This window comes from Novosphingobium sp. Leaf2 (assembly GCF_001421325.1).
GTDB lineage: Bacteria > Pseudomonadota > Alphaproteobacteria > Sphingomonadales > Sphingomonadaceae > Novosphingobium.
On record NZ_LMJY01000019.1, the window covers coordinates 1 to 57,671 of the forward strand.

Annotated in this window: 49 protein-coding genes, 1 tRNA gene and 1 pseudogene (1 of these 51 running past the window's edge); 22 read left to right on the forward strand and 29 right to left on the reverse strand. The window is 62.5% G+C overall.

Annotated features, from left to right (window positions below; all coding sequences use genetic code 11):
- Positions 1-426: 426 nt before the first annotated feature.
- Positions 427-2,013, reverse strand: a complete 1,587-nt coding sequence (mdlC, locus tag ASE49_RS14380; RefSeq protein ID WP_056773995.1) for a benzoylformate decarboxylase — start codon at positions 2,011-2,013, stop codon at positions 427-429.
- 43 nt (positions 2,014-2,056) lie between these two features.
- On the reverse strand, positions 2,057-3,469 hold the full coding sequence (locus tag ASE49_RS14385; protein WP_056773998.1) for an aldehyde dehydrogenase family protein: 1,413 nt from the start codon (positions 3,467-3,469) through the stop codon (positions 2,057-2,059).
- 212 nt (positions 3,470-3,681) lie between these two features.
- Here ASE49_RS14385 and ASE49_RS14390 point away from each other — a divergent pair, with 212 nt between their 5' ends.
- Complete coding sequence (locus ASE49_RS14390) at positions 3,682-4,656, forward strand: NAD-dependent epimerase/dehydratase family protein (RefSeq protein ID WP_056774001.1); 975 nt, start codon at positions 3,682-3,684, stop codon at positions 4,654-4,656.
- Between the two features lie 87 nt (positions 4,657-4,743).
- Here ASE49_RS14390 and ASE49_RS14395 read toward each other — a convergent pair whose 3' ends face one another.
- The 8 genes and pseudogenes from ASE49_RS14395 to ASE49_RS14430 form a co-directional block, all read right to left on the reverse strand.
- On the reverse strand, positions 4,744-6,378 hold the full coding sequence (locus tag ASE49_RS14395) for a fatty acyl-CoA synthetase (RefSeq protein WP_082456490.1): 1,635 nt from the start codon (positions 6,376-6,378) through the stop codon (positions 4,744-4,746).
- Positions 6,378-7,691: an MFS transporter gene (locus ASE49_RS14400; protein WP_082456491.1), complete on the reverse strand. Its 1,314-nt coding sequence runs from the start codon at positions 7,689-7,691 to the stop codon at positions 6,378-6,380. Before ASE49_RS14400 ends, ASE49_RS14395 begins: the two co-directional genes overlap by 1 nt.
- A gap of 3 nt (positions 7,692-7,694) precedes the next feature.
- Complete coding sequence (locus tag ASE49_RS14405; RefSeq protein WP_162234255.1) at positions 7,695-8,759, reverse strand: MBL fold metallo-hydrolase; 1,065 nt, start codon at positions 8,757-8,759, stop codon at positions 7,695-7,697.
- A complete protein-coding gene (locus ASE49_RS14410; protein WP_056774008.1) occupies positions 8,756-10,936 on the reverse strand; it encodes a TonB-dependent receptor in 2,181 nt (726 codons plus the stop codon). Before ASE49_RS14410 ends, ASE49_RS14405 begins: the two co-directional genes overlap by 4 nt.
- A 424-nt stretch (positions 10,937-11,360) precedes the next feature.
- Positions 11,361-11,945, reverse strand: a pseudogene (locus ASE49_RS14415) (tyrosine-type recombinase/integrase); the annotation flags it as partial.
- A gap of 692 nt (positions 11,946-12,637) precedes the next feature.
- Positions 12,638-14,308: a DUF927 domain-containing protein gene (locus tag ASE49_RS14420; RefSeq protein ID WP_056774010.1), complete on the reverse strand. Its 1,671-nt coding sequence runs from the start codon at positions 14,306-14,308 to the stop codon at positions 12,638-12,640.
- Positions 14,309-14,566: 258 nt separating this feature from the next.
- Entirely contained in the window at positions 14,567-15,457 is an 891-nt protein-coding gene (locus ASE49_RS18330) for a hypothetical protein (protein ID WP_156370320.1), read from the reverse strand.
- On the reverse strand, positions 15,454-15,750 hold the full coding sequence (locus tag ASE49_RS14430; protein WP_156370321.1) for a hypothetical protein: 297 nt from the start codon (positions 15,748-15,750) through the stop codon (positions 15,454-15,456). The genes ASE49_RS18330 and ASE49_RS14430 overlap by 4 nt, the downstream gene beginning before the upstream one ends.
- A 581-nt stretch (positions 15,751-16,331) precedes the next feature.
- Here ASE49_RS14430 and ASE49_RS18335 point away from each other — a divergent pair.
- Positions 16,332-16,844 (forward strand): hypothetical protein, encoded by a 513-nt coding sequence (locus tag ASE49_RS18335; RefSeq protein ID WP_156370322.1) that lies wholly within the window; start codon positions 16,332-16,334, stop codon positions 16,842-16,844.
- Here ASE49_RS18335 and ASE49_RS14435 read toward each other — a convergent pair.
- The 8 genes from ASE49_RS14435 to ASE49_RS14470 all read right to left on the reverse strand — a co-directional run bounded on the left by ASE49_RS14435 (position 16,831) and on the right by ASE49_RS14470 (position 23,099).
- On the reverse strand, positions 16,831-17,052 hold the full coding sequence (locus ASE49_RS14435; RefSeq protein WP_156370323.1) for a hypothetical protein: 222 nt from the start codon (positions 17,050-17,052) through the stop codon (positions 16,831-16,833). The two genes, ASE49_RS18335 and ASE49_RS14435, sit on opposite strands and share 14 nt — an antisense overlap.
- A gap of 220 nt (positions 17,053-17,272) precedes the next feature.
- The gene (locus ASE49_RS14440) at positions 17,273-18,010 is read right to left on the reverse strand and encodes a hypothetical protein (protein WP_056774023.1); all 738 of its coding nucleotides are present in this window, start codon (positions 18,008-18,010) and stop codon (positions 17,273-17,275) included.
- Between the two features lie 64 nt (positions 18,011-18,074).
- The gene (locus ASE49_RS14445) at positions 18,075-18,830 is read right to left on the reverse strand and encodes a hypothetical protein (RefSeq protein ID WP_056774025.1); all 756 of its coding nucleotides are present in this window, start codon (positions 18,828-18,830) and stop codon (positions 18,075-18,077) included.
- Positions 18,827-19,882 (reverse strand): hypothetical protein, encoded by a 1,056-nt coding sequence (locus tag ASE49_RS14450; protein ID WP_156370324.1) that lies wholly within the window; start codon positions 19,880-19,882, stop codon positions 18,827-18,829. Before ASE49_RS14450 ends, ASE49_RS14445 begins: the two co-directional genes overlap by 4 nt.
- Positions 19,883-20,143: 261 nt before the next feature.
- Entirely contained in the window at positions 20,144-20,503 is a 360-nt protein-coding gene (locus ASE49_RS14455; RefSeq protein ID WP_056774030.1) for a DUF3768 domain-containing protein, read from the reverse strand.
- Between the two features lie 142 nt (positions 20,504-20,645).
- A complete protein-coding gene (locus tag ASE49_RS14460) occupies positions 20,646-21,281 on the reverse strand; it encodes a hypothetical protein (RefSeq protein WP_156370326.1) in 636 nt (211 codons plus the stop codon).
- A 310-nt stretch (positions 21,282-21,591) separates the two neighbouring features.
- The gene (locus ASE49_RS14465; RefSeq protein WP_056774035.1) at positions 21,592-22,827 is read right to left on the reverse strand and encodes a tyrosine-type recombinase/integrase; all 1,236 of its coding nucleotides are present in this window, start codon (positions 22,825-22,827) and stop codon (positions 21,592-21,594) included.
- Between the two features lie 181 nt (positions 22,828-23,008).
- Positions 23,009-23,099 (reverse strand) — tRNA-Ser (locus tag ASE49_RS14470).
- Between the two features lie 78 nt (positions 23,100-23,177).
- On the opposite strand from ASE49_RS14470, the gene ASE49_RS14475 reads away from it, so the two are divergent.
- On the forward strand, positions 23,178-24,119 hold the full coding sequence (locus tag ASE49_RS14475) for a peptidylprolyl isomerase (RefSeq protein WP_056774480.1): 942 nt from the start codon (positions 23,178-23,180) through the stop codon (positions 24,117-24,119).
- Between the two features lie 14 nt (positions 24,120-24,133).
- On the opposite strand, the gene ASE49_RS14480 is transcribed toward ASE49_RS14475, so the two are convergent.
- Positions 24,134-26,227: a RelA/SpoT family protein gene (locus ASE49_RS14480; RefSeq protein WP_056774038.1), complete on the reverse strand. Its 2,094-nt coding sequence runs from the start codon at positions 26,225-26,227 to the stop codon at positions 24,134-24,136.
- Between the two features lie 281 nt (positions 26,228-26,508).
- Between ASE49_RS14480 and ASE49_RS18480 the strand changes: the two genes are divergently transcribed.
- Entirely contained in the window at positions 26,509-26,979 is a 471-nt protein-coding gene (locus tag ASE49_RS18480) for a PilZ domain-containing protein (protein WP_056774039.1), read from the forward strand.
- A gap of 14 nt (positions 26,980-26,993) precedes the next feature.
- Here ASE49_RS18480 and ASE49_RS14490 read toward each other — a convergent pair whose 3' ends face one another.
- Positions 26,994-28,286 carry an MFS transporter gene (locus ASE49_RS14490; RefSeq protein ID WP_235523002.1) on the reverse strand — a complete coding sequence of 431 codons (1,293 nt, stop codon included), beginning with the start codon at positions 28,284-28,286 and terminating at the stop codon, positions 26,994-26,996.
- Between the two features lie 22 nt (positions 28,287-28,308).
- A complete protein-coding gene (hemF, locus tag ASE49_RS14495; protein ID WP_056774042.1) occupies positions 28,309-29,172 on the reverse strand; it encodes an oxygen-dependent coproporphyrinogen oxidase in 864 nt (287 codons plus the stop codon).
- Positions 29,173-29,216: 44 nt separating this feature from the next.
- On the opposite strand from hemF, the gene pdeM reads away from it, so the two are divergent.
- The gene (pdeM, locus tag ASE49_RS14500) at positions 29,217-29,924 is read left to right on the forward strand and encodes a ligase-associated DNA damage response endonuclease PdeM (protein ID WP_056774045.1); all 708 of its coding nucleotides are present in this window, start codon (positions 29,217-29,219) and stop codon (positions 29,922-29,924) included.
- Positions 29,925-30,086: 162 nt separating this feature from the next.
- A complete protein-coding gene (gene infC, locus ASE49_RS14505) occupies positions 30,087-30,608 on the forward strand; it encodes a translation initiation factor IF-3 (protein WP_056774047.1) in 522 nt (173 codons plus the stop codon).
- 117 nt (positions 30,609-30,725) lie between these two features.
- On the opposite strand, the gene ASE49_RS14510 is transcribed toward infC, so the two are convergent.
- Entirely contained in the window at positions 30,726-32,063 is a 1,338-nt protein-coding gene (locus ASE49_RS14510) for an alkaline phosphatase family protein (RefSeq protein ID WP_056774050.1), read from the reverse strand.
- Positions 32,064-32,065: 2 nt separating this feature from the next.
- The gene (locus ASE49_RS14515; protein ID WP_056774053.1) at positions 32,066-34,444 is read right to left on the reverse strand and encodes a TonB-dependent receptor; all 2,379 of its coding nucleotides are present in this window, start codon (positions 34,442-34,444) and stop codon (positions 32,066-32,068) included.
- Positions 34,445-34,701: 257 nt separating this feature from the next.
- On the opposite strand from ASE49_RS14515, the gene ASE49_RS14520 reads away from it, so the two are divergent.
- Positions 34,702-36,048 (forward strand): NupC/NupG family nucleoside CNT transporter, encoded by a 1,347-nt coding sequence (locus tag ASE49_RS14520; RefSeq protein ID WP_056774056.1) that lies wholly within the window; start codon positions 34,702-34,704, stop codon positions 36,046-36,048.
- A 6-nt stretch (positions 36,049-36,054) separates the two neighbouring features.
- On the opposite strand, the gene ASE49_RS14525 is transcribed toward ASE49_RS14520, so the two are convergent.
- The 5 genes from ASE49_RS14525 to ASE49_RS14545 form a co-directional block, all read right to left on the reverse strand.
- Complete coding sequence (locus ASE49_RS14525; protein WP_235523003.1) at positions 36,055-36,510, reverse strand: NUDIX domain-containing protein; 456 nt, start codon at positions 36,508-36,510, stop codon at positions 36,055-36,057.
- Positions 36,511-36,527: 17 nt separating this feature from the next.
- A complete protein-coding gene (locus tag ASE49_RS14530) occupies positions 36,528-37,145 on the reverse strand; it encodes a 6-phosphogluconolactonase (RefSeq protein ID WP_056774059.1) in 618 nt (205 codons plus the stop codon).
- A 73-nt stretch (positions 37,146-37,218) separates the two neighbouring features.
- Positions 37,219-37,677: a Dps family protein gene (locus ASE49_RS14535; RefSeq protein ID WP_056774488.1), complete on the reverse strand. Its 459-nt coding sequence runs from the start codon at positions 37,675-37,677 to the stop codon at positions 37,219-37,221.
- A gap of 101 nt (positions 37,678-37,778) precedes the next feature.
- Complete coding sequence (locus tag ASE49_RS14540) at positions 37,779-38,336, reverse strand: hypothetical protein (RefSeq protein WP_056774061.1); 558 nt, start codon at positions 38,334-38,336, stop codon at positions 37,779-37,781.
- A 42-nt stretch (positions 38,337-38,378) separates the two neighbouring features.
- Positions 38,379-39,131 carry an HAD-IIB family hydrolase gene (locus tag ASE49_RS14545; RefSeq protein ID WP_056774062.1) on the reverse strand — a complete coding sequence of 251 codons (753 nt, stop codon included), beginning with the start codon at positions 39,129-39,131 and terminating at the stop codon, positions 38,379-38,381.
- 322 nt (positions 39,132-39,453) lie between these two features.
- Here ASE49_RS14545 and otsB point away from each other — a divergent pair, with 322 nt between their 5' ends.
- The 15 genes from otsB to ASE49_RS14620 all read left to right on the forward strand — a co-directional run bounded on the left by otsB (position 39,454) and on the right by ASE49_RS14620 (position 56,862).
- The gene (otsB, locus tag ASE49_RS14550; RefSeq protein ID WP_056774064.1) at positions 39,454-40,278 is read left to right on the forward strand and encodes a trehalose-phosphatase; all 825 of its coding nucleotides are present in this window, start codon (positions 39,454-39,456) and stop codon (positions 40,276-40,278) included.
- The gene (locus ASE49_RS14555) at positions 40,275-42,086 is read left to right on the forward strand and encodes a glycoside hydrolase family 15 protein (RefSeq protein ID WP_056774066.1); all 1,812 of its coding nucleotides are present in this window, start codon (positions 40,275-40,277) and stop codon (positions 42,084-42,086) included. The genes otsB and ASE49_RS14555 overlap by 4 nt, the downstream gene beginning before the upstream one ends.
- A gap of 91 nt (positions 42,087-42,177) precedes the next feature.
- Positions 42,178-43,596 (forward strand): alpha,alpha-trehalose-phosphate synthase (UDP-forming), encoded by a 1,419-nt coding sequence (gene otsA / locus ASE49_RS14560; protein WP_056774068.1) that lies wholly within the window; start codon positions 42,178-42,180, stop codon positions 43,594-43,596.
- A 189-nt stretch (positions 43,597-43,785) separates the two neighbouring features.
- Complete coding sequence (locus ASE49_RS14565) at positions 43,786-44,043, forward strand: hypothetical protein (RefSeq protein ID WP_056774071.1); 258 nt, start codon at positions 43,786-43,788, stop codon at positions 44,041-44,043.
- Between the two features lie 145 nt (positions 44,044-44,188).
- Positions 44,189-45,073 carry a hypothetical protein gene (locus ASE49_RS14570; protein WP_156370328.1) on the forward strand — a complete coding sequence of 295 codons (885 nt, stop codon included), beginning with the start codon at positions 44,189-44,191 and terminating at the stop codon, positions 45,071-45,073.
- 22 nt (positions 45,074-45,095) lie between these two features.
- The gene (locus tag ASE49_RS14575) at positions 45,096-46,004 is read left to right on the forward strand and encodes a glycosyltransferase family 2 protein (protein ID WP_056774075.1); all 909 of its coding nucleotides are present in this window, start codon (positions 45,096-45,098) and stop codon (positions 46,002-46,004) included.
- Between the two features lie 340 nt (positions 46,005-46,344).
- Positions 46,345-47,388: a sialidase family protein gene (locus ASE49_RS14580; RefSeq protein WP_162234256.1), complete on the forward strand. Its 1,044-nt coding sequence runs from the start codon at positions 46,345-46,347 to the stop codon at positions 47,386-47,388.
- Positions 47,389-47,491: 103 nt separating this feature from the next.
- On the forward strand, positions 47,492-48,451 hold the full coding sequence (fcl, locus tag ASE49_RS14585; protein WP_056774080.1) for a GDP-L-fucose synthase: 960 nt from the start codon (positions 47,492-47,494) through the stop codon (positions 48,449-48,451).
- A 34-nt stretch (positions 48,452-48,485) separates the two neighbouring features.
- Positions 48,486-49,721 (forward strand): WcaI family glycosyltransferase, encoded by a 1,236-nt coding sequence (locus ASE49_RS14590; protein WP_056774082.1) that lies wholly within the window; start codon positions 48,486-48,488, stop codon positions 49,719-49,721.
- Complete coding sequence (locus ASE49_RS14595) at positions 49,718-51,088, forward strand: lipopolysaccharide biosynthesis protein (RefSeq protein WP_056774084.1); 1,371 nt, start codon at positions 49,718-49,720, stop codon at positions 51,086-51,088. Before ASE49_RS14590 ends, ASE49_RS14595 begins: the two co-directional genes overlap by 4 nt.
- 156 nt (positions 51,089-51,244) lie before the next feature.
- Positions 51,245-51,964: an inositol monophosphatase family protein gene (locus tag ASE49_RS14600; RefSeq protein WP_056774086.1), complete on the forward strand. Its 720-nt coding sequence runs from the start codon at positions 51,245-51,247 to the stop codon at positions 51,962-51,964.
- On the forward strand, positions 51,876-53,390 hold the full coding sequence (locus ASE49_RS14605; protein WP_056774089.1) for an N-acetylneuraminate synthase family protein: 1,515 nt from the start codon (positions 51,876-51,878) through the stop codon (positions 53,388-53,390). The genes ASE49_RS14600 and ASE49_RS14605 overlap by 89 nt, the downstream gene beginning before the upstream one ends.
- A 37-nt stretch (positions 53,391-53,427) precedes the next feature.
- The gene (locus ASE49_RS14610; protein WP_082456496.1) at positions 53,428-54,159 is read left to right on the forward strand and encodes an acylneuraminate cytidylyltransferase family protein; all 732 of its coding nucleotides are present in this window, start codon (positions 53,428-53,430) and stop codon (positions 54,157-54,159) included.
- A gap of 106 nt (positions 54,160-54,265) precedes the next feature.
- On the forward strand, positions 54,266-54,697 hold the full coding sequence (locus ASE49_RS14615; RefSeq protein ID WP_156370330.1) for a hypothetical protein: 432 nt from the start codon (positions 54,266-54,268) through the stop codon (positions 54,695-54,697).
- Positions 54,694-56,862 carry a hypothetical protein gene (locus ASE49_RS14620; protein ID WP_056774097.1) on the forward strand — a complete coding sequence of 723 codons (2,169 nt, stop codon included), beginning with the start codon at positions 54,694-54,696 and terminating at the stop codon, positions 56,860-56,862. Before ASE49_RS14615 ends, ASE49_RS14620 begins: the two co-directional genes overlap by 4 nt.
- A 9-nt stretch (positions 56,863-56,871) precedes the next feature.
- On the opposite strand, the gene ASE49_RS14625 is transcribed toward ASE49_RS14620, so the two are convergent.
- A protein-coding gene (locus ASE49_RS14625) for a glycosyltransferase family 4 protein (protein ID WP_056774101.1) crosses the window boundary here: on the reverse strand, positions 56,872-57,671 show its 3' portion. 445 nt of this gene lie beyond the right edge of the window; only the last 800 of its 1,245 coding nucleotides appear in the window; its start codon lies beyond the right edge, outside the window; its stop codon occupies positions 56,872-56,874.

The following is a 57,671-nucleotide window of genomic DNA, read 5'->3' on the forward strand; positions in this document are numbered from 1 at the left end:
GGCGCCGCGTAGCCACCAGGTTTGACCGCAACATCAAGACCTTCATGGCAACCATCGCCATCGCCGCCTTCGTCATATGGTGGCTCTAATGAGTCCGGACCCTAGTGGTCCGAATAGATTATGACATTCGAACGCAACCTGGCTTCAAGCGGTGTCGAATGTCAGAATCGGACCACTAGTTCATCGATGGACAATTTGGTGAAACCGCAGACCATTTAGCGTAAGCGCTTCGCCCGCCCACGATATCGGCCGCGCGGTTGAACGCTTCGTCCGATCCGAAATCGTCGCGCATAAAGGCAATCTCCGGCGCGATCGTCGTGGCTGAAGCAGGGGAAGCGCGGCGGCACCGGCCCGGTCCGACCCGAACCGAGACGTGCCAATTATCTCGATCCTTGGGGTCGTGATCCGGCATACACGGAAAACGCCCTAAAGAGTGAGAACCTCCAGCAGCGCCGGCCCGCTTGAGCCGATCGCAGCCTGCAGCTTTCCCGCCAGTTCTCCCGGCACGCTGGCACGATCGGCGGCGCAGCCCAGCGATCGGGCGAGCGACACGAAATCGATGCCGGGCAGCTTGGTACCCACTGGATCGACGATCTGGAAAAAGCCCGCGAACTCCTCAAGCGCGCGATATGAACCGTTGTTGATGATGATAAAGGTTACGGGCAGGCCCAGCTGGGCCGCCGAATAGAGCGCCTGGATGGCATACATGCTTGAGCCGTCTCCGATCGTGGCGATTACCCGGCGATCCGGGAAGCCCAGCGCCAAGCCGACCGCAGCCGGTAGCCCATAACCCAGTCCCCCGCTTGCACAATTGAAGAACGAGCGCTCGCGCGTGAGGCGGATCTGGTCCTGCCGGGCGGCGTGTGCCGTGGGGGCTTCATCGACGATCACGCAATCCTGCGGACGCACCTCCTCCAGCGTCTTCATCAGGAAATCGACGGAAATCTTGTCCTCCTCGGCCACGAACGAAGGTAGTGGCCGAACAGGCTCTCTCAGGGGTGGCGCGACTTTGCCGGTTCGATCGAGCAATCTCTCGATCACCGGCTTCACATTGGCGATGATCGCATCGCCGACAGCGGCGCCGGCCGCCTGATCGGGGTCCTCGGTAACCAGGATCAGCTGCGATCCGTCTGGGATATGCGGGCCCTCGCCTTCAACATGATAGCTGAAAACTGGTGCGCCGAGCACCACGATCACGTCGTGCTCGGCCAACCTGGAGACGATCCCTTCCCGCATGGGCGGCAGAAAACCGGCATGCAGCGGATGGTTTTCGGGGAACGGGCAGCGGCTTGCAAACGGAGCCACAAAAACCTTCGCGGAATATCGTTCCGCCAGTTCCACCATCAGATCGAATGCACCTTCCCGATCGACGGTTGCTCCCACGACGAACGCCGGGTTTCGGGCATGCATTAGAACGCCCGCCAGTTTATCAATACTATCGTCGTCGGGAAAGCGCACCGCCTGGATGCGACGCGCTACGAGATAGTCGGTCTGCCGATCCCAATCGTCGACCGGGACCGACACGAAGGTCGGTCCGAACGGCGGCTGCATGGCAATGTGATAAGCTCGCGCGATCGCCAGTGGTACGTCCTCGGCGCGCGCAGGCTCGACACTGTATTTGACGTATGGCTTGGGAAATTCCGTAGCCTGTGCTGCATACAAGAAGGGATCGAAAGGCAGTATTGATCGCGCCTGCTGCCCCGCGATTATGACCAGTGGAGTTTTGTTCTTCATCGCAGTGAAAACATTGCCCAGCGCATGGCCCACACCGGCAGCGGAATGAAGGTTCACGATCGAGGCATTGCGCGTTGCCTGGGCATAGCCATCGGCCATCGCTACCGCGACCATTTCTTGAAGACCGAGGACATATCGGAAATCGCTGGGAAAGTTTCGGAACATGGGCAGCTCGGTAGAACCGGGATTGCCGAATATCGTGTCGATCCCGAGCTGTCGGAAGAGATCGAACATGACATCGCGAACGCTGCTGGAACGCGCGGCGGGTGTGTGGCTCATGGCTTATCCTGTAAAGTAGGGAGAGGAGAGACGTTGGCAAGGACTACGCTGCACGCGCCGGGGCGGAGGACAAGGCGATGCTGATCACCTGCCCTTGTGTGAATTCATGCAGGCCTTCCTGGCCCAGTTCTGTGCCCAGGCCAGACTGCTTCGCGCCCCGAAACGGAACCGCCGGGTCCATCACCAGATGCGTGTTCACCCAGCTCGTACCAGTCTGCAGCCGCTCTGCGATCGCCGCAGCGCGACCGCAGTCAGCGCCCCAGACGGACCCACCCAGACCGAAGGGGCCGGCATTCGCGCGCACCACTGCATCGTCGACGTCCGTATAGCGCAAGATGGGGATGATAGGACCGAACTGCTCTTCGCGGACCAGCTCGGCGTCATCGGCGATGTCTCGAACGACGGTTGGCTCGATAAACAAGCCTTCCCCCTCGATCGCATGGCCGCCGGTCATGATTGTGCCCTCCTGCCGCGTCCGGTCTAGGAGCGCGCGCAGCTTGTCGAAGTGCGCACGGTTCTGGACAGGCCCCATCTGTACGCCGGGATCCGCCCCGTTTCCGACCACTACGGACCTGGCGATAGCGGCCATCTCGTTGCAAAACGCATCATAGTGCCGCGCGGGCACAAAGATCCGTTTGATGGCCATGCACACCTGCCCAGCATTCGCCATTGCCAGCGGAAAAATCCGCCTCGCGACATCGACCGGATCGACATCGTCCAGCACGATTGCGGCATCGTTTCCGCCCAGTTCGAGTGTGATCCGCTTGATCGTGCCGGAAGCGGAGGCCATCACCTTGCGGCCCGTGGCGGTTGAGCCAGTGAACGCGATCTTGGCGATATCAGGGTGCGACGTTATTGCCTCCCCCAGGTCGTTCTCATCGCAGATGATATTGATCACGCCGGCCGGAAGCAGCGATTGGCAGATTTCGCCGAACAGCAGGATCGTCAACGGGGTGGTCGCCGCCGGTTTAAGCAGCAACGTGTTGCCCGTTATCAGCGCGGCGCCCACCTTCCCGAGCATGAGAATGATGGGAAAGTTCCACGGCGCGATCGCGGCTACTACACCCAGCGAACGACGTCGCTCAACGACTTTCATATTGTCGTCCGCGCGGATGGTCCGGTCCTCGATGCGCATCGCCGCGGCGGCGCGAAGCAGTCCGATCCCGCCACGAACCTCGGCCATGGCTTGATCGGCGGGCTTGCCCTGCTCGCACGTTAGCAAGGCCGCGAATTCGGCCGCCCGGGCCGTCATGGCATCCGCGATCGCGGCTATCGCAGACGCGCGATCGTCTTGAGGCGTCGCACTCCAGTTCGGCCAGGCTCGCCGCGCGGCGGCTACCGCTTCGTCCAGAATGTCGCGATCAGCTTTCGGACAGAGTGCGAACGTCGCGCCCGTCGCCGGATTGACAACGGGAAATGTCGCAGCCCCGGCATGCGGCATTCCATTCAACAGCATCGAATATTTGCGCACTTAACTCTCCAATCGCCTCGCCCGCAGGGCGAATAGCCCTGCGGAGGTACATCACACCGAGCGCAGCGGCGGAAAGTGAACTTCGCGCCTCCCTGCTCACCGGATATCACCTTTATTATTCTACATGGAGTATATATTAGTCTATAACTTTCCACAATGATGATTTAGTGTAGAAGTCTCGACCCTGAGGAGAGCGTATGATCTTGATAATCGGCGGAAACGGGTTCGTGGGTCAGCATCTTGCGGCGAATCTGGCCAGGAAAAACCAGCGGGTTACGATAGCCGGGAGAAGCAGCGCCCGCTTGCCGGACATGCTCGCCCAACTGGCCGATGCAAACATCGCCGTCGACAAGGTGGACGTAACCAGCCCGTTCGATGTCATGGGCCTATTCCATCGCCACCGGCCCGAGATCGTGATCGATCTGTCCGGCCATGCGCCGAAGAAGCTGTCGCTAGGCGCCGATGTCCAGTTTCGCGTCAACTCGCTGACGAATATCCTGGAGGCGGCGCGTATCCACGTCACGGGCAAGATCGTGCTGATGAGTTCGATGGATACCTACTGGGGGCTGGACAACGATCTTGCGCCCTATCGGGAGGATATGCCGGTTCCCCTGATCGAGAACGACGATCACTTCATCGTCCAGGCATGGGCCAAGAAAACACTCGAGGTCATTGCCAATCTGTATATCCGGGAAGCGGGATCACCGATACGCATAGCACGCGCCGCTGGGGTCTATGGTCCGCTGTACCGCACGTTGATGAACGTCCCGAGCCGCCTGGCGCATGCTGCAGTGGGTCGTCTCGACCTGACCGCCACGGTCCTGCCGGCAGCGGAAGACGGCTATGATCAGATCTTTGTCGAAGACATGGTCGAAGGACTGGCCATGCTGGCCCTGGCCGACGATTTGCGCCACCGTGTTTACAACCTGGGCAGTGGCGAGGCGTACACCTATCAACGCTTTGCACAAGCTGCGATGGCGGCGCGACCGGGGTTTGCGATCTCCCTCCCCTCGCGGGCTGAAGGCGGCGGCGCGCTCATCGGGCCGGACCAGATGGCCGGGCGCTGCATCGATATCAGCCGCGCCCGGACAGAGCTGGGTTTTCAGCCGCGTTTCACGCCCGAAACCGCAATGGCGAAATACATCGCATGGCTGGAGGAGACCCCCCTCTAGCCGTTGATCCATTCGCTGAAACGGTGCCTGATGGAAAGGCGTCGCGCCACCATCGCGCCATCCGGTGTCGGCACCCCGCCTTACCGCCTAACTGGCCGCGTCCGATAGTTGGATCCGCAAATCCCGCTTCAGCAGCTTGCCGCTGGCGTTCTTGGGCAGACTGTCGACGAAACAGACCTTCTTGGGCACCTTGAACGTGGCAAGCCTCGATCGGCAGAACGCGATCACGTCCGCCGCAGACAGCGTGCTGCCCTGCTTCAACACGATCGCGGCGCAGACCATCTCGATCCAGCGATCATGAGGAATGCCCACGACGGCGACCTCGGATACTTCACCAAGCTGATAGATCACCTCTTCGACCTCGCGCGAGGAGACGTTTTCTCCCCCGGATTTGATCATGTCCTTTTTGCGATCGACGACCGTGATGAAGCCCTCGGCATCGGTGGTGGCCAGATCTCCGCTGTGGAACCAGCCCCCTGCGAAAGCCTCTTGGGTGCGCGCCGGATCACGCCAGTACCCATTAAAAAGCTGCGGCGATCGATGCACAATCTCGCCCACCTCGCCTGGTACAACATCCGCCATGGCCTCATCGACCACGCGGGTCTCGACATGAAGGACCGGCTTGCCCGCCGACCCGGCCTTCCTCTCCTGGTCCTCCGGCCTCAGCACCGCGGCGACAGGTGCGATTTCAGTCTGACCGTAGCAGTTCCACAGCCGAAGCCCCGGGACACGCGAACGCAGCTCCTTCAGTATCTCTACCGGCATAATCGACGCGCCGTAATAGCCATGGGTCAGCCGCGACAGGTCGCACGCATCGAAGAGTGGGGATCTGAGCAACGATATCCATACGGTGGGCGGCGCGAAGAACGACGTCACACCGCGCGCTGCCATCAACGGCAGCACGATATCCGGCGCGGGAGAATCGACGATGATGTTCGATGCGCCCACCTGCAGGGCAGGCCCTAGGAAAGCGTCGAGCTGGGCGCAATGAAACAAGGGCAGTGCGTTGAGTACCACCGCACGGTCCGTCCATTCGCAATCGATCACGCAGCTCTGATACTGCCACAGCACCGAGTCATGCGTCAGCATGGCACCCTTCGGACGCGATTCCGTACCGCTGGTGTAAATGATCTGCGCTAGCGAGGACGCCGAGATCGTCGTGTCAGGCATGGCAGGTGCGTCCACGAGGAATGCGGAAAAATCCCCTGCTTCCCTGTATCCGTCCCTGCCCAGGGGACCGCCCTGCATGGCAATGACCCGGTCGAGGCCGACTTGCATCGCGGCGGAGCGTCCCGCCGCCGCGCAATGATGATCGACGAAGAGGATCGTCGGCTCGCAATTGCTGAGGATGAAGGCGACCTCGTCGCTCGTCAGCATGAAATTTATCGGAACCAATACCGCGCCGCACCTTGCGACCGCAAACCTCAAGGCGACGAACCAGTGGCTGTTCCGCGAAAGTAGCGCTACGCGGTCTCCGGGGCAGATTCCATCTGCAGCGAGGTTAGCGGCGATCCGGTCTACGAGCGCGACCAGCGCCGAATAGGTCCAGCTTTTCTCGCCATAGGTGATCGCCATCTTTTGCGGAAAGCGGTGGGCGGTCCGGTAAAGCATGTCGGCCAGGGTCTGCCGGCGCGGCGCGGCTGCAACTCCCGATCCGGGGACCAGACATTCGTCGCGTGCGCGACTCTGATTCGCACCATATTCAAGCGTGTTGGCCGGCATCAGCGTTCCTCCAAGCGAGCAAACTCACGCCGCAGCGAGCGGGCTGCCACGAAAAATGCGCCCGTGCCGATCGCGCAGCCCACGAAGGCGACCCCCATTAGGCCCGCGCTCAGTTCTCCATAAGCCTGCGGGAATATCCGCCCCAGCATGGGTACGAGCGCCGGCCCCAAGCCAAGCCCTATGCCACTGACGCAGATTAACAGTAGCGAGGTGACGGTCGCCCGCATCGATCCTGGCACAGTGGACTGGATTAGAACGAGAATGGCGTTGGTGATGCCCACCAGCAGGAAGGCTCCCATCGTGGATAGGATCAGGAAGGAATGTGCATTGCCCGATATCGTCGACAGCACCACCAAGATCCCGGCGGCAATGACGCCCGTCGCCGGCAACAGACTTGCTACCGTAATATTGCGCGCGGCCACAATCCGGATCACGAAGGGGACGATGATCGTTCCGCCGACCGCCGATACAAACTGCGAGAGGCCCAGCCAGCTTCCTGCCTCTGCGCTCGCCAACCCGAAACTTCTGCTGAGATGGGCGGCCGACCATGCGATAAGTGCATAGCTGATCAATTGCGCCGCGCCAGCACCAGCGAACAGGCCGCCATACAAAGCGCGCTCCTTCCGCAGAAACCGGAACACGTCGCCCATCGATACCTTTGCCTCTAACTCGGAACGCGAGGGTTCGCGCGCGATAAACGCAAAGGCGACGGTGAGGGCGATCCCCGGCATTCCCACGATCATCAATGCCAGGCGCCACGCCGACATACCCATCGATGCTTGTGCCTGTTCCGCCCAGGCGATGACACCGGCACCGGCGATAAAAGCTATGGATGCTCCCATCATACCCATGGCGCTGAGCAGCGTCCCGGCGATCATTCGCCGCCGCGGAGGAAAAGCATCGGTCAGGAGCGAGAATGCCGCAGGGGTAAGCGCGGCTTCGCCCGTGGCAAGACCGATCCGCAGCAATGCCAGCGTCGCATAATTCGTCGCGAATGCAGAACCGATCGTACATAGCGACCAGAACACTACCCCGGCGATGATCAGCCGCTTGCGATTATGGTTGTCTGCAAGGCGCGCAAGGGGAATGCCCATAAGCGCATAGAACACCGCGAAGAAAGTTCCGAACAGAAGTCCGAGCTGGACGTCGTTCAGGTGGAGATCAGCCTTCAGTGGCGCTACCAAAAGGGCCAAAATGAAGCGGTCGACGAACGATACCATCCAAAGCAGGCCAAGAATGACCAGCATCGCCCATGCCCGCCACTCCGATCTGCCATCGGAGTATCTCGGCGCCACGGCAGCTACTTCAGACATCCATTAATCCTCGCCGCTCAAATCTGTCTTGTAATTTTTGAAGCGCTGGCTAGCTTTCCTACAGACTTCGCCGGATACCTCGTTGATGGGTATCTCCATTAGATCCTGCCCAGCGATGATACGTCCCCGGAACGCCTCGCCAACTCCGTTTACGAAGGCCGACGAGTCCTTTCCGGTGTTCGGAACGAAATGCGTGAGGATCACTGTTTTGACTTTCGCGTTGGCGGCGATCTTACCGAGCATGTCGGCTTGAATATGCGTCTCAAGCATATGCTGGATGGTTCCGGCCGCTCGTTCGGGGCTGTAATTGTACTTTTTTGCCCTTGCATTAACGAATTGCCGTGTCGCCACCGGATCCAGCACTTCCGAAACCAAGAAATCAGCATTCTGCGCTGCCCGTTGAATCACCTCATCTGCACCGGAATCGCCTGTTATAGTAATGACACGGCCCCTTGTCTCAATTCTATAGGACAGCGACTGATCGCGGCCATAAGCGACTGTACCAGGCTTGAGATGCGCAAAATGAGTGTTCTCGTAGGCACGCACCTTCATCCGTTCGTCCTCGAACACTACACCGCCGGGCGCAACCTCGCGCACGATCACGTCCTTGTCCATGCGGAGAGGCTGTCGCATGACTTCCGAATTGAATATCTCGATACTGTGCCGAAAGGCGGCCAAAGATTCCGTTACGACTTCCCGCGTTCCCTTGGGTCCGACGATCTCAATCGGTCTAGGCAGATCGGCAAACCAGGCGGTTGCCAGGAACAAGCCAAGATCTCCCGTATGATCGAAGTGATTGTGGGTAATAAAAACGTGGCGGACTGCATTGGCCGGAAAGCCCGCTTCCGCAAGCCGACGGACACTTCCGTCGCCCACATCAAACAAATAGGGAGTGCCGCCGATCACCAGCGCGGTTGCGGCTTGGGCACGAACGGCGGAAGGCGTGGGCCCCCCCGCCGTTCCTAGCAGAACGATCCGGTCGGTTTCCGGACCGCATATCCTCGTCGTTTCGAGCTGCGGTGCGGCTGCAGTGGCGGTGAGAACGAGCAGGCCAGCTAGAAGGCTCACCACTTGAAGCCCAGCGTAAACCCGTAGGTCCGGGGCGGCGCAGCCACGACCAAGTTGCCCAAGGTGCTTTCTGACCAAGCGGTATAGTTGATCGTATTGGTCAAATTGCGCCCCCAAATGCGGGCGTACCAACCATTGTCCGACGTATAGCTGATCTGGCCGGCCAGGGTGGAATAGGCGGGCTGCACAGTGCGATTATCAGGGTCGAAGAAGAACTTGGCGCTGTGAAAGAACGTCGCACTGAGATCGATGTGGCCCGCCGAGAGTGGAACATTATAATTCGCGGTCGTGCTGAACGTATACTTCGGCGAGCGGATCGTCGTGTTGCCCGTGGCGTCGCCGTCCGTCTGGATCAGGCCCCCCGCCGGGTTAGGCGAGAAGAATGCCGCGTTTGGATAGTCCGAATATTCACCGTCAAGATAGGACGCGGCTGTACGCAATTCGAATTTGTCGTCCGCGAACGCCGGAACCCATGTCAGTTCAAGGTCTCCCCCCTTGATCGTGGCGGCAGCCGCATTGACGAGAATGGGATTTCCAGGAGCGGAACGGAACAGCTGAATCTCCGAATATTTGTAAAGGAACGCCGCCCCGTTGACACGCAACTGTCGATCGGCGGTTTCAGCCTTCAGTCCAACTTCAAAAGCATCTAGGCTTTCCGGTTTAACAGGCGGGTTACTAAAACTGTTCACGTTATACTGGCCCGCTTTATAGCCACGGCTGTAGCTGGCATATAGCATCACGCGATCGGCGAGATCCTGATCGATCGCAAGGCGCCACGTCGGCTTCTTGAAGGTGACGTTTTGCTTCGCCTGCGCGACGACCGATCCTTGCGGCCCCCGCGAGTTCCCCATCGCGGCGATGTCTCGACCGACGATGGAAACATTGTCGATAGAGTAGCGCAATCCGGCAGTAATGCGCGTTGTCGGGGTAACCGAAGCCGTCGCTTGGGCAAAGGCGGCATAGGAGTCGGTGCCTTGCGTCGCGTAGCGATCCACGCGAAGCGTCGCAATGGCATCGCTGCGAATGGTGATCGGCGTCGTCTTCGCGTTAGAGGTAAAGAAGAATATCCCTGCGGTGAAATCCAGCCAGTCGTTGCCACCGCCTAGCGTGAACTCCTGCTGAAATGTATCGGTCTTCTCACCGAATACCGCGTCTACGCGAGGAATGGGCGTTGCATCCTGGTCAAAATTCGCAACGCTTTTGACATTCCGATATGCCGATGTGCTCGTGAACTTGATATCGCCGAACTTTTGCTCAATACGCAGGCTGGCGCCCCATTGGGAGGCGTCCGCTTTTGACGGCAGGTTCGCCTGGGTATCCCAAAGGGTGCCGCGCGCTGGCGTTGCGCCGACGCCCAACGACCCCGGTAGAATGGCCCGAATATGACCGCTGTCATTGGAATTCTGGGAATAATCGGCAGCCAGGACGATCCGCGTATCATCGCCCGGCGTCCATAACCACTTATTGCGCACCGCGAACTCGCGCCTATAGTTTGCATCGCCGCCCAGCGTCAGGTTCTTACCAAAACCTTTGCCTTGATAAGTGCCAAAGGCGCTAAAATCGGCAGCAAGGTTGCTGGACAGCCCGGAGGTCACATAGAGTGAACCAGTCCCAGTTTGGTAATTTCCATACCCCGCGCTCACTTCGCCGGATGGCGTAAACGAGGGATCGCGCGTGATGACGTGAATGAGGCCGCCGGTCGCGTTGCGCCCAAACAGCGTTCCCTGCGGCCCCTTGATGACTTCGACCCGCGCGATGTTGTTCAGCGCAAAGAAGCCTGCCGCTGGTGCTTGGTAATAAACGCCATCAACATAGATCGCGACGCTGGATGAGCCACCGGGATCACCCGATTGGGTGCCAACGCCGCGAAGATAAGGCGTAACCGAAGCACGATTGGTGTTCATCACCAAGCCGGGCGAAACGGATCCCAACGTGCCGATATCGCTTACCCCGGACTTGACGAGGCTTTCAGCCGAGACCGCGGTCACGGCGACCGGCACGGATTGTAGCGACTGTTCGCGACGCTGGGCGGTAACTACAATGTCCTCGACGCCACTCTGGCTGGATGGCGCATCCTCCGACGGAGCAGCTTGTTGTGCCGATTGCGCAAAGGCGCTTGCGGCGATGGTCAGTGACGACGCGGAACACAACATGAATGCGCAACGGATAAGTTTCATAACACCTCCCCAGGTTTGTACATTATGCCGCCATCTAGATGGTCGATCGGTTCAGATGTCAATATAAAACATTCCATCTGGATCACTTATATGCCGCCAATTATGGCATTCGGTAAATTCATTATGTGCAAAAGAGTGGTGTAAATGAGTTAGATTTCTGCCGTTTGGACCGGCCTACGCGGGTTATGTGGCCCCCCCCCCCGACGCGAGTGAGAAAAGTTTGGGGAGTGCTGTCAAAGGCTTGGCCCGCCCCTTTTGCCCGTCATGCTTGGGCTGTCTCGCGGATCAGCAAGCTCTCTCCATTTCGTTCGATCGTTAGCGATCGTTCTTCGTGCAGATCCACTTGCCGACATATTCCTCGCTGGCCTGTCCCAGGGTCCGAGTCCGAGTTCGGCTCCTCGTCGCCGGCGAGGAGCCGATGAGCTCAAATTTCAGTGTTCTCGGCAAGGGCGAGCGCGTCTTCCACGTCGATCCCGAGATAGCGAACTGTATTCTCGATCTTGCTATGTCCTAGAAGAATCTGGACAGCGCGCAGATTGCCGGTCGCCCTGTAGATGATCGATGCCTTCGTTCGCCGAAGTGAATGAGTGCCATAGTCGCTTCGCATCAAGCCGACCCCCGTTACCCATTCATCTACGAGCCGGGCATATTGGCGGGTACTGAGATGGCCGTTGTGGTCTACACGACTGGGAAAGACATAATCGTCCACCGTGCCGCCTCGACGTTCAAGCCATGCCAATAGGCTGGTCCGTGCGTCTGGCAACAGTTCGAACTGAACAGGTCGACCCGTCTTTTGCTGCATCACGATTGCGCGCGTCCGTATCTGCCCACCGCTGACAAGGTCACCGATTTTCATCCGAACGAGATCGCAACCGCGCAGCTTGCTGTCGATCGCGAGATCGAACAGCGCCCGGTCTCGCAGGCGCCGCCCCTGATTGAGGTAAAATCGGATTTCCCATATCTGCTTCGGTTTCAGGGCACGCTTGGCGCCGACGGTCCTTCCCGCATTGGCTTTGCGGTCTCATGCTCGTTGCGCCTTCGGGTCTTGCGAAAGGGCGAATCTGTTTCGCTGTCGTGCTGGAATAGCCTGAAGAACTGGCGCGTGCCACGCCTCGTATGGAGGGCGAGCGCCGTGGCTGCTGCGAGACGTGCGCCTAACCGCTTGATCAGCGATTCAACGTCCTTTACTTGCGATCTGGCGCCAGGAAGCTGCCAAGCCGCAACCCAGTTAAAGCCGCATTTCAGGCTCAGCGGACCGTTCGTGGAGTGACGGGTTTTGGCGATGAACCTACCCTTGAAACCTTCGTGCGGGAACGACCGCAAAGTCCCAGACCCAGTCGGACGCGACCTGTAACGATGTAAGTTTCCCGGCGCGGACGCGAAAAGGTGACGCTATAGCTATCTGCTGAAAGCGCAGTGCTGTCGGGGCCCTGCATATTAAAAAAAAGGTGCTTGCTTCATTGCAGTGCTTTGCGGTCTTTGAAAGACCGCCGGCTTGCCAGGAACCTTTCGATTATGGGGCAACCCCTTGCCAGCAGGGTTCAGCGAGGGGGCTATCACACCGCCCATTACCTCATCGCTGGTCAATCCTGCCGAACGCTTCTTGCGCCTTTTGTCGCATTCACGATTGGGGCTGTTGAACGCCGCCGATAGATGGGGCCGTGCTCATCAAAGAACGCAGCCCCATCCACACATGGGCAGTTATCGCAGTCGCTGGGGACCGCTCACGATTTCACGGTACTCTGGCCGTTTGCGCTTTGAGGCACGCGGCAGCACGGGAGGGATGTCGTCCGAAAAGATGCCCGGTGGCTCTTCAGCGGGAGGCAGCCTGAAACAAAAAAGCCGACGCCGCTCCATGCCCGGTGCGAGCGATGCCTTTCGCTGGCGATGACGACCGTCACCGAGCACTAGGATATCGCAGGCATCAGGGGCGTTCAGAATGGCAGGCCAGTCCGTTAGCAGCGTCGCCGCAACCTCGGGCGTCATACGGACTTCTCGACCGGCCTTGGCGTCCCTGACGGTTGCTCCAAGTTCCAGGGCACGCGCAGTTTGAGCTGCCCGGTCCGATCCATCGCTGACGGCCAAGATCGAACCGGCGTCGATATGCTGCTGGAGCTGCTCAGCCAGCGGTGCACTGTATTTCACGTCACCCCGATGCAGCTGAAAGCAGTCAAGCGCACTTGCCAGGCAGTTCCACGTCTTCGGCAGCACTCCGCGCCGCTGGGCATAGCGACCTGCCGCGTAGCATGCCCCAAAAACCTTGGCCGCCCGGCTACCTTGAACCAAACCGAAGCGATCCTCGACCGCAGTGAGGAATTCACCTTGCAGGTCACCTAGCGTTCGCTGGAGCGTTACGGCTTCGTCGGACGAGGGGTTGGGTAAGGCTTTCACCAAGCGCCGGAACGCCGTGCCATGTTCCGCCCGGATCGTGCTGCGAAGGTGATCCGCGAATGCTGCGCCGCTGCGGTGAGCAGCGGGCAACGGATCGAGTATGCCACGGCCACCGCCTGCTGACAGGTTGAGGGTGATCAAAGCGTCGGTGCTGCCGAAGGGCACGCTGGCGGTTGGCCGGATGCTGCGCGACGCGGTCAAGATGGCGACGGTTTTCACACCGAGGTCATGACCTTCGCGACCCCAGAGCGGTAGCTGATGCGCTAACGTGTTGTACACCTTGCTGCGTTCCTTGGGCGTCGCCAGGTCGATGTAGGCATCAACTCCGTCCAAGATCAGCGGGTGATGGCGATGCCGCTGCGCTACCCATCGTTCATCCTGCATCAGCGTACGGAGCGGCACGGCGAAGCTTTCGCTGGTCGCCAGGCCGGTCCCGCCCACAACGGCAGCGGCAAGCTGGGTAATGATGGACAACTCGCCGTCGTCGGGGTCGATCACCTCCAAGGCGAAGGGTTCGACCAACGGCATGTACGGCATCAACGGCGGCAACAGGCAGGCCATGATGACCACCATGGGCACACTCAGGCCGGTCAGCTCGCCTGCGACGTCCTTGCGCCAAATATGAAAGCTACCTCCTTGACCACAGCGGCGGGGTTCAGCATCGAACGCCACCACAATTTCCGTGCCGGTCGGTTCATGAACGACATCACCGGACATCAGGACGAAGCAAGGTCCGATCCATCCGGGCGCCTCAGGCACTAGCGACGTCGTAATCGGCTCTGCAGCGTTGATCCTGTCGGTCAACGCCTGCTTGGCCGCCTTGTTCTCGAGACGAATACCCACGCGGGCCAGTCGATCAGACAACTTCAGCCCCATAAAGGACGTGATCGGCTCGACGATGGACCCCGAACCCTGCCACAGCTGGACATACAGCTTGCCGGAAACGGCCTGGTACACGCGCACCTCGCTGACCTCAGCCATGATCCACCCCCTGCCCCATCAGGGTTTTGCGGTTGAGGGTCGCGGGGCGAAAATGGCCCCACTGCCCCACGTCCCACCGCTTTTGCGATGAAAACGCACCGGATTTTCCGGATACTTCGGCAAAACGGAAGCCTATATGATGGTCCGCCTTGTGTTGTACGACTGTTACAGCCTCTTCAGCCCCTACATGGGGGTTACATCCGGATCCTACCGGCTTTATAGATACCTTGATCATGTCATTTTTACTCATAATTAGTGTTAGACCCTGCGGCGGATACCGCCTGCGGTTAGGGTGAGACCTTGGGTGATCAGCAGATCAGAAACCCTCCACCTGTCCATCCACAGAAGCCAGTGGGTCAGGTGGGGCTGTGGGACACGCCTTGTGGACGTACCGGTCTCCACTGTCCCGTCTTCACCGATGTACGTGCTCACGCTAAAGACGCGGAACTTGGTGGCATAGGTCATGGGGTCAGGCAGATTGTCCCTGACACGCTTAACCTGCACCCGGTCGATATCACGGCGACCCTCTTCATGGGCACCAGAGCGCCCCGGTGCGTACGGCCCCAAGCCCCGCAGGCGCTCCATTGCCGCAACCTTGCCACCCGACACGATCAAATGATGGTGGAAGTCATACCCCCCACGCCGGCTGTCGAATTCGGCATCCAAAGTGCCATACAGCCAACCGTCCGCCGCCGTGACACCGGCCCGGTTGAGATCGTTGATCAGGCGCTTGTTCAGATTGCGGGGATTGACCCCCACCAACCGATCCGCCGGCACCCACATATGTCGCCGAAGCAGGGTGACAAACGCCACCGGGCTGTTCGCCGGATCTTCCACCAGCGGCCACATATTGCCCACTATCCGCTGTCGGATTGCTCTGGCGTAGACGCTGCTGGCAAGGGTTGCAGGTGGCGTCCGAGGGCGATCAACCGCCTGCAGCAGCTTCAACCGCAGTCCTTCAGCCGCAGCGCGGTCACGCGGATCAAGCTTGGGTATCCATCGCCGGATAGCTTTGGCGCAATGGCCATCTTCGGCCCGGCTTTCCGCCAAGGTTTCAAAGCCGATGACGCCATCGCTTCGACGGGTATCCTCGCCCGGGCGGAACCCGGGACGAGGACGAGGGAGACTTTCCCAGCTGCGGCCGCTCATGATGCAGACTTCCCAGTGCCCACAGCATCTGCCGAGGGGTCTGTGGTCGCCCGCTTGTCGGGGTCATCCTGCTCGTGCTGGGGAACCATCATCTCCACGCCATCGAAGATGGAATCGAGGTCATGAACGCCCAAATCGGCATTGGTAGCGGAAGACGAAGCCTTGGGCTTGCGCTCGGGCCGCCGCTTGCCGTTGGACAACCCGGTACCATCGGCCGTGTTGAACCATCTGTTGACGCGGGATTTAGGTCTGCCGGTACGCCTGGTGCGAGGGGGAAGAGTAGATTTTGCCATGGATGTTTTGCCTTCGATCGACGCAGGAAGGCATCTCCAGGGCATCAATTTGCCCTAGAAGGATGCTTCCTGTGCCGGTGATGTGGTGACGTGGTTACGCGCAGGGCATGAGCCCTGCTGCGCTGCGATGCCTATTCCGTTCCGTGCTGGGCAAAAGCGTGAATTGACGCCAATGTCACAAGAGTCTTCCTGTTTGCCTTAACTCTAATAAGTGAATTTCGCTTAAGAAGTTGAAAAAGCAAGGTTTTTTTGATATCCAGCATTTCGCAGGCGGTGCGCGTGCTCACCGTCAGCCGACTTGGTGTCTCGCCTCTTGAAGATTTCAGCGCGTCCCCCTTTACAGCTTGCCGCCGGCCAGAATCACTGACACCGGTTTCTTCGTTCGCGTCGCTACCCTGGCTGGGTGGGAGTTTCCGAGCCGGGTGTTGCCTGTGCGTGGGCATGATCTTTCTCCTAGATAGGTCGACGAAAGCCTTCTCCCGGCTTGGTAAAAGCCGAACAGTAAGCTAAGTCTGCTTATTCGCAGACTCCAGTCGCTTTTAAAGGCGACTTAAACGGGTTGTCAACTGGGGAGAAAAAATATGATCCGCTTGCCTGCATCGCTAACTACCGGACCCAATCGGTTTCGTGAGTTCGATCAGCTTTCCGACTCGATGATCGAAGAATGGATGCACCGGAAATCGTCTGGCTCGAGTGCATCGCCATCGGAGTCTGCCGCTGGATATCTGAAGCGAGAAAGCTACCGAATCATTAGTCACTACATCTCACAAGGTAGAACGAGAATTTTCGAGGAAGTCATTCGTCGAGACGGTCGCGCTTTAACATCACGGGTGCGGCTCGATGAGAACCCGTTTCATTTCGGCTTACTAGCGCTATTTTCAGATGACGAAGTCATGAGCAAACAGGATAGAAGCACTTTTTCCAGTCAAATGCTTTATGCTTACCATCACTCTATCCCTCCTAGATTGCTCGTCGGCTTTATTTACCAAGCCGGCGCAAAAGGAGAGATCAAGAGAAAGTTGACGGAAGGATGTATTGAGCCTGGATTCGAGAACGTCTATAAACCTGATGTATCCAATGTTATTGCCGATTAGCCTCTCGGCCGATCGCTTCGATATCCGTGAGGGGGGCGCCCATTTTATCGAACTGAAAGGTTGGGTGCCGGCCAGCCAACAGGGGCGCCAACGGAAACGTATCGTAGCTGCCGCCATGAACTGTGACCGGTATGTCAGCCAGCGCAGCGTCGAGGATGTCGCACACGGCATCCGCATCCATACCGACCGCCCGGTCGTCATATGCCAAGCCATGGATTTGCTGCGAGCCCGTATTCTACTGCGGGTCGGAAGCCACGCGCGCCGGGACTGGATCAGTGTCGTGAATCGCAAGACGGCCCGCCAGGCGTCCCGACGAAAAAGGCAACTTCGATCGGGAAGCTGTGTTCGTTCAGCGAACTGGCCTCGAAGTCCAGGGTGGCAATCAGGCGGGACATGTGCCCGCCAACCCGATCGCTTAAAGCATCCGTTCACTGTGCCAGTTGGGACTGCAGCTCCTGCTTGACCTGCGCGGCAGCGGACTGCGCGTCTCGTGCTGTTGCGTCCGTTTGAGCGTTCGCGGCATCAGCAGCGTCACGCTCGGCTCGAGTCGGGCCAGTTCCATCGCTTTCACTTTGTCCGTTTGTGGGGGGCGTCGCAGACTGTGTGTGCTCATCACTCTGGCGCCTTTTCCAGTCTTCGATCGGCTCGCCGTTGAGGCGCATATCGTCGGCGAAAGACCCGCGATCGAGTACGATGGAAAACGCGCTGGTCTGCGGATCGTCTACTGCCCCGCCAAAGTCGATCAACCAGCGTAGCTTGCGCAGCTGCAAGATTGCCTGTCCGTCAGTCTCGTTGCTTTCATCAATTTGCAAAATGCCGTGGCACATGATGCGCGTCACCGGCATTGATTTGTCCCGTGCATCCGCATCGACAATAACATCATGAAACGAGGTGCGCGCCTGCTTGAAACCCTCGCTGATCTGGCGCGGGTCGATGAGCAACACCGCATCGCCAGCATTTTTAAACCAGGCTTTATAAAGGATGCCTTTGACCTCCTTGGCGACGACATCCTGGACATCTTCCCGGTCACAGGCCTGCTGGGCAACCGACGAGGTATCGCTGCGATCCGGGCTATGCCCTTGATCTTGATCGCTGGCGGGAACGTTACACCCCAGCAAGCTGACTAGGGGCAAGGCGGCAACGAAAAAGCGTGAGCCAAGCTTCATGGGCGCACTCCAATGAGATGATGATATAGGTTGATTTGTCCACGAGCAGTCAGTCGCTGGCGGGCTAGATAGTGCAAACGTGGAACCGTGTTCCGTCGATGGTCGCTCGGCCCGCGCCATCGGCATCGAACGCGTGGACGATGTCCGGCACACTATCGCCCTTCTTGCCATCGCGACTGACGACAACCTGATTTCGGGTTATCAGACTGCGATCGCTCGGGTCGTACCAGAAGGCACCGATCGTGCCCGATTCCGTCGTCCCGTGAAACTCAGCGAAGAAGTCGAAGATGGTAATCCCGGGAATGTAGCTGGTGGTGTCGCCACCAAACTTGAGCATTGTGTCGCCGTCCGAGTTGTTGCAAAACTCACCGGGTTTGCCGCTACCATCGACCAAGACGAACCCGGAGGCATCGGCTTGGCCTGTCACCGTCTCGGTCCAGCTGCGCAGCATTTGCTCGCCATCTTGCTGCGCCTGGCGCGGCGTTGGCGATGCGTCGGGTACAGGCTGGGACGCAGGCTGATCAGCAGCCTGGGGTGCTGATTGGGATGCTACCTCAGGCGGGGCATGATCTCGGTGCGCGGGCAACGCCAACGCCAGGAAAAACAGATACGCCCCGGCCACGCCGATTATGACAATGTACACCAAGCCTTTAAGATAAGGGACGACAGTATCCTGCCAGAACGATTTGCGAGGCAGATGTGGATGAGCGCGCCTGTCTGGGGCGGCAAACGACCAAGGCGGACGAACCGACGATCGGTGGGGTTCATTGCTGTCGGGAACCTCCTCCCATTCCGCGTCGATGATGTCGTCGCCGCTCACTGTTTTGCCTCCCGCGTGGTGGAACCCTGGCCCGATTTCGAGACGGTGCCGCCATGATCGCCTCCGACTTCACGTCCTGCTTTAAGTTGCTCGCCATCCACGTAGATCTGGCTTATCAACTGTTCGGCCTGCGCGGCGGTAAAAGTCCTTACGGACGCGTAGGGAAACGTTACGACCTCCCACTTGGGTCGGTTGCCCAAAACCGTGAAGCGCATGTCGAGATCATGGATCGAGCGATCGACAATGCCGCCAGCGATACCCGTGCCGACGTTATAGCGGCACACGATAGCCTGATTGCTTGACGAAACGAGACGACCGTTTTCAAGGTGTCCTGACGAGCCGACCTTGAACTTCGATAAGGCGGGCGTGCCCAGCGTGTCGAGCCACGCGTTGTAAGCGGGGAACAGATCATCGCTGATTTCCCAATGCGATGTGCAAGACTTCGCATACTGGATTTTCATGGCGAGTTCCCGCGGCGAGACCGGCGATCCCAGCGGCTGCGTGCTGCCGGGCTGCGTGCCGGCAGGCTGCTGGTCGCGTTCATCGCGCCACGCCGTGATCCAGCCCGAGACGGCTGCCTTAGCGCCGGAGTCCACGAAGGACACTACCTTCCACCCACCGCCGTCGCGGGACATGTTGGCAACGACGTCGCCGCCCCAGAGGGGATCGTTGTTGAAGTGCGCAGCGTCTTGCGGTGCCATCGTAAGAGCAAAGCGCATAGTGCAGCGGCCCTCGGTATTGCCACCGCTCCAGCCCACAAAGGTCCAGTCGTCGATGTGAGCGCGGTCGATAATTTCCTCGGCTAATGAGTTGCCCTTGGCGATCGCGATGCGCTCACCACCGCCAGTGTCAAAGACATGGTAGCCCAGCATGTACCCCGCATACGCCGTTGCCAGATTCTGGTTGGAGCAGACCGCTTTCATCTGCGCGCTGACTTTGGAGTTCGATGCCAGACTGCCCCCTGAATTACCGACATCTTGCGCAGCGCAAGGGGCTGGACCGATGCCAGCAATCGGTAAGGTGCAGATTAATAATCGTGCCGCACGGCGCATGACTTTGCCTCCATCAGTCATGGAGGCCCCGGCGCGAAGCCGGGTGTTAGGAACCCTGCGCACGCACAAGGCGTCGCCGCCTTTAGGCGAGCCTTGGACATGCGCGGCGACCACCCGGCCGAGAAAACTCGACCGGTGCGCACGACAAGAGGTTCCTACGCCTCCCCCGCGGGACTGACCGCAGGTGGGTTGGCTATGCGATGCTACTGCGTGGCAATCAAGTAGCAGTGTGTTGTCGGTTGGTTTAAACATGCCCGCCCCCTACCAATCCGATGCCAGCATGACGGTAAGCACCCTCGATGTGACGGCGGGGTTGTCGGGATCGTCCGATCCGAACTTCAAATCCTTGTCGTAGTAATCGATCTTCCAAAGCAGATCGTAGCCCCACAAGGTCATGGTACCAAAGTCGCGCTCGCCGTAAGGATCGCTACCCGGCCCGAATTCATCGTAAGCGGCCAGCGCCGCTGCGAGAACGTCAGCATCGAAGCCTGTTATGTGCTTCACATTCCGGGTGATCAGGATCGCGCCCCCGGTGCCGGTGGTGCGCAGGTGATCGTTAAGGCGGGCTATCGCTTCGGCGCGGGAGGCGAGCGCGGTTTCGCCGGTCGTCCGTTTTGACATGGTGGAAGTCCTCGGATTGCACGCAGCCGCCATCATCCCACGTGACCCGTCACGAAGGCCCAATGGCGGCTGGATTGTCTATGGAATGGCGTGCCCCCGATGTGATCGAGCGATCTGCGGGGCTGCCGTTGCTGGGATGCGGTTACTTGCCCGTCGCTGGATTGCGGACTTGCCCGATAAGGCGGTCAAGTTCCGACTTGGCGGCTATGGCCTTTTCAGTGGCCTTGCCGACCGGAAGCAGCGCCTTGTCGAGATCGTTTTGTTCGAAACCTTGCGCGAGCAGTTCGGCTTGCACGGCCACAGGGAAGAACAGACGCGTTGCCGATTCGTCGCGAACCATCCCCAGCTTCAAGAGCGGGGCCACCACCTTATCGTCGTGGATGACCGTTTCCGCACGCGCCTGCAGGCCGGGCCGGAACGCAAGTTCAAGGCCGAACCGCGTCGGGGCGGCACCGACCGCGACGCCAATCCAACTGAAGCCTTCCTCGTCCTCAGCTCCGATCTCCGTGAGTTCGAGCCAAGCATCGCCGGTACCAACGCCTCGCACCATCTTCCACTCGGGGCAGACGACCCTGGCCGTCCAGTCGATTTCAATCACCTGCCAAGGCGCAGTGGCGACTTTGGTGATCGCTTGAACGGATGCCCGCATCATGCGTTCGCTGAGAGCGCCGATGGCAAGCTCGCCATCAGCTTCGACCCGCTCGATGTTGCGCACCACCGCCCCGGCCCGTTCCAGGTCGTCCATCGATGATGTTGTTTTCACTTGTTGTTTATCCACGTTGCAGTCCTCGTTCGTATGGAGTGCCCCTAGGGACCTCCACCGACCGAAGGGCCGATCTCGCGGACAACGACTTGCCGACGTCTGGGCTTTGCACCCTATGTACCGAGCAAGTGTAAATCTCCTCCGGATTGTATCCGGCATCCCTTAGGACAAGTTTTTTGTAAAAAATCGCTGACCAATCCAATTTATTAGAAGATCAACGCAAAATCATCTTATAAGATTTCGAAGAATTTGTCAAAACTGCCGATTTTCGGCGTTTTTTTGGCAGCGTATCATGCGGAATTCGATCCGCGAATCACTTCCGAAATTAAGTGTTCTGCGGAATTTTGAAGCAGTATTCAGCCCATGCCGTCATCAACTCTCGGCGCTTCTCAAGCGCTCTGCCGCGCCGGTAAGCCCGTTCGACGGAAGACGCCACGGTATGTGCAAGCGCCATTTCGATTTCCTCTCGGCCGAATTGGGTCGTCTCGCCCGCCCAGTCGCGGAACGTCGAACGAAAGCCATGTACCGTGATATGACCATAGCCCATCCGCTTCAGAAGCTGGGACAGCGCCATGTCCGACAGCGATCCACTACGCGGCGCTGGAAAGACGTAATCTGCCGGCTTGAGTCCTGCTTCGTGGACCGACGTCAACACCTTCAGCGCAGCATCGCTCAGCGGCACCTCATGGGTGACCCCCGCTTTCATGCGGTCGGCTGGCACCGTCCATAAGCGGGCCCCAAGATCGACCTCACCCCAGGTCATGCCGCGCACTTCCCCGGATCGGCCTGCTGTCAGAATGACGAATTCCAGCGCTCGTGCAGCTACCGCAGGTCGCCCCTGCAAATCTGTGACGAATTGCGCCACGCTGCCAAACGGCAAGGCGGGATGATGTTTAACCGCCGTCTTGCTGCGCTTGGGCAGTAGCAGATCGAGGTGCCCCCGACCTCGTGCCGGGTTTTCGCCAGTGCGCAGGCCTTTGACCTTGGCGGCATCAAGAACGCGCTCGATCCGTCCCCGAAGCCTGGAAGCCGTCTCGGCCTTGCTCAGCCAGATCGGCTGCAGCACAGCCAGAATCTGCTCCGTGGTCACCTTATCGATCGGGACGGCGAATAGCGGCTGCGCGTAGGTCGTCAGCGTATTGCGCCATTGCTGCCGATGCTTGGGATTCTTGAAGCCGTCCTCGATGCTGTCGATCAACGCGATCGCGAACTTGCCGAATGTGATGATTGATTCGCCGGGCGCGTCCGCCTTCTTGGTCTTGAGACGCTCGGCGCGAGGATCGACGCCATCCAGCAGCATCTCTCGCATCTGAGCGGCCAACTCTCGGGCTTTCGCAAGGCCAACATCCGACACAGAGCCTAAGCCCATTTCGACCTTCGTTCCCCCACCAGTGCCTTTGATCCTGAACTGCCCCTTGGGCTTCAACGTCCCGATGAACTGCCAAGATCGGCCATTGGGGCGCACACGAAGGTACAGACCACCGCCATCGCTATAGACGCCGGGCTTGGTGATCGTCGTCACCTGGCGAGCCGAAAGTTTGTTACGCGCGTGCGAGGGCATGATTTTCGGCTTTTAGCAGCTGCTAGACGGCCGATCTAGGCATAAATTTGAGCATAGTTTTTGCACGGCTTCCCGCGATTTTCTACGAACGGCGATGAACAGAAATCCGCGCAAAAGGCGCAGAAATCCTGCGCTTTTGGCGTCCGCGACAGTGCGTTGAAGATCGTGAATGTACAGGGGGTGGCGGAGCGGGAGGGATTCGAACCCTCGATACGCTTTTGGCGTATACTCACTTTCCAGGCGAGCGCCTTCGACCACTCGGCCACCGCTCCGCATGCACTGGTAAGGCGCTGGCCCCTAGCGTGCGGCGTGGGGTTTCGCAAGCGGCGTTGGACTGGCATGATGGGTTCATGCGCATATTTCTTTCCCTGCTCGGTTTCGCAGCATTTTCCGCATCCGCCATGGCGGCGGACAAAGCCCCTGCTCCGTTGACGCCCAACGCGATCGTTGCGGCGGCGACTGCTGGCGACTGGGTGCGGATCGCCCCGGACGACCTGCTGGTTATGGACCTTGCGCCAGATGCTGCGGGCCACGCGCGCCGGGTGGTCATACAGGTGATGCCGCCGCCCTTTTCGCAAGGGTGGGTCCAGAACATTCGCACGCTGGTCAAAGCCCACTGGTTCGACGGGATTGCCGTTGTGCGCGTGCAGGACAACTACGTCGTGCAATGGGGCGACCCTGATGGCGAGATGCCCGGCAAGGCGAAGACGCTACCGGCGGGTCTGCTGACAGTGCCGCAAAGCGAGTATGTCTCGCCTCTAACCGCCGGGGATGCCACCGCTGGGCCGGTTGCATTCACCAACGATGCCTACGCGCCGCTGGCGACGTTCGAGGGGGGGTGGCCGATCGGACGTTCGCAAAGCGCCAAGTGGCCCCTGCACTGCTACGGCATGGTTGGCGTGGGGCGCAACCTGTCGCCCGATACCGGGACCGGCGCGGAGCTTTACACGGTGATCGGGCATGCGCCGCGCCAGTTGGATCGCAACATCGCACTGGTGGGCCGAGTGATTGCCGGCATGGAAAACCTCTCGTCCCTGCAGCGCGGGACCGGCGATCTTGGCTTTTACAAGACCGCGCCGGAGCGCACGCGGATCACGTCGGTGCGGATCGGCGGCGGGGTGAAGGATCTGCCCGCCTACGAATATCTTTCCACAAACAGCCGCGCCTTTGCCGCGTATGCCCATGCGCGCGCGAACCGCAAGGATGACTTCTATATCCAGCCTGCCGGCGGGGTCGAGGTATGCAACGTGCCCGTCCCGATCCGCGAGGTGCTCGTCGCCGGGAAACGCTGACCCGTCCGTCTCTGCTAGATGCGCTCGGCCTCCGCCACGGCTTCGCTGGCGCGCAGGCCCCCGACGATACGCGTCAGGTGCGCCAGGTCGGACACTTCCAGGTTGGCCTCGTACGTGCCGAAAGGCTCGTCCCGGCTGATCATCTGCAGGTTGGTGACGTTGGCGCGATTGCCAGCGAAGATCTGGGTCACTTCGGCCAGGGTGCCGGGCCGGTTGTACAGCACCAGCCGCAAGCGTCCTACCGCGCCGGTCGTGCGTTCGCCCCATGACAAGTCGAGCCAGTCCGCGTCGATGCCGCTGGCCAGGCTCATGCAGTCGATCGCATGAACTTCCACCTTGTGGTCCGGACGGCGCAGGCCGACGATCCGGTCGCCGGGCACCGGGTGGCAGCATTCGGCCAGCTCGAACCCGACCCCGGGCGTCAGCCCGCGGATCGAGATGGCGCGTTCGCCGCGCGTCCATTCCGGCTCGTCCGGCATCGCCGACGTGCTGCCGGGCACCAGCGCTTCCATGACCTGGCGGTCGGACAGGCGGCCCGATCCGATCGCGAACATCAGGTCTTCCTCGTCCCGCAAGCTGAGGCGCTCCACCGCCAACGCCAGCGCTTTCTTGCCAAGCCGCTGGGGCAGGCGGCCGACGATCTCGTCATACAGCTTGCCGCCGATCTCGGCGACTTCCGTGCGCTCCTTGGCGCGTACGGCCCGGCGGATGGCAGCGCGCGCCTTGCCGGTGACGACAAACGCCAGCCAGGACAGTTGCGGCTCGGACGTCGGGCTCTTGATGATTTCCACGACATCGCCGTTCACCAGCTGCGTGCGCAGCGGAACGTGCCGGCCATTGATCTTGGCCCCCACCGCCGCGTTGCCTAGCTTGGTGTGGACCCCATAGGCGAAATCGACGGCGGTAGACCCCTTGGGCAGCTGAAACAGCGCGCCCTTGGGCGTGAACGCGAAGATACGGTCCTGATAGATCGCCATCTTGGTGTTTTCGAGCAGTTCCTCGGCATCATGGCTGGCGTCCACGATCTCGATCAGGTCACGCAGCCAGCCCACTTCGCCATCGGGGCGCACGCCGCCCTGCTTGTAGGCCCAGTGGGCGGCCAGTCCGAATTCGTTGAGGCGGTGCATGTCCTGGGTGCGGATCTGCACTTCCATGCGCATGCGCCCCTCGAATATGAGGGCTGTGTGCAATGACTGGTAGCCATTGGACTTCGGGGTGGAGATGTAGTCCTTGAAGCGGCCGGGGATCATCTGCCAGGCCTGGTGGAGCACGCCCAGCGCCTTGTAGGTATCCTCCACGCTGTCGGTCAGGACGCGAAAGGCCATGATGTCGGTGATCTGCTCGAAGGTCACGTGGCGTTCGGCCATCTTGCGCCAGATCGAGTAGGGATGCTTTTCCCGCCCGGAAACCTCGACATTCAGCCCCGCCTCGGCGAGTACCTGCTTGATCGACAGGGCGATGGCATCCACCTGCCCGCCTTCCTGGCTGCGGATCTGCGCCAGCCGCCCGGTGATGGTGGCATAGGCTTCGGGCTCCAGTTGCTCGAACGCCAGCAACTGCATTTCGCGCATGTATTCGTACATGCCCACACGCTCTGCCAAGGGCGCGTAGATATCCATCGTCTCGCGGGCGATGCGACGGCGCTTCTCTTCCTTCTTGATGAAGTGCAACGTGCGCATGTTGTGCAGCCGGTCCGCCAGCTTGACGAGCAGGACGCGCAAATCCTCGCTCATCGCCAGCAGGAACTTGCGCAGGTTTTCCGCCGCGCGCTCACTCTCGGTCATCACCTCGATCTTGGAGAGCTTGGTGACGCCATCGACCAGCCGCGCCACGTCCGCGCCGAACAGCTTCTCGATCTCCTCGATCGTGGCGAGCGTGTCTTCCACGGTGTCGTGGAGCAGCGCGGTCATGATCGTCTGCTGATCAAGCTTGAGCTCGGTCATCAGGCCCGCCACCTCCACCGGGTGGCTAAAATACGGATCGCCGCTGGCGCGCTTTTGCGTGCCGTGCTTTTGCACGGTGTAAACGTAGGCGCGGTTCAACAGGGCCTCATCGGCCTCCGGTGCGTATTCCTTTACGCGTTCGACGAGTTCGTACTGACGTAGCATGCTGGTCTGCAATGTCAGGATTTATGGCCGCGCGGCAAGGGGGCAGGACAGGAAATGCGGATTTTGCATCGGTGCAGCTTCGCCCCCCTCTGTTTTCTGCAATCGCGATCGATACGAAAAACTGCCGGACACCGTTACTTTACGGAAGGGTTTTGTTAACCACACGGGAAGTCCTGTGCGCCATTATCGCCATCGGAAACGCAGCCGCTGCGCCATGTCCCCCCAGGCGCGGCGGCTGCGCTTTCGATGATGAACCAACATGGGGACGCGAAAGGCCTGCAATGGCGGAAACCGAAGGATTCGGCACGGCCGAACGCCCCGAATGGCTCAAAACCCTCACGCGGCGTCGCCGGCTCGTGGCAGATGCGGACGGTGAGATGGCACAGCTTCCGAAACGCTCGCCGCGCGTACGCACCCTGATTCGCGCGGTCATCGGCGCGGAAGGGCGGCCCGGAGAGGACGCGATCGTGCGCAACGTATCGCCCGGCGGCATGTGCATCGCATCGCGCACGCTGCTACCCCGGACCGGCGAAACGCTGCGTGTGGCTCTGCCCGGCCAGGGCGATCTGCAAGCCGAGGTGCGCTGGGTGGGCAACGGCGAGTTCGGCGTGCAGCTTAAAGCGGCGCTGGACATCGCCAGCCTGCATGCCGCCAACCGCGGCCTCAATGCCGGCTTCTCCGCCGCGCTGGACCGCCTGCTTGGCGTAAGCCCATGTACAGAGCAGGGTTCCGCGCATCTCAGGCCGTGCTGAAGAGCTAGGCTAATTTAGCCCCCGATTGGTACGGGGCGGGTTTCCCGCATCGTAAACAACACCGGCAGTACGCACAGCGCCACCAAGGCGATCATGACGCCAGGCGCTGCGGGAGATCCCGTGCGCCCAGTCAACACCTGCGCCAGCCAGGGTGTGAGTCCGCCGAACAGCGCGGTCGCCGTGGTTGCGCCCAAAGCCAGTCCGCTGAGCCGGCCCTCGGCAGGCATCTGCTCCGCGGTAGCCACTGCCCCCACTGCGCTGACCCCGCCGGCCAGCATTGCCAGCACGACCGCGCCTGCCAGCGCCGCGCCGCTCGATGCGCCGGCCAGCGCGGTGAACAGCGTGTAGGGTAGCGCCGCGCACAGCACCGCCAGGCCGATCAGCACCGGACGTCGCCCGAACCTGTCGGCTAACAAGCCCACAAACGGCGTCACCACGATCACCGCAATGGCGGCGACGGTCGCCAGTTGCAGCGCTTGCGCCTCGTTCAGGCTACCGGCCGAGGTCAGGTAGACCGGAACGTAGGAGATGCCGACGTAGTATGTGATCGACCCCAGCGCCGAGATCGCAAAGCCGCGTAGGATGCCAGCCTTGTGCCGCGATAGCGCATCACCCAGCGGATTGCCGGATAGCGTGCCGGCCTTCTGGCTTGCCTCGAACTCCGGCGATTCCTCCATCGCGGCGCGCGCAAACAGGATCGAGCCGGCCAGCGCCGCGCCCACTAAGAACGGGATGCGCCAGCCCCAGCCGTCCAGCGCCGGGGTTGGCAGCAGGCTGACGGTGAGTGCGGACACGCCCGCTGCCAGCAGCGCACCCACCTCACTCGTCGCGGCGGCCAGCGAGGTGACGAACCCGCGCCGGTGTGCGGGCGCGCCTTCCAGCATGTAAGCGACCACGCCGGTATATTCGCCGCCCACCGCAAAGCCCATCACGCACCGCAGCGCCAGCAGCAGCACGCCGGCCAACGGCCCGACGTGCGCGGCGGTGGGCAACGCGGCGGTCAGCAGCATGGCCGCCGTCATCAGCCCCATCGAGGCCAGCAGGGTGGAGCGCCGCCCGTGCCGGTCACCGAAATGGCCGAACGCCATCGCGCCGATGGGCCGCATCAGATAGGCCATCGCAAAGCCCAGCAGCGTGGTCAGCACCGCGTCCTTGCCGGTGAAGAACACGCGTGACAGCACTGTGGCGAAATAGAGATACAGCGTGAAGTCATACCACTCCACGACCGTGGACAGCGCCGCCAGCGCCAGCGAGCGACGGTCAAGCGGGCGGTGTGGGCTATCGTGCATGGAGGGCGCAACGCGCATGCGGCCAACTTGCTCCGATGTCTTACGCCCAGGTGGCTTCGGGCGGCAGGCTCATCAGGATTGCATCAATGTTGCCGCCGGTCTTGAGGCCGAACAGGGTGCCCCGGTCATAGACCAGATTGAACTCGGCATAACGGCCCCGCCACTCCAACTGCTGCGCCTTATCAGCGGGCGTGAAGTCCATCCCCAGCCGGCGGCGTACCAGTTTGGGAAATACGTCCAGGAACGCTTCGCCCACTGCGCGGGTGAAGGCGAAGTTGGCTTCCCAATGCGCTTCGTCGGCGCATTCCAGATGATCGTAGAAGATGCCGCCCACACCGCGATGGACCTTGCGGTGGGGGATGTAGAAATACTCGTCCGCCCAGGCCTTGAAGCGGTCATAGTAATCCGCCCCATGCGCATCGCACGCGGCCTTGAAGGCGGCGTGGAAATCCGCGGTATCCTCGTCATACGGCAGCGGCGGATTAAGGTCCGCGCCGCCGCCGAACCAGGCCTTGGTGGTCGTCAGGAAGCGGGTGTTCATGTGCACGGCCGGCACGTGCGGGTTGGCCATATGCGCCACCAGGCTGATGCCGGTGGCCGCAAAGCCGTTGTTTTCCGCCGACGCGCCATTGATCGTGGCGGCAAAGTCCTTGGCGAGCGCGCCGCGCACGGTGGAAATGTTCACGCCCACCTTCTCGAACACGCGGCCCTTCATCAACCCGCGCGTGCCGCCGCCGGTTTCCGCGCTCTCCCCGTCCAGCCCGTCGCGTTGCCACGGGGTGTACGCGAAGGCCGCGTCGGAACCCGCCTCGCGCTCGATCGCCTCGAATGCGGCGCAGATGTTGTCGCGCAGGATGCGGAACCAGTCGCTCGCGCGGGTCGAAAAAGGGGTCCAGTCGGTCATGTGCGGCGCTTGCCAAATCGCGCGGGCTGCGGCAAGGGAAAGCCATGGTTCCCTTTTCGTTCTGTGGCGAGGAAATGCTGCTGGTGGACGGCGGCGCGCAAGCCGGCGCCGGGCGCGGCGCCAGCGCCTTGTTCTGGCCGCGCGAACAGGCGCTGCTGGTGGCAGACCTGCATCTGGAAAAGGCCAGCTTCTTCGCCCGCACCGGACAGATGCTCCCCCCTTACGACAGCCGCGAAACGCTGGACCGACTGGCGGCGGCGGTGCGGGTCACCGGGGCGCGGCGGGTGTTTGCGCTGGGGGACAATTTCCACGACAGCCACGGCCCTGCCCGGCTGGAACCCCGCGCGGCGGGCATGCTGGCGGCGCTCACCCGCGCGCTGGACTGGGTATGGATCACCGGCAACCACGATCCCCATCTTGGCGAGGAGGCGGGCGGCACGCGGGTGGATGCGCTGATGCTGGGCGGTCTGGCCCTGCGCCATCAGGCAATGCCGGGCACGTGCGAGGCGGAAGTGTCCGGGCATTTCCATCCCCGCCTGATCGTGGCCGCACGCGGACGGCGCATTGCCCGCCCCTGCGCGGTGCGCGGCGGCAACCGGTTGATCCTGCCGGCCTATGGCGCGCTGACGGGCGGCATGAACGCGGGCGATCCGGCCATCGTTGGCGCGCTGCAACCCGCCGATGCGATCGAAGCGCTCGTCCCCGCGCAAGGACGGCTGGTGCGCTTCCCGCTCTGGCAAAAAGCAGCCTGAGCCCCTATATCGTTCAAGGGCTTGCGGGCTGACCCGCGGCACCATCGGCTAATGCGCGAAATCCGCTTTGCGCAAGCCGCTAAATCGTCTTAATGACGCCCAATTCAGCCCCGTTGACAGCAACGACTCAGGAGAACGCATATAGCACCCCCACCCCGGCGCATGATGACGCCACCGGTCAAGAGTGGACCGCGCTACAACACCATGATCACGTCCGACAAGGTCCGCGTCATCGACCATGAGGGCGAAAACCTCGGCGTGATGTATACCCGCCAGGCCATCGAACAGGCCGCGGAAGTCGGCATGGATCTGGTTGAGGTTTCCCCGAACGCTGATCCGCCAGTGTGCAAGTTCCTCGATGTGGGCAAGTACCGGTACGAGGCCCAGAAAAAGGCCAACGCCGCACGCAAGTCGCAAAAGACGCAGGAGATCAAAGAGATCAAGATGCGTCCGAATATCGACGATCACGATTACGACACCAAGATGCGCAACGTCGTCCGCTTCATCGAGGACGGGGACAAGGTGAAGGTCACTCTGCGTTTCCGTGGCCGCGAACTGTCGCACCAGCAGCTGGGCATGGACCTGCTGCGCCGCGTTCAGGAAGATGTCGCCGACATCGCCAAGATCGAGGCCTATCCGCGCATGGAAGGCCGACAGATGCTGATGGTACTGTCGCCCAAGTAAGCAACGCCGGTTGGTGAACAAAAAGGGCGTGGCCGTTGGCCACGCCCTTTTTGTTCAAGCCACTGTCGATCTGGCGGATTGCCAGCAACCCCTCAGATCGGACCTGTAAACACACCCTTAGAACGCAGGCGCAACCTCTGCGCTCGGCAGCGATGCGCCCAGTACGCGGGCGACGGAGGGGGCGATGGCGCGCATGTCTACTAAGCCAAGGTCGCCGCGCCGCTTGAGCGTGGGGCCGGCGACGATCAGAGTGGAGCGCATCGCCGGCTCGTCGGGTAGGTAGCCGTGCATGCCCTTGTACGTCGAAGGCGTGGCGATCGGGGCTGCGGGATCATGCCCGGTCTCGAAGCCGGGCTGCATGGCGATCTCGAACACCGCCTCGCTCGGCCCGCCCCGACGCAGCGTTTCGGCGCGGTCGAACACTTTGGCGATGTGATAGCGCGGATCGGCAGCCAGCTTCTGGGCCAACGCCGCCACGCGCGCCTTGACGGCGGCGTCTTCCAGGTTGGCCATCACCACGGTGGCGGTGCCGCCCGCCACCCACGGTTCGGCCTGCCATGACGCAACCTTGCCGTCTTTGCCCAAGGTGATCAGGCCCGCTTCGATGAAGGGGGCGAAGATGTTGATGTCAGTGGAAACCGGCAGGAACCCGTGATCGGAGACTACCACGACCGTCACATCGGGCATCGCCTGACGCGCGGCGGCAACCAGTTCGCCCACCAGCGCATCGGTTTTCTCAATCGTCGCTATTGCGGCTGGGGAGCCCGGACCGCTGCGGTGTTCCTCGTGATCAATGCCGGCCAGATACACGGTGGTGAAGGCCGGACGGTCCGCCAGGATCGCCTTGGCGAATTTCACGCGCACGCCATCGCCTTCCACCGTCTCGTCGATGCCCTGCTCGTAGGGTCCGAGCGCGGCTTCCAGGCGGGGCAGCAGGCCGGGGGTGGCGAGCGCGGCGAGCAGCTTGGCGTCGTCTGCCGTGCCCGTGCGCCAGATCTGCGGCAGGTTTTCATCGATGCCCGGCGCGCCCACGGTCACCGGCCAGTGCACGTTGGCGGTCTTGAGGCCGGCGGCATGCGCGGCCTGCCACAAGGTGGGCACGCACACATCGCTGGCATACCAGTACCAGCCCTGCTGGTTCTTGGCCTGCGGATCGAACGTCAGGTTATTGGAAATGCCGTGCCCGGCGGGCGAGACGCCGGTGACCAGCGTGGTGTGGCTGGGATACGTCAGGGTGGGCAGCACGCCGACCACCCCTTGCGCATACGCGCCCTCCTTCATCAGCGCCTGCAGATGCGGCACCTTGATCCCGCGCGCCGGGCCTTGCGTCACGTCGGCGGGCCGCAGCCCGTCGAGCGAGATCATCAGCACCGGCGATGCGTGCGCCGCCGTGGCCCCCAGCGCCAGCGCGGCGACTGCGGTTCCCAGCGTGCGAGACCAAAATGCCGCCCTCATGGTCAGAAGCCCTTCTTGAGCGAGACGAAGAACTGGCGCGGCGCGCCGGCCAGCAGGGTCTGGTTATCGCCGCTGGCGGTGAAGCCGTTGGAGCCGACCGTGCCGATGTACTTCTTGTCGGTCAGGTTGGTGACGTTGCCTTCGATCGAAACGCCGTGCAGCACGCCATCAGTCTCGAAACGGTAGCCGATGCTGGCATCGACCAGCACGCGCGAGGGCACGTATTCGTCGTTGAGATACGTGAAGTAGCGCTTGCTCATGTAATCGGCGCCGACGCGCGCGGTGATGCCGTGATCGTCATAGACGATCTCGCCCTTGATCATGTGCTTGGGCGAATCCACTGCGGTCTTGCCGTCGGTTGCCACCAGCACCGCGCCTTGCGCGTTCACGACATTATCGGCGTATTTCGAGTTGTTGTACGAGTAGCTGGCGAACAACGACACCGCGGGCACGATGCGGTAGTTGGCCGAAACTTCCGCGCCATAGGTATGCACCCCGCCCACGTTGTTCAGCGTAGCCGGATTGCCAAGGATCCCGGCGCCGTTGGCGAACGCCAGCAGGCGGTTCGAGAAATCCACGTAGTAGCCCACGGCCGACGCCTGGAACGGCCCTTCGCGGAAGCGTAGGCCGCCTTCCACCGTCTTGGACCGCTCGGGCTTCAACTGGCCGCGGATCGCATCGAACCCGGCCTGCGTGGTCGCGAACGGACCGGTGGTGGCCGAAGACACGAACGCGCGCATGTTCTCGGTATAATCGGCGAACAGTTCGACGGACGGCGCGAGCTTGTACAGCACGGACACCTGCGGCTGGAACAAGTCACGCGCGGTGATGCGCCCGGCTGCCAGTGGCGAGGACGTGTCGGCCAGCATCTTGGCGGTATTCTCTACGTAAACACCCTTCCAGCCGCCCGTCAGCACCAGCCGCTCGTCCATCAGGCGCACCGTGTCAGAGACGTGGTATTGCAGTGTCTGCGTGCCGTACTTGCCGTCCCACTGCGTGTAATATGGGTTGTTCTGGTATTCGAGCGTGTCGCGGTTGGGGGTGGCGGTATCGGTCATGCCATACAGGCGGCGGGCCTGGGTGAATTTGTTGTCTTCATACCAGCCGCCCACTTCGATGCGGTTGATCCCGCTTTCATAGGCAAGGTTGCTGGTCATGCCGACCCGGCTCATGCGGTATTCGGTGGTGCGGAAGCTGAGCGGGCTGGCTGCCGTGATGATCGACCCGTCCTGATCCAGCGCGCCCACGGGCGTTGCGGCATAAGGCGTGATCCAAGAACCCTGGCCCTCGTTATTGTGGTAGTAGCCGGTCGTCGTCAGCGTCAGGCCCGGCGCCAGGTTGGCGTTGAAAGTGATCCCACCCAGATAATCGCGGCGCAGGCCGCCTGCGTCGTAATAGGCATCGTCCACCGTGCCGAAGCCGGCCGGCAGCGTGGTGCCCGCTCCGGCCCAGGGCAGCGCGGCCTTGGACGCGGCGGCAACCTGGTTCTGGTAGACTTTGGCGATCTGCAGCGCGAGCGGATAGTTGTTGGCGATATTGTCGTCATTCAGGCCGCGCCGCGCGATGATGTCGTAGCTCAGATCCTGATAGTCCTGCTCCGTGCGGTCGGAAAAGTTCAGGAACGCGGTGATGCTGCCCAGCGCGCCCAGATCCTTGACGACCTTGGCGTTGGCCTGGTGCTGGCGCTGGCTGCCATAGCCCTTCCACTTGTCCGTGGTGAGATAGCCATAGCTGAGGTAGCCCTTCAGCCCGCCGCCAAGATCGCCACTGTCGATGCGGGCAAAGGCGCGATACGTTTCGTCCGAGCCATACGTGGCGCCGCCGGTCACGGCAGCGGTATCATGCGGCGCGTCGCTGAAGAATTCGATGGTGCCGCCAAGGTTGCTGGTCGATGCGGTGCCCAGCGCGCCCGCGCCCTGCGCCACTTCGGTGCGCGCGACGTTTTCGGAAATGATCGCGCGGCTGATGTGCAGGCCGTTGACGTTGCCATAGCTCATGTCGCCCAGCGGCACGCCGTCCAGCGTGAAGCCCAACTGGTTCTGGTTGAACCCGCGCAGCGAGATGCGCACCGCCCATTCGTAAGCGCCGAAGGGATCGGCGGCCTGGAAATTGACGCCGGGCAGCTTTTCGATCGCCTTCAGGGGGCTGGAGCCTGGCGTAATGCGCGCGATGTCGTTGGCGGTCACGCTTTGCACCTGGCGGCTTTCGCCAAAGCCCAGCACGACGATGTCCTGCGCCACGTCGGCATCAGCAGCCGCGGTATCGGCGGCAGGGGCGGCGTCTGGCGCGGCACCCTCGGCTTCCGGCGCAGCGTATGCGGCGAGCGGGAAGGCGAACATGGCAACGGCAGCGCCGGCCAGAAGACGGTGAGCGAATCTCATGGTAAACTCCCTGCGGTAATCGCGCGATTGCGCGCTTGGCAGGGCCTTTGGGCGCGGTTCGTTACAGTGCCGCGTCGAATGGATGACGGTTTCAAGAAGTTGCTGAAGTGTTGCCAATTCGCTCCGTACGGGCGCGTGGGCCGGCCTGCGCCGCCACCGCGCATTCACGCCAACGGGAAAAGCGCTGGCCGTCGCGCGCGGCTGTCCCTAGGGTCCGGATCGAAGTCCTGACCGTTCCTGTGGAGCCTGACGCCTCGATGCATGTCGCCTATAGCCTGATCGGCATCGTTCTCATCATGGCTGCGGCCTTCCTGCTTTCCACCGACCGCAAGGCCATCCGGCTGCGCGTGGTGGGCGCAGCGTTCGCGCTGCAGGCCGGGCTTGCAGCGCTGGTGCTGTACGTCCCCCTCGGCAACCGGATCCTCAAAGGCGCGGCCAGCGGCGTGGAAAGCCTGTTGCGCTATGCGCACGCGGGCGTCGATTTCCTGTTCGGCCCGCTCGCGTCGCCGGAAATCGGCGGGCACAGCTTCGCGATCTCGGCGCTGCCGGTCATCATCTTTTTCGCCTCGCTGATCTCGATCCTGTATTACCTCAGGATCATGCCGCTGGTGGTGCGCTGGCTGGGCGGCGCGCTGGAGAAAGTGACCGGGATCAGCAAGGTCGAAAGCCTGTGTGCGGCGTCCAACATCTTCGTCGGGCAAAGCGAAGCGCCCTTGGTGATCCGCCCCTATCTTGCCGCGCTCAACCCCTCGCAGCTATTCTGTGTGATGACGGTGGGACTGGCGGGCGTTGCCGGCACGATCCTGGCCGCGTACGCTTCGATGGGCATCCGCATCGACTATCTGGTCGCCGCCGCGTTCATGTCGGCGCCGGGCGGTATCTTCATGGCCAAGATGATCATGCCCGATCCGCGCCCCGCCCTGTCCGATGCGACGCTGACCGACCCCGCCGCGCAGGATGTGTACGAAGGCACCTTCCCTCCCGCCGGAGCGGCTGCGGCCGCGATGAACCGCGATGACGTGACGCACCTGCCCGGCGTCCATGTCGACGATCCGGTAGCCGTGGAGCATGAGGAGGAAAAGCCCGCCAATATCATCATGGCCGCCTCGCAAGGGGCGCAGACCGGCGTGAAGCTGGCGGTGGCGGTAGGCGCGATGGTGCTGGCGTTCGTGGCGCTGATCGCGCTGGCCAACGGTTTCGTGGGCTGGGTGGCTGGCCTCGCCGGTTTTCAGGACGTTACCTTCCAGTCGCTGCTGGGCTATGTGTTCGCGCCCATCTTCTACCTGCTGGCCGTGCCGGACTGGACCGAGGCGATGCACGCAGGCGGCCTGTTCGGCACCAAGATCGTGCTCAACGAATTCGTCTCGTTCATCGAACTGGGCAAGGACAGCGCGCTCTCACCCCGCACCGTGGCGGTGGTCACGTTCGCACTGTGCGGGTTTGCCAACTTCTCGTCGATCGCGATCCAGATGGCGGTCACCGGCGGGCTCGCGCCTAACCAGCGCCCGATCATCGCCCGGCTGGGCATCCGCGCGCTGGCGGCGGGCAGTCTGTCCAACCTGATGAGCGCCGCATTGGCTGGCCTGTTCCTGACGGTGGGCTAAGTGCCCTCAATCGCCGGGAGCATACTGCGCGGCCCATAACGGCAGCGCCTCACGATGCCCCTTGAGCAGCGGTTCGGGCAGCGCATCGAGCGCGAAAAATGCCGACGCCACTATCTCCCGCCCATCGGGGACCGGAGTGCCCACAGCCCGGCCCGCAACAATCCGCACCCGGTTGTCGGCGCCGTGCAGGTCTTCCGGGCGCACTTCCAGCAGCTGCGGGTTTTCGAGCCGGCAGCCGGTTTCCTCCACCAGTTCGCGCGCGCCGGCGTGCAGCGGATCCTCGCCCCGGCGCAAGCCCCCGCCCGGTGGCATCCAGGCGCTGCTGCCGTACGAATGGCGCACCAGCAGCAGCCGGCCTTGCCCGTCCAGAGCCAGCACTCGCACACCGTCCAGCCGCGGCTTCCACACCCGCCAGATTTGCGCGCGGACCCGGTGCGCCAGGCGATAGAACGCCCGGTGCAACGGTGCCGGGATCGCCCTCAGCAAAAACAGGTGACGGGCGCGCGGGCGGCGTGCAGCAGGCGGGCGACGGGCAAATCCGTCTCGCCAGCCGCCGCGGCATCGAATACCGCGCGCTTGTCTGCCCCGCGGATCACGAACATGATCTCGTCGCTGTTCAGCAGCGAGGGGATCGTCAGGCTGATCCGGTCGAACGGGGCTTCGGGCGGCAGCGGATCGGGGGTCAGCCGGCGCACTGCCAGCGCATCGTCAACCTTGGGATCGGTATTGGGAAACAGCGAGGCGATGTGCCCGTCCCCGCCCATGCCCAGCCAAGCGATGGCAAAGTGCGGCGGCTGCGCGTCCTCCTCAAGCGGCACGATCCGGGCGCCCACCGGTTCCAGCCGGGCGCGGATCTTGCCCACGTTGCTGGCGGGGTGATCCTCGTCCACGATGCGATCATCGCCCGGCCACACCGCGATGCGCGCCCACGGCAGATCCTCTTTCGCCAGCAGGTCGAAGATCGGAAACGGCGTGGCGCCGCCGGGCACGGAAATGGCGATATCGGGCGAAACCGCCAACGCGGCGCGCAACCGCGCCGTAAGCCAGTCGGCAATGGCGCCGTCATCGGCATTCTCGATCATCACGGGTTTGGTCATCGTTGCAACTTAGCTTGGGGGCCGTTCTGTGCGAATACCGGATGCGTCTTTGCGACGCACCCGGCCATTGCCATCAGCTGATGATTTCGCGCAGGAACCAGGCGCGCTGTTCCGCCTGGTCGGTCCAGTCGTCGATAATGCCGTCGGTCGCGTTGTCGCCAGCTTCGCCGGCCAGTTCCTTGGTGGCCTTGAGCGTGGCGACGTAGGACGAGTTGTCCTCGAACAATTCCTTCACCATAGCCATCGCATCGAGCTTGGTGTTGTCCTGATTCTTGATCGTGGTCTTTTCGCCGATCGATCCGATCGAGGTCAGCGTGGTGCCGCCCAGCTTGCGCACGCGTTCGGCGATCAGGTCGGTCAGGCCGAAAATTTCCGTGGCCTGGGCATCGAACAGCAGATGCAGGTCGTGGAACTGAGGCCCGCGCACGTGCCAGTGAAAATTTTTCGTCTTCACGTACAGCGCGAACGTGTCAGCGAGCAGACCGTTGAGGCTGTCGATCAGCGCAGCCTGCGAGTTGTCCTTGGACGTCATGAGAAACCCCTTCTTCGTTGTGATGTCGTTACGATGCATTGTGACCGTTTCTAGGAACCCACAACGGGCTTGAGAAGGGTTTGTTCACGGCCAATTTTCGATCAGAGAAGATCGAAACGCCGCAGGAACATCACCAGCGCCACGCCAACCAGCACGCAGCCCGCCCCGCGCCGCGTCCGACGGGCGGCGGCTGTCTCCAGCAGGTGCGGGCGCGCCCAGGCAAAGGCGATCAGGAGCGCGCCGCCAAGAGCACCTGCTGCACCGGCAGGGCCGGGCCCCGCAAGACCCACGCCCAGCCCGAACACCACGAAGCGGGCGGCATCGGTCACCTGATGGGCAAGCAGTACGATGGCCAGCGCGCCCAGCGAATTGGTCGGCTCCTTTGGCGAGCGCCGCGCCGTCAGGATCATCGATTCGATGCCCGCCATGCCCAGTGCGATCGCCGCCAGGATCGAGCGGGCCGGCGGTGGCAGGGTTATCAGCATCACCCGCGCCGCATAGGCCGCCAGCAGCGCGGTCAAGACCGACGCTGCGATGCCCACGATCAGGACGCCGGGACGTCGCCCCTGCCGCACGGCAAGCCCTGCGACCGTGACCTGGTCACGCGCGCCGATACCGGCCAGCAGCACGGCGATGAAGGTGAGATAGAAAGCGGGCATCAGACCGTATCCATGCCCGCTCCCTTGGCTCCGCGCGAGCGGTTATGCGCTTTTCTGGCAGGCGATGATCGCAGTGATGACGTTGGCGGTATCGGCCGGATCGCGCACGCATACGGTGTCCAGACCCATCGCCTTGGCCGGATAGTCGTTTCCGCCCGGGAAGATCGCATCGCCAAGGAACAGCATGTCGGCTTCGGCGACGCCGCTGTGCTCGGCCAGGCGCTTCAGACCCCAGGCCTTGTCGACGCCCGGCTGGGTCACGTCCACCGAGGTCGCGCCGCCAAGGTTCACCGATACGCCGGGCAAGCGCTTGACCAGATCGGCCTGGATGACCTTGCGCTTGGCAAAATCGGGATCCCAATGCTCCTTCGCTTCGAGCGGGGCCTGCTGGCCCAGCGCCGAAAAGGTGATCTGGCTGCCGCGATCCTCGATCCGTTCACCCCAGGTCTTTTCGGGCTTGAACCCGGTAGCTTCCAGCGAGGCGTCGAACGCATCAAGGATCTGCTTCTTCTGTTCGTCCGTAAACAGCTCGGCATAGATCGATTTCCAGGCGCCGTCCTGGAAGCGGTAGAGCTTGGCACCGCTGGTGGGCATCATCCACAAGCGCGAGCGGTCCGCATGTTCGGGCAGGCGGCTGGCTACCTGCTTGTCGAACTGCGGCCAGTCTCCGCCGGAGATCACCGCCACTTGGGCCACGGTGAGCAGCTGCGCGAGAAGCTGCGCCATCTCGTCGCTCAGCGGCTGTTTGCTTTGCGCCAAGGTTCCGTCGAGATCGAACGCCACGATTTTCTTCATTCCATGCCTTTCGCGGTTGCAGCCAGTCGCCCTTCACCGATAGCAATAGGACGCAGATCGCATCCAAAGCGCGCCAAGGCTCAACAGGCAATAGGCCGGGCCACATTAGCCCGATTTAATTCGCTGCGCTGTTGAACGCCGGACACCGGGGTTGGCTGCACCGCCATCATGACCTACATGTTGCAGCGCGGCAAAAAGGGCGGGAACCGCGCGGGTGTCCGGGTGTTGGCTATGGACGCCCCGGCACCGGATCGGGCATCGACCAGCGACACTGCCATCGCGCCTGATCCGAACGACGAGACGGAAAAAAGCACATCGACGTATGACGCAAACGCCCTCCCCCCTTGCACCGCCTCTGGCGGATATAGTCGTTTCGACGCCTGCGGATCTGCCGGCGCCGGTTGCGCTGGGCGAGATCGAACGCCCGGCGCTGTTCCTCGATTTCGACGGCACGCTGGTGAGCATCGTCGATCATCCCGATGACGTGGCGATAGCCCAAGGACTGCCGGGCCTGCTCACCGCGCTGTCGAACGCGTTGGACGGGCGCCTGGCGATCGTCACCGGCCGGTCGATCGCGGCGCTTGAAGGCCTGGTGGGGCCGCTGCAGATCGCCGTTGCCGGATCGCACGGGGGGGAGTTTCGCCCCGTTGCCGGCAGCGCGGTGCAGCCGCTGGCCAAGCCGATCGCAGCCGATGTGGTGCGCGCCGTGGAAACCTTCGCGCGCAACGCGGGGGGCTTGTTGGTTGAGCCCAAGCCTTTCAGCGTGGCAGTGCATTACCGCCATCATCCCGAAGCGCGGGACGCCCTGCTGGAACACGCCCACGCCCTGGCACATGACAACGGCCTGGGGTTCAAGCACGGCAAGAACGTCGTCGAACTGACCATGCCCGGCTCGGACAAGGGCGCGGCGGTCAACCAGTTCATGGCCCTGCCCGCCTTCGCCGGCGCGCACCCCGTTTTTCTGGGCGATGACGTTACCGACGAGGACGCCTTTCGCGCCATCCTGCCCTTTCATGGGTGCGCCGTGCTGGTTGGCGCGATGCGCGCGACCGCCGCGACGCACCGCCTGCCCGATGTCGCCGCTGTCCATTCCTGGCTTGAGGCCGGGCTGAACGCCGGCCCGGCCGCTAAGGAGAACCTTGCATGAACCCGCCCCAGCCGACCAACCTTGAACTCTGGCCGATCGGCAACTGTCAGGTCAGCGCGCTGATCGATCAGGCCGGCGCGATCGTATGGGGCTGCGTGCCCCGCGTGGATGGCGACCCCACGTTCTGCGCCCTGCTGCGCGGCGGCGGACAGGACGGCGGCTTGTGGCGCTTCGAGCTGGAAAACCAGGTCTCGGTGCAGCAGCACTATGTGCGCAACACGCCGGTTCTGGTCACCCGTCTTGAGGATGCCAGCGGCGGCGCGGTGGAGGTGTACGACTTTGCCCCCCGGTTTGAGCGGTCTGGCCGGATGTATCGTCCGGTGGCGTTCGCGCGCATCGTGCGCCCGGTGTCCGGCGCGCCGCGCATCCGCACGGTGCTGACGCCGATGAGCGGCTACGGCGCGCAGATCGCCCCGATCACGCAAGGGTCCAACCACATCCGTTATCTGGTGGAGCGCAACGCCCTGCGCCTGACCACGGACGCGCCGGTGGGCTACATTCTGGACGAGCGCTATTTCCGGCTGGAAAAGCCGCTGCACTTCTTCCTGGGCCCGGACGAGCCGTTTGCCGGCAACGTCGAGCATGATCTGGAAACCATGCTCCAACGCACCACCAAATACTGGCAATACTGGGTCCGCGGCCTTGCCACGCCGATCGACTGGCAGGACGCGGTCATCCGCGCGGCCATAACGCTGAAGCTGTGCCAGCACGAGGAAACCGGCGCGATCGTTGCCGCGCTTACCACCTCGATCCCCGAAGCGCCGGGCAGCCAGCGTAACTGGGATTACCGCTACTGCTGGATCAGGGATGCCTACTACACCGTGCAGGCGCTGAACCATCTGGGCGCGCTGGACGTGCTGGAAAAGTATCTGGCGTACTTGCGCAACATCGTGGCCGATGCGCCGAACGGCGTCGTCCAGCCGCTTTATGCAGTGAGCGGCGCCAAGGAAATCATTGAGTGGGAAGCGCCCGATCTGATGGGCTATCGCGGCATGGGCCCGGTGCGCGTGGGTAATGCGGCCTATTATCAGGTGCAGAACGACTGTTACGGCCAGATCGTCCTGCCCTCCATCCAGGCGTTTTCCGACCAGCGCCTGCTGCGCATCGCCGACGAGGACGATTTCCGCAGCCTGGAGCAAGTGGGCGAGATGGCGTGGAAAACCCACGACCAGCCTGACGCCGGCCTGTGGGAACTGCGCACCCGCACCGCCGTCCATACCTATTCCAGCGTGATGAGCTGGGCCGCCTGCGATCGCCTGGCAAACGCCGCCCATTTCCTGGGGCTTGCAGACCGCGCCGCTGTGTGGCGCGAGCGGGCCGAAAAGGTGCGCGCCAATATCGACGCGGCCGCTTGGCACAAGGTAGAAGGCCATGATGCCGGCGGCCACTATGCGGCAACCTTCGGGGGATCGCAGCTGGATGCCAGCCTGCTCCAGCTGGTGGAACTGCGCTACGTCGCGGCTGACGATCCCAAATTCCAGGCCACGCTCAAGGCGGTGCAGAACACCCTGCGGCGCGGCGAACACATGCTGCGGTATGACAACGAGGACGATTTCGGCCTGCCCGAAACCGCGTTTAACATCTGCACCTTCTGGCTGATCGAAGCCCTGCATCGCAGCGGCGACGACGAGGAAGCGCGCCGTCTGTTCGAAGCGATGCTGGGCCACCGCACCCGTTCCGGGCTATTGTCCGAAGACATGGATTTCGAAACTGGAGAGCTTTGGGGGAACTTCCCGCAAACCTACTCACTTGTCGGGATCATCAATTGTGCCGGGCAACTGTCCCGGTCGTGGCGGGACTGGCGCTGATACGCGCACCCCTGTTTCCGCCACATCAACGCGCACGCACGGCGTGCGCCTGCCCGCCGGGTTGCCGGCAGGCCATTGCGAAGGAAGAGTCATGAGCCGATTGATCGTCATCTCCAACCGCGTCAGCGTGCCCAAGGCCAGCGGCGCGGCCGGGGCGCAGGGAGGGCTGGCCGTGGCACTCAGTTCGGCCTTGCGCGAACATCGCGGCATCTGGTTCGGCTGGTCGGGCCAGGAAACGGCAGAGTTTACCGGCCACCTCGACATGCAGCGCAACGATGATGTGACCACCGCCACCATCGATCTCGAACCACAGGATATCGACGAATATTATAACGGCTATGCCAACCGTACGCTGTGGCCGCTGTTCCACTACCGCATCGACCTGACCGAATACGACCGCAATTTCGGCGAAGGGTATGAGCGGGTGAACGAGCGCTTCGCCGCGTCAGTGCTGCCGCTGATCGAGCCGGACGATCTGGTCTGGGTGCATGACTATCACTTGCTTCCGCTCGGCTCGATCCTGCGCGAAAAAGGCGTCAAGAACCGTATGGGCCTGTTCCTGCACACGCCTTGGCCGCCCACCCGCCTGCTCACCTCGCTGCCGTTCCACGAACGCCTCGTCGCCTCGATGCTGGAGTACGACGTGTTGGGCTTCCAGACGACAGAATGGCTGGAGAGCTTTCTGCATTACGTGCAGAAGGAAATGGGCCTGAAGGTAAACCTGGACAATTCGATCGACTACAAAGGCCGGCGCGTGATCGCCCGCGCGTTTCCGATCGGTATCGATTACGCCGAATTTACAGAGGCCGCAAAGAGCGCGGAGGCGGACGAGGCCTACCAGCAGCTCAAGTCCAGCGTGCGCAACCGCAAGATCCTGATCGGGGTGGATCGGCTGGATTATTCCAAGGGCCTGGGCGAGCGCTTCGAAAGCTTCGGGCGCTTTCTGGCCGATCATCCGGATCTGGCCGGCGATGCCGTGCTGTTGCAGATCGCCCCGCCCAGCCGTGGCGATGTCGCCAGCTACCAGCAGATCCGTGAGGATCTGGAGCGCAAGACCGGACACATCAACGGTGCCCATGCCGATGTGGGCTTCGTGCCGATCCGCTACGTCAACCGCGGCTATCCGCGCGCGAAGCTGGCCGGCTTTTATCGCGCTGCCGATATCGGCCTGGTCACGCCGCTGCGGGACGGGATGAACCTTGTGGCCAAGGAATATGTCGCGGCGCAAGACCCTGAAAACCCCGGCGTGCTGATCCTGTCGCAATTTGCCGGCGCTGCGCTGCAATTGAAGGATGCGCTGCTGGTCAACCCCCACGCGGTTGAGCATGTGGCCGAAACCATCAAGCGCGCGCTCGACATGCCGCTTGAGGAACGCAAGCGCCGCCATGCCAAGCTGCTGACCTCGGTGCGCGAGGAAGACGTGCTGCACTGGCGCGCGCAGTTCGTGCGGGCGCTGGTCGGCAAGGATCGCAGTGCTGAACCCGCAAAGCCGCATGACCAGGCGGCCTGAGCGATAACGTGGTGCGCGCGGCTATACCCAATTGCGCGCTAAATATTCGGGTCCGGCTGAAACTATTCTGACGTCTATCGCGATTAGGGTCAGTTGAAGTGACGGCACATGCCGCTACCGGCCGGACCGCCACGATCCGCCGCCGCCCCCCAAGTGGCAAGGACGCCGGGAAGCCGGCGAAAATCGCGCATGGATGCCATTCTTTACGGTGAGTGTGTCGGCGAGAGCGATATGGCTGCAGCGCCTGTGCGGATTTCCCGCCTTGCCGACCAAGGCTGCGATCTCATCGTGGAGTCGGCGGCAGGCCTGTTCGATACCGATTTCTCACTGTGGATAGGCGCAGTCGGCCCCTTGGCCGCCGTTGCCGCCAAGCGCAGTGGGAGAAACGTCGAAGTGCGCTTCAAGCAGCCGCTGGATGCCCGCATCCTCAGGCATTTCAATGTCTGAATTTCCGTCTTCGCAGTTGCACAAAAATAAGGCACAAGAGCGTCAGGTGGGAAGCGAGGGAAAAGTGCTGCCCGCCTGATTCGTAATGATGGCGCAGCCTTCTATGGTAGCGCCATGTTTTACCGAAGGGCGCGCGCGGCACATCGTGAACACATCATTCAGCACGCAAAAGCCTGCGGCTTTTACCGCAACGACGCGCAAGTATATTCGTCCCGTCCGCACGCCTTACCACAGCCGGTCGCTGTTCCTGCGCTGGATGCTGACACTGCCGTATCGCTCGCGCCGGGGCGCCGCGCTGATCGCGCGCTACGTCCCGCAAACGGTGCCGCCGGTATGGGCCGAAGAACTGGCCGGCAAGCGGGTGCTGATCGTGGGAAGCGGCCCGAGCCTGGACAAGGTCGGCCAGGAATTTTTTGCCCGGTTCGATACCGTCATCTACATCAACTTCGCGGTCAAACGGCTGCAGGGAACCGGCGCGGAATACTTCTTCACCACCGACATAGGCCCGGTGCGCGAATTCATCGATGCCTACGAGGAAACGGTGTTTCGGCAACTGGGCAAGGAGCACTGCATCTTCGCGCCGATCTACCTCGATCAGTTCCAGATGATGACCCCGGCCGGGCGCGATCTCTTCTCGTGGCTGCGGTTCGATGAAGCGCAGTGGCGCCGCCAGGCGGTCAAGCTGGGGCGGCTCAAGGCGCCGCTGGTTCTGCGCTATCACCCGCGCCAGCCTGACTGGGACAGCTTCACGCTGCCCCGGGGCGGGCGCTCGCTGCCGGTGCTGGATCATACCTCTGCGCTGACCGCGATCCTGTTCGCCGCGATGAACGGCGCCGCCGATATCGGGCTTATCGGGTGTGACTTTTCCGCCGGACGTGCGGCCAGCGCGGCCACCACGCAGGCCGCGCCCGACGCCAGCGTGTTTTCCGGTGCCGCTGCCGAATTTCGCAAACTCGCCAGCGCGCTTGAACGCAATGGCGTGGACGTGACAAACCATTCCTGGCTGATCAACGACGGCGCTCCGTCGTAGACCCGCCTGGCCTTGCGCCACCATGCCAGAGGACGATACCTTGGAAAATCCCGCCCGCATCGCGGTTTTGATGACCTGCTTCAACCGGCGAGAGCTTACGATCGGTTGCCTGGAAACGCTGCGAGACCAGGCGCATTTTCGGGGGGAAGACCTGTTTCTCGTCGACGACGGATCGCGCGACGGCACTGGCGAAGCGGTGCTTGCCGCGATGCCCGGCGCCAACGTCATCCGGGGCGACGGCTCCTTGTTCTGGAACGGCGGCATGCGCCTTGCCTGGGATAGCGCCAAGGCATCGGGCCGAGAGTTCGATTTCTACCTGTGGCTGAACGACGACGTGCGGCTGGCCCCTGGAACCCTGGCGATGCTGGTCGAGGATGCGGATGCCGTTGCACCGCGCGGCACACCCGTGATCGTGGCCGCAGCCCTGACCGAGCCCGGCAAGGACACGATCACGTACGGCGCCCATGTCCGCCCCGATGCCCGCAAGCCGCTGCGTCTGTCGATGGTCGCGCCGCAAGGTCGGCCAACGCCGGTGGACACGGTCAGCGGCAATGTCGTGCTGATCTCGGCCGCCGCCGAAGCGAAGCTGGGCAACATGCACGCTGGCTTCGAGCATATCTACGGCGATCTCGACTATGGTTTCCGTGCGCGTGCCGCCGGGATTCCTATGGCACTGGCCAGCCGGCTGGGCGGCACCTGCGGAGCCAACCCGCTGGACGGCAGTTCGCTGGATACGTCCATGAGCAAGCTTGATCGGCTGCGCCAGCGCTGGGCCGAGGACAAGAAAGTCCATGCCCGCGACTGGCGGCGCTTCGTGGCGCTGCACGGCGGCAAAAACCCGCTTACAGCACTGGCCCACCGCGCTTCGCCTTACTTGCGTATACTAATGGAAAAGCCGAACCGGCACGCATCCGACGTCATAGAAGTGTAAAGATTGACCGCTTGCCTTCGGCGTTCCGAATTGGGTCACATGACACACTTGTTATCGAAGTTAATATACAAGTAAGGGCGGGCCGATTGTCGGAGGTTGAGTGCGATTCGTCGCAGTGCGGCCAGTGCATCCGGCGGTGGGGGTCACAGATATGAAGCGTTTACGGTTGGCGGCGTGCATAGTGTTGCCGTTCTTGCTACTCGCCTGCGGCGGGGAGGATGGCGGATCATCCACACCTGCTCCCGCGCCGGCTCCGACCGCCACGGCGACACCTGCGCCAACGCCGACACCGACAGCCGCGCCTACCCCAGCCAATGACGGTCTCGTGCAGGACGCGCTGGTGCCCAGCCTGGATTCCTCACGCTATCTCAAGCGCACGTATCAGGGTGTTGCGACAATCGCCCGGGTCGGTAAACGTATCTGGACGGCGTGGTTCGCCGATACATCCCCCGCCGCTTGGGAGGTCACCGGCAATTTCCTAGTGCTAACCTATTCGGATGATGGCGGGAACACATGGTCGCGCGAGTATTATCTGGTTCCCGCTCATCCGGACACCGACCGCGCGTGCGACCCCAGACTGTGGCCAGCACCTGACGGCAAGCTATGGGTGATCTATTGTCAGGGTGGCGGCAAGGTGAACAATGACGGGCAATTCGGCATCTGGGCCACTGTAATATCCGACCCGCTTGCTGACAATCCCACGTTCGAACCGGGCTTCTGGATGACCGACGGCGTCCCTGCGCGACCATTCCTGTATCGCAACCAATGGTACCTGCCGAGCGATTACCTGTATGCCAATCCGCCCCGCTTTCCGGACCGGATCGGCAAGCGCGTTTACCTGATGGACTGGGCCAATCATCGCGCCACCTACGTCACGAAAATCCCGAAGACGCCGAACGCCGATTACAACGAAACCACTTTCGTCGAACTGAAAGACGGGTCGTTGCTCAACCAGTCACGCAGCCGCGATGGGATTTACCAGTCCATCGCGCCGGCAGGGACACTCGATTTCCCCACTCCATCACGCTGGCTGTTCTATCCCTCCATCGGCTCGCGCCACCAGATCTCGCGCTCGCCATCGGGTCGGTTGCTGATGGTATTCAACCAGCACGAAACGGCGGCGGGGCGTACCGACCTGACCATTGCCTTCAGCGACGACGAAGGCAAAAGCTGGCCCAATGCCTACATCTTCGACAATCGCGACAACATCTCGTACCCCGATGTAGCGTTTGCCGAAAATGGTGACATCTTGGTGTCTTACGATCGCGGCCGTAACAGCTACAAGGAAATCTGGCTCGCGCGGATCGTCGAAAGCTCGATCGTCGATGGGAAGGGCGCGCCCAAGGTTACCCTGAAATTAGTAAACCGCGCTACCAAACCTTGAAAAAGGCTGCGGCGGCAGTCAGCGCATCCCTTGCGATAAGGGCAATTGCCTAGTCGGGGATGAACGCTTATTAATGCCGCGACGCAACATGGAAGGAATACGGATGGCCGGTGCAGTGTTTGATCTTTCGGGCAAGCGCGTCTTCGTTGCCGGCCACCGCGGGATGGTGGGTTCGGCGATCGTGCGTCGGCTCGCGAGCGAGAACTGCACGGTGCTCACCGCCTCGCGCAGCGAACTGGACCTGAAGGACCAGGTTAGCGTGCGCGACTGGTTTGCCGCCAACGCGCCCGATGTGGTGGTGCTGGCCGCGGCCAAGGTGGGCGGCATCCTGGCCAACGACACCTTTCCGGCCGAATTCCTCTACGACAACCTGATGATCGAAGCCAACGTCATCAATTCCGCCAAGGACGCCGGCGTCGAAAAGCTGCTATTCCTGGGCTCCTCATGCATTTACCCCAAGTTCGCAGACCAGCCGATCGCCGAAAGTTCGCTGCTGACCGGCACGCTGGAACCCACCAACGAATGGTATGCAATTGCCAAGATCGCCGGCATCAAGCTGTGCCAGGCCTATCGCCGCCAGTACGGCTGCGATTTCATCAGCGCCATGCCCACTAACCTCTACGGGCCGGGCGACAATTTCGACCTCAATTCCAGCCACGTCATGCCCGCGCTGCTGCGCAAGGCGCACGAGGCCAAGGAACGCGGCGCCGACAGTATCGAGATCTGGGGCACCGGCACACCGCGCCGGGAATTCCTGCACGTTGACGATCTCGCCGACGGCTGCGTGTTCCTGCTCAAGAATTATTCCGACTTCGAGCATGTGAACCTGGGTTCGGGCACCGACCTTCCGATCATCGAGCTGGCCCAGTTGGTGTGCGACACGGTTGGCTTTACCGGCACGATCACCAAGGACACCACCAAACCCGACGGCACCCCGCGCAAGCTGATGAGCGGCGACAAGATCGCCGGGCTCGGCTGGAAGCCCAGGATCGGGCTGGAGGAAGGCGTCGCGCATGCCTACCGCGAATTCCTGGCCGGGCACGTCAAGGAAGGTACGCACTGAGCCGGCATCGGACGCAAGGCCGGGACAACCACGCATGAAGCTGCTTATCCTGGGCCTGAACCACGCGCCCGAGCCTGTTGGCATCGGTCCGTACACGACCGGACTTGCGCAAGGGCTCGCCCGGCGCGGGCACGATGTGCACGTGCTGGCGGGCAAGCCCTATTACCCGCAATGGCAGCCTTACCCCGGTCAGCCGCGCGGTCGCACCACCACCCGTGAGGACGCGGTGGCGATCACCCGCGTGCCCCATTACATTCCCCAGCGCCCCAATGGTGCACGGCGGATCGCCCATCACCTGAGCTTTGCCGCATCCGTTACTGGCCCAGCGTTGTCGACCGCTGCACGCATGCGGCCCGACCTGGTGTTCACCATCGCCCCGTCGTTGCTGTCCGTGCCGGTGGCCGCACTCGCAGCCCGCCGCGCAAAGGCGCCGCTGTGGCTGCATGTCCAGGATTTCGAGGTGGAGGCGGCCTTCGCAACCGGGCTGCTGGACGAAAAATCCGCGACGGCGCGCCTGGGCCGAAGCGTCGAGAACCGCATCTTGCGCATGGCCGACTTCGCTTCGTCGATCAGCCCGCAGATGTGCGAGCGGCTCACAGCCAAAGGCTTTGGCGCGCACCAGCTTTACCAGTTGCGCAACTGGAGCAACGCCGCGTTCGACTTTACCACTGCCGACAGCAGCGACTATCGCCGCGAATGGGGCTTGGGCGACAAGAAGGTGGCGCTGTATTCAGGCAACATCGCCAACAAGCAGGGCCTTGAAATCGTGATCGAGGCGGCCCGCCAGTTGCAGCACCGGCGCGATCTGGCGTTCGTGATCTGCGGCGAAGGGCCCAATCGTGAGCGTTTGCAGGCGCTGGCTGCCGGGCTCGACACGATCCAGTTCCATGATCTCCAGCCCGCGGCGCGCATGGCGGACTTTCTCTCGCTGGCATCCGTGCACCTGCTGCCCCAGATCGTGGGCGCGGCGGACCTCGTGCTGCCGTCCAAGCTGACCAATATGCTCGCGTCGGGAAGGCCGGTGGTCGCCACCGCCGCGCCCGGCACCGGGTTGTTCGACGAGGTGGAAGGTTGCGGCATCAATTCCGCGCCCGGCGATGCGGCGGCGATGGCACACGCCATTGCCCGCCTGCTGGACGATGCCGCCCTTGCCGCCACGCTAGGAGCGGCAGCGCAGCGGCGGGCCACCGAACGCTGGTCGCAGGATGCGATCATCGATGCCATGGAACAGCGCATGACCAGTTGGGTGAACCAGAGGCGCAAGCCATGAGCCGCAAACGCCTGAGCATGGGTCTTGGCGCCTATGCGTTCGACAAAGTGGCGGTGGCCGTCGTCCAGATTCTCACGGTGCCGGTGCTCGCCAACGCCTGGGGGCTGACGCTGTACGGCACGTGGGCGATGGTGATGACCATTCCCACCTTCCTGGTGCTGGGCGATTTCGGCATCGTCAATTCCGCCGCCGCCCGCATGGTCGCGGCCATCGCGCGTGACGACTGGGATGCGGCCAACCGCACGCTGCACACCGCCTGGGCCACCACGCTGGCGATCATCACCGTGATCGCGCTGATCATTGCAGGGGTGCTGTGGTGGCTGCCCGATGGCGTGGTGCCGGTCGCGCCCCGGTTCGACGAGGCGACATCGCGGCTGACGATACTGATCCTGCTGATCTACGGGCTGACAACCATTGTGTTCCGCCTCAACACCGCCGCGCTGCGGTCGGCGATGCTGTACACGCAGTCGCTGTTCTTCGGCACCGGCGCCTATCTGATCGAAAATCTGAGCGTCGTGGCGATCGCCGCGCTAGGCTATGGTCCGCTGGCCGCGGCCATTTCGCTGCTGGTGCTGCGTCTGGTCGCTCTGCTGGCCGTCTACTTTGCCGGCGGGCGCCTGGTGCCGCGTCTGCGCCCGGGCATGTCCGCCATCTCACGCGTCGAACTGGGCGGCCTGTGGGGCCCGGCCATCGCGGCCAGCGCGCTGGGCTTTGGCGTGGCCGCCTATCTGCAAGGCAGCGTTATGATCCTGGGCGCAATCGCCGGGGCCGCCGCCGTGCCCGCCTTCACCGCCGTGCGCACCTTGTCACGCCTCGGCGTGCAGATGGCCACGATGATCTCGCTGCCGGTCTCGCAGGAATTCGGCAACGCGATGGGCAGGAACGAGATCTACCGCGCCGGCCGTTTCTTCGGGCTGGTGTTCCTGCCTGCGCTGGTGATGTCGGGCGTGGCGGGCTTGGGGCTCGTGCTGATCGGCCAGGAGTTCATAGCGGTGTGGACGCACGGCGCGATCCATGCCGACCAGATGCTGCTGTTCTTCATGGCGATATCCTCGTTCGCGGCGATGTTCTGGAACCCGCTGTCCAACCTCATCATGGTGATGAACCGCCAGCATGTGTTCTCCTACGCCAACCTGGCGATCAGCGCGGTCGGCCTTGGCGTGATCTACCTGTTCGCCGACCGCTATGGCGCGGCTGCTGCGGGCGTGTCGTTCGCGCTGGTCGATGTGGTGACGCTGCTGGCGGTGGTCGCGTTCATCTGGCGCAACTGGCTGACACTGGCCTCGTTTCGCGCCGGCATCAAAAGCAGCTTCGATGAAATGCGCTATCCCGTGCGCATGCTGCGCTCGATCCGAAAACCGCGATGAACGCCGCATCGCCAGTATCGGCCAGCCGTCAATTTGGATTGCGGCACAGGGGCGACGCTTCTAGGTACGCCTACGTATCGCGGCCAAGGGGATGCAGTCAGCCGGGGTCGTCCAGGTTCAGCCCGCCTCACGCCGTCCGGCCTTCTGGAGCATGACATGAACGTAGCGCAGATCCTCGCCGATGCCTGGACCCTTGTGCAGGAGAATCTGGCGCACACCGTTTCGCTGCGCCGCGAGATCGTGTGGAAGCCCGATGGCAGCCCGGTCACCTCGGCGGACTATTACCACGAGGATCTGATCGGCGGTTTCCTGCGTGAGCGGATCCCCGGCGTTCTGCTGGTGGCCGAGGAAAGCTATACCCCGGAACTGGACCTGTCGGCCAGCTGGATGGCCATCCTCGATCCGATCGACGGCACCGAAAACTTCTGCTCCGGCCTCAAGGAATGGGGAGTCGCGCTGTCGATCTGGCACGAAGGCGTGCATCAGGGCAGCGCGCTGATGCTGCCCGAACTGGGCGAGGCGATCATCTCGGGCCAGCCGGTCGAAAAATTCCAGTCGCGCATCGTCGGCCTGTCTTCGTCGTACAACGACGAGATCGGCGCGATCATCGCCGCATCGCCCGAAAGCCGGGTGATGGGCTGCGCGGTCTATAATGCCTACAACGTCATTCGCGGCACTTTTGCGCGCTTCGTGAACCCGAAGGGTGCGTATAGCTGGGATCTTCAGGCCGGCGTCTCGCTGGCGCTGGAGCATGGCTGCGAGGTCTATCTCGAAGGGGAAATTTACGGTGGACAGCTTCTCGAACCAGATCGCCGACATCGCGTCGACATACGGCACCGACACGATCTTCATCCTGGGCAAGGGTCCCTCGGCTGACGACGTTCCTTCCGAAGTCTACGCCGGATCGCTGGTCATTGGCATCAACGATGCCGAGCGCATCTATCCGGCTGACATTTCGATCTTCTATGCCGACTGGGTGAAGGACGCGCTGGCCAAGGAAGGCCCGCGCTCGCGCCTGTACGTCACCTCGACCGACTATGCGCCCAGCCGCGGCGAAGTTCTGCGCGCCCCGCACGCGCCGCTGACGCAGGAGAGCAGCGACCTGATGGTCCAGCGCCTGCTGTCGGACGAGATCGTGATCGAGGACGTATTGTTCCTCACCGCGCTGCAGATCGCCCGCAACGTGGCGCGCCAGCGGGGCCGCCGCCAGACCGTGTACATGGTGGGGTTCGATTTCAAGGCCGAGGCCGGCAACGCGCAGGCGATCGGCCGGCATTACGAAACCGACTCCGCCGATCAGCGCCGGCTGCGCATCGAGATGCAGGAAAACTTCCTGCTCAACGCGCTGTACATGCTCAAGGACACCGAGGTGGACGTTGTCCATGTCGGCGGGCGCCCGTTCTCGCGCATAGACAGCGCCCAGCTGGCCGACCAGTTCCTGCCCAAGCGCCACGCCCACGACCGCGCATGGGGCGTGTCGGTGATCGCGGAACTGACCACCAACCACTTCGGCGACCGGGGCCGGATCGACCGTATGGTCCGCGCCGCCAAGGCGGCGGGCGCCGACTTCGTGAAGTTCCAGAAGCGCGACGTCGAAAGCTTCTACACAGCGGAGCAGTTGGCCGCGCCCTATAAATCGCCATTTGGCACCACCTTCCGCGATTATCGCCACCAGCTCGAACTCGACGCCGACGATTTCGCGTATGTCGATACCTTGTGCAAACAGCTGGGCATCAAGTGGTTCGCGTCTGCATTGGATGAGGCGTCGTACCGCTTCCTGCTCGACGCCGGATCGCACGCGATCAAGCTGCCCTCGACGATTTCGGAGCATACCCATTACCTGGAAACGGTGGCCAAAACGTGCGACCGCCCGATCGTGCTGTCCACCGGGATGACCGACAAGGCGTTCGAGGACTGGGTGGTGGAAACGTTCGCCAACAGTCCCGAACTGAACCTGTTGCAGTGCAATTCCGGCTATCCCACCCCGGCTGAGGATTGCAACGTGGGCGTGGTGCGCCACTACGCCCGCATCGCCCGCGAAAATCCGCGCATCGTGCCGGGCTATTCCAGCCACGATCAGGGCTGGTTCGGCTCCGCGCTGGCCGTGGCCGCAGGGGCGCGTATGGTGGAAAAGCACGTCAAGCTGGGTAACACCGAATGGGCCCACTTCGATGCCGTCGCGCTCGATCTCACCAAGCCCGACTTCAAGGACTACGTCCAGAAGATCCGCGAGGCCGAAATCGTCATCGGCACCGAGGAAAAGGCCGTGAACCCCAGCGAACATCACAAGTACCGTCGCTGATCCGCTTGCCCGCCAACACCGACAGAAAGACCAGACCATGAGCACAGCAAAACGAATTTGGGCCGTGGTGCCGGCACGTTCGGGCTCCAAGGGACTGCCGAACAAGAACGTGCGCATGCTGGCGGGCAAGCCGCTGATCGGGCACGCCATCCAGTTCGCACAGAATGCGGGGGTGTTCGAGCAGGTGCTGGTGTCCACGGACTCAGAAGATTACGCGGCAATCGCGCGCGAACAGGGCGGATGGGTGCCGTTCCTGCGCGGGGAATCGGCGGCGCAGGACGCCAGCATGGAAGAGCATGTGCTGGCCGACCTCGACGCGAAGCTGACGGAGCACGGCATCACCCCGCCCGACATCCTGGTGTGGTTGCGTCCCACCTTCCCGTTCCGATCGATCGACGACCTGAACACGGCGCTTTCGCTGATGGAAGATGACGTCGACGCAGTGCGTCTGGTCACCGAAGGCGAGCCGCGCCTGTATCAGATCGATGACGGTTATCTGGTTCCCCGTTTCGAGGACGGCGGGCGCTCGATGATCCGCAGGCAGGAATTTCCCGCGACTTACAAGGTCTTTCACACCGACATCTTCTGGTATCGCAATATCGCCTGGGGCGAGCGCTTCCTGGGATCGCGGATCAAGGCGGTGCCGGTACACAAGATCTGCGCGATGGACGTGGATGGCCAGGAAGATTTCGACATGATCGAAGCCATCATGTCGGCGGCAGGACCCATCGTCGGGAAGTACTGCCAGCCGGCGTCAGCGTCGGAATAGTCCACCAGGCAGATCGCGCATGGCGGGGCAAGTTAACGAGCGTTAATTTTCCTACACCACCCCGTTTCCGTCATCGCCGTCCCCGAGCAATCGAGGAGACGCGATCGTGCCCAGTTCCCCCATCATTCCCCCGTCAGCGTATGTCACCCCGGTGGCAGTCGGCTTTGCCGATGCCCAAGGATCGCTGAGCGTCGTTGCATCGGGCGTGCCGCTGCCGGTCACCACCGTGCGCCAGTCCGCTCCGCCCGCGCCGCTTGCGGGCACCACCTCCGCCAACCTGCTGGCGGGCCCGTTCATCCCGCTGGCCGATTCGCCCATGCACCTGCAACTGAGCGGGACGTGGAGCGGCAGCGTGGTGCTGGAACGTTCGGTCGATGGCGGCGCCACGCGTCAGCCATTGACGGCGGGCGGCGTCGCCTGGGCGCGCTTTACCGGCAACGTCAACGAACCGGTCTGGCAGGAGCAGGAGCGCGAAGCGAGCTTCTACCTCGCCATCACGCTCACATCGGGCACCGTATCGTACCGGGTGTCGCAGTGAGCGCCCTCGATTTCGGGGCACGCGCTCTCGCCGTACGCGCCGGTGCCCAGGCCCCGCGCACGTTCGCTGCACTGGCCGCGTCAGCCTTGCATGATCAGGTCGAGCGCATCGAAAGCGCCGGCCATGCGGCAACCGGACGCGGCGCGGGCGCGTATGTCTGCGATGCGCTGGCAACCCCCGCGCTGATGGCCGCGCATCCCGCCGCCGTGTTCGCCGGGGCGGGCAAACGCCATTTCCGCCTGCTGGGAACGCCGGACGGTTTCGTGACGCCGGAAATGCTGGGCTGCCCCGCCTACGCACCGGGCGTCAACCAGCAGCCCTATATCCAGGCGGCGATCGACTATGCCAAGGCGGCCGGCCTCAAGGGCGTGTATTTCCCCGAAGCGGTGTACGAATTATGGAGCCCGCCCCGCAATCTGGCGAGCGGCTATGCCGCCACTGACCGCTCCGGCAACTTCCTCGTGATCGATGGCGCGGCGATTTCGCTCATCGGCCGGCATGGCAACCGCACCCGCCTGCATTGCAAAGGCCCACGCGGCGGCAGCCTTGCCACCGACTATCAGGTGGTGAACGTCGCCAGCTACGGCGGCGACGTGATCTGGCGCGGCGCCGCGGTGATGCTGACGGGAAGCACATCGGCCTTTGGCCCGCGCCCGGACGACAGCGCCCTCAGCCACGTCACCATCCGCGACCTGGTGTTCTACTCCGACGCCAAGGGCGTGCGCAACACCGCCTGGCCCGCCCAGCCCTTGTCCCGCGATCCCACGGGGCTTCGCGAAAACTGCTGGGATATTTCCAACAAGGGCGTCTATTTTCAACAGAACGTGCACGTGGGCAACGTCTACATCGAGAATGTCGAGATCCTCGGCTTTCTGGGCGAGGCGGTCTACACCTCCGGTGTCTACGCAACGCCAGGGTTGAAGGCGAGCAGGATATCGCTGCGCAACTGCGTGGTGCGGGACACCAACGGCCAGGCGCTCAACCCCAACGGCCCTTCGTTTTTCGACGTGGACGGGTTCTACGCCGAAAACTGCGGCTTCGCCTTCGAAGGCTGGTCGGGGGTCGAGGTTGGGCGTGTGGTCAACGCCTACTTCCGCAAGTGCAATTCGGGCGCGATCTACGGCAGCTACACCTACGACGCGCCGCTGCGCACCGATGGATCGCAACCCGGTTGCATCGTGGACGCCACGTTCGAGGATTGCGGCGACGTTTACATCGGGTCTTACGTGCAGGGCCGATTGCGGCTGATCGACAGTTCGCTGGCGCTGATAACGCAAAGCGCGACGATGGAATGCAAGGGCAACAACCTTGACGTTACAGTCACGGTTCATTCGAAAAACATGGCGCAGGCCATGCGCTTCTCCACGTTCCCGGGTTCGTCGCAGAAGATCTGCAACAACACGATCCGGCTCAATGTGGTGCGATCCAAGGAAGCCGAAGCGGCCGGGTACTGGTGCACCGCGCTGGTGAACCAGGCGGGGTCGCTGGGCAAAAGCAACTATGTCTCGCTGCGCGGTTATGCCGGCACCATCGGCACCACTACCGGCGTTACCGACAACTACGCCGCCATCGTGAACGACGGTATCCAAGGCTCCAACGGCACGTTCGGGACTCCGTTCGATCCCACCACCACCCCTGCCCCGGACATGGGCTGCGGCTGGATGCGGGCCACGACGTTCAGCAGCGGGGCAACCAACTGCCCGGTCAGCCTGCCGGCGCTGACGATGTTCAACCACAACGCCGAAATCGTGATCGAGCATCGCGATGGCGCCAAACCCGGCAACGTCGTGGAGATCAAGGACGGTACCGTCACGCGCTGCCTGCTGGGCTTCAAGGACGCCGCCCGGTTCCGCGCCAACAAGGCGACCGCGTCATGGGATCTGGTCACCCCCACCAAGGCCCGCAGTGCCACCGCCACGATCGAGATGGCGGCAACCGCCATCGGCGCGGAAAGCGGGCCGTATGTCATTCCGGCCAGCGGCTGCCGTCCGCACCACCGCGTGGGTGTGACCGTTCCGGCCACAGGCATCGGCGGACTGGTGGTCAGCGCGCAGCGGGCCGAGACCGACGCGGTGCGGTTCTGGCTGCGCAACGTCGATGGAACGGCGCCGTCCGCCATGGCTTCGGCCACATTCACCGCGCGCTGGTGGATCGACCCGCTCTAAGGCCCTCCGTCAGTCCAGGCCGACGTCCGCAAGAAACCGCGCGATATTCTCGCGGTATCGCGCAAAGGTGTAATTGCGGGCCTCGGTCTGGGCATGGGCGCGGTAATGATCCAGCCGATCCCGGTCGTGGATGAGCGCCAGCATCGCCTCAAGCGTCAGTTGCGTGTCCGGCTTTTTCAGCAGGATGCCGGTATCGGGGGTGACGCCGTTGCCCGCTTGCGGGGGGTGGATCACCGCCATGCCCGACGCCAGCGATTCCAGCAATGACAGGGACGAACCCTCGAAATAGCTGGGGAATACCATCGCGTGGTGGCGCGCCATGATGCCGGGAATCTCGTGGCGCGCCACGGTGGGAATATACGTCACCCGGTCGGCGTAGCGGGCGAACACGTCCCGCGCGATCTGCATGTGCCCCACCAGCGTCAATTCCGCTTGCGAGCGGGGCAACTGAGCGATCGCCTCCAGCACATGGTGCACCCCCTTGCGCATGCCGATCTGGCCCACGAACAGGAACCGCACCGGGCCATTACGATCCACCGGTGCAGGCGGCGGCGCAGCGGCGAACAGCGCCTCGTCGAAACAATATGGAATGACCCGCAGCTTGTCGGCAACGCCGGGCACCGGCGAATGATCGCGGATCGTCTTGGCGCAGTAATCGCTGCCGCACACGATGTGATCGGCGGCAGCATACTCCGCATCGTCGCGATCGATGACCAGTTGCTCCATCGCCATGTGCCGGTCCGGAAACCAGTCCGCATGGCTTTCGAACACCTGCGCCATCGCGGCGTTGAAATAGCGCCAGTCGCCGA

What these genes read in the sequence shown, in the direction of transcription:
- ASE49_RS14565 (WP_056774071.1), top strand. Translation starts at nt 43,786, where the DNA reads ATGGATGCCATTCTTTACGGTGAGTGTGTCGGCGAGAGCGATATGGCT.
- ASE49_RS18335 (WP_156370322.1), top strand. Translation starts at nt 16,332, where the DNA reads ATGATCCGCTTGCCTGCATCGCTAACTACCGGACCCAATCGGTTTCGT.
- ASE49_RS14440 (WP_056774023.1), bottom strand. Translation starts at nt 18,010, where the DNA reads ATGAAGCTTGGCTCACGCTTTTTCGTTGCCGCCTTGCCCCTAGTCAGC.
- ASE49_RS14540 (WP_056774061.1), bottom strand. Translation starts at nt 38,336, where the DNA reads ATGCCCGCTTTCTATCTCACCTTCATCGCCGTGCTGCTGGCCGGTATC.
- ASE49_RS14395 (WP_082456490.1), bottom strand. Translation starts at nt 6,378, where the DNA reads ATGCCGGCCAACACGCTTGAATATGGTGCGAATCAGAGTCGCGCACGC.
- ASE49_RS14385 (WP_056773998.1), bottom strand. Translation starts at nt 3,469, where the DNA reads ATGCTGTTGAATGGAATGCCGCATGCCGGGGCTGCGACATTTCCCGTT.
- ASE49_RS14595 (WP_056774084.1), top strand. Translation starts at nt 49,718, where the DNA reads ATGAGCCGCAAACGCCTGAGCATGGGTCTTGGCGCCTATGCGTTCGAC.
- ASE49_RS14610 (WP_082456496.1), top strand. Translation starts at nt 53,428, where the DNA reads ATGAGCACAGCAAAACGAATTTGGGCCGTGGTGCCGGCACGTTCGGGC.
- fcl (WP_056774080.1), top strand. Translation starts at nt 47,492, where the DNA reads ATGGCCGGTGCAGTGTTTGATCTTTCGGGCAAGCGCGTCTTCGTTGCC.
- ASE49_RS14555 (WP_056774066.1), top strand. Translation starts at nt 40,275, where the DNA reads ATGAACCCGCCCCAGCCGACCAACCTTGAACTCTGGCCGATCGGCAAC.
- ASE49_RS14465 (WP_056774035.1), bottom strand. Translation starts at nt 22,827, where the DNA reads ATGCCCTCGCACGCGCGTAACAAACTTTCGGCTCGCCAGGTGACGACG.
- hemF (WP_056774042.1), bottom strand. Translation starts at nt 29,172, where the DNA reads ATGACCGACTGGACCCCTTTTTCGACCCGCGCGAGCGACTGGTTCCGC.
- ASE49_RS14575 (WP_056774075.1), top strand. Translation starts at nt 45,096, where the DNA reads ATGCCAGAGGACGATACCTTGGAAAATCCCGCCCGCATCGCGGTTTTG.
- otsA (WP_056774068.1), top strand. Translation starts at nt 42,178, where the DNA reads ATGAGCCGATTGATCGTCATCTCCAACCGCGTCAGCGTGCCCAAGGCC.
- ASE49_RS18330 (WP_156370320.1), bottom strand. Translation starts at nt 15,457, where the DNA reads ATGAGCGGCCGCAGCTGGGAAAGTCTCCCTCGTCCTCGTCCCGGGTTC.
- ASE49_RS14535 (WP_056774488.1), bottom strand. Translation starts at nt 37,677, where the DNA reads ATGACGTCCAAGGACAACTCGCAGGCTGCGCTGATCGACAGCCTCAAC.
- ASE49_RS14400 (WP_082456491.1), bottom strand. Translation starts at nt 7,691, where the DNA reads ATGTCTGAAGTAGCTGCCGTGGCGCCGAGATACTCCGATGGCAGATCG.
- ASE49_RS14410 (WP_056774008.1), bottom strand. Translation starts at nt 10,936, where the DNA reads ATGAAACTTATCCGTTGCGCATTCATGTTGTGTTCCGCGTCGTCACTG.
- ASE49_RS18480 (WP_056774039.1), top strand. Translation starts at nt 26,509, where the DNA reads ATGGCGGAAACCGAAGGATTCGGCACGGCCGAACGCCCCGAATGGCTC.
- ASE49_RS14520 (WP_056774056.1), top strand. Translation starts at nt 34,702, where the DNA reads ATGCATGTCGCCTATAGCCTGATCGGCATCGTTCTCATCATGGCTGCG.
- ASE49_RS14475 (WP_056774480.1), top strand. Translation starts at nt 23,178, where the DNA reads ATGCGCATATTTCTTTCCCTGCTCGGTTTCGCAGCATTTTCCGCATCC.
- ASE49_RS14530 (WP_056774059.1), bottom strand. Translation starts at nt 37,145, where the DNA reads ATGACCAAACCCGTGATGATCGAGAATGCCGATGACGGCGCCATTGCC.
- ASE49_RS14510 (WP_056774050.1), bottom strand. Translation starts at nt 32,063, where the DNA reads ATGAGGGCGGCATTTTGGTCTCGCACGCTGGGAACCGCAGTCGCCGCG.
- ASE49_RS14430 (WP_156370321.1), bottom strand. Translation starts at nt 15,750, where the DNA reads ATGGCAAAATCTACTCTTCCCCCTCGCACCAGGCGTACCGGCAGACCT.
- ASE49_RS14455 (WP_056774030.1), bottom strand. Translation starts at nt 20,503, where the DNA reads ATGTCAAAACGGACGACCGGCGAAACCGCGCTCGCCTCCCGCGCCGAA.
- pdeM (WP_056774045.1), top strand. Translation starts at nt 29,217, where the DNA reads ATGGTTCCCTTTTCGTTCTGTGGCGAGGAAATGCTGCTGGTGGACGGC.
- ASE49_RS14420 (WP_056774010.1), bottom strand. Translation starts at nt 14,308, where the DNA reads ATGGCTGAGGTCAGCGAGGTGCGCGTGTACCAGGCCGTTTCCGGCAAG.
- mdlC (WP_056773995.1), bottom strand. Translation starts at nt 2,013, where the DNA reads ATGAGCCACACACCCGCCGCGCGTTCCAGCAGCGTTCGCGATGTCATG.
- ASE49_RS14545 (WP_056774062.1), bottom strand. Translation starts at nt 39,131, where the DNA reads ATGAAGAAAATCGTGGCGTTCGATCTCGACGGAACCTTGGCGCAAAGC.
- ASE49_RS14450 (WP_156370324.1), bottom strand. Translation starts at nt 19,882, where the DNA reads ATGCGCCGTGCGGCACGATTATTAATCTGCACCTTACCGATTGCTGGC.
- ASE49_RS14590 (WP_056774082.1), top strand. Translation starts at nt 48,486, where the DNA reads ATGAAGCTGCTTATCCTGGGCCTGAACCACGCGCCCGAGCCTGTTGGC.
- ASE49_RS14480 (WP_056774038.1), bottom strand. Translation starts at nt 26,227, where the DNA reads ATGCTACGTCAGTACGAACTCGTCGAACGCGTAAAGGAATACGCACCG.
- ASE49_RS14390 (WP_056774001.1), top strand. Translation starts at nt 3,682, where the DNA reads ATGATCTTGATAATCGGCGGAAACGGGTTCGTGGGTCAGCATCTTGCG.
- infC (WP_056774047.1), top strand. Translation starts at nt 30,087, where the DNA reads ATGATGACGCCACCGGTCAAGAGTGGACCGCGCTACAACACCATGATC.
- otsB (WP_056774064.1), top strand. Translation starts at nt 39,454, where the DNA reads ATGACGCAAACGCCCTCCCCCCTTGCACCGCCTCTGGCGGATATAGTC.
- ASE49_RS14600 (WP_056774086.1), top strand. Translation starts at nt 51,245, where the DNA reads ATGAACGTAGCGCAGATCCTCGCCGATGCCTGGACCCTTGTGCAGGAG.
- ASE49_RS14515 (WP_056774053.1), bottom strand. Translation starts at nt 34,444, where the DNA reads ATGAGATTCGCTCACCGTCTTCTGGCCGGCGCTGCCGTTGCCATGTTC.
- ASE49_RS14490 (WP_235523002.1), bottom strand. Translation starts at nt 28,286, where the DNA reads ATGCGCGTTGCGCCCTCCATGCACGATAGCCCACACCGCCCGCTTGAC.